The organism is Ruminococcus sp. RTP21359st1_H3_RTP21359_211015 (genome assembly GCF_040909065.1).
Classification (GTDB): domain Bacteria; phylum Bacillota; class Clostridia; order Oscillospirales; family Ruminococcaceae; genus Hominimerdicola; species Hominimerdicola aceti.
The window spans coordinates 57,672-115,342 of the sequence record NZ_JBDGDD010000007.1 but is presented as its reverse complement, the minus strand read 5'-3'; the positions used below and the strand labels follow the sequence as shown (position 1 = coordinate 115,342).

General features: G+C 44.6%; 48 protein-coding genes, 1 tRNA gene and 1 other RNA gene (1 of these 50 only partly in view). 17 read left to right on the top strand and 33 right to left on the bottom strand.

Features of this window, described 5'->3' with window-relative positions; all coding sequences use genetic code 11:
• Positions 1-87 precede the first annotated feature (87 nt).
• From AB5Z01_RS04620 to rimM, 4 genes are all read right to left on the bottom strand, one after another.
• The gene (locus tag AB5Z01_RS04620) at positions 88-360 is read right to left on the bottom strand and encodes an HPr family phosphocarrier protein (protein ID WP_022288633.1); all 273 of its coding nucleotides are present in this window, start codon (positions 358-360) and stop codon (positions 88-90) included.
• Between the two features lie 283 nt (positions 361-643).
• A complete protein-coding gene (gene trmD, locus AB5Z01_RS04615) occupies positions 644-1,384 on the bottom strand; it encodes a tRNA (guanosine(37)-N1)-methyltransferase TrmD (protein ID WP_117958049.1) in 741 nt (246 codons plus the stop codon).
• Between the two features lies 1 nt (position 1,385).
• On the bottom strand, positions 1,386-1,889 hold the full coding sequence (locus AB5Z01_RS04610; protein ID WP_117864447.1) for a hypothetical protein: 504 nt from the start codon (positions 1,887-1,889) through the stop codon (positions 1,386-1,388).
• On the bottom strand, positions 1,889-2,395 hold the full coding sequence (gene rimM / locus AB5Z01_RS04605) for a ribosome maturation factor RimM (protein ID WP_117923151.1): 507 nt from the start codon (positions 2,393-2,395) through the stop codon (positions 1,889-1,891). The genes AB5Z01_RS04610 and rimM overlap by 1 nt, the downstream gene beginning before the upstream one ends.
• Before the next feature lie 439 nt (positions 2,396-2,834).
• On the opposite strand from rimM, the gene AB5Z01_RS04600 reads away from it, so the two are divergent.
• From AB5Z01_RS04600 to AB5Z01_RS04580, 5 genes are all read left to right on the top strand, one after another.
• Complete coding sequence (locus AB5Z01_RS04600) at positions 2,835-3,920, top strand: CdaR family transcriptional regulator (protein ID WP_022288637.1); 1,086 nt, start codon at positions 2,835-2,837, stop codon at positions 3,918-3,920.
• A 57-nt stretch (positions 3,921-3,977) separates the two neighbouring features.
• Positions 3,978-4,664 (top strand): cell division ATP-binding protein FtsE, encoded by a 687-nt coding sequence (ftsE, locus tag AB5Z01_RS04595; RefSeq protein WP_022288638.1) that lies wholly within the window; start codon positions 3,978-3,980, stop codon positions 4,662-4,664.
• Positions 4,651-5,556, top strand: coding sequence for a permease-like cell division protein FtsX (ftsX, locus tag AB5Z01_RS04590; protein WP_022288639.1), 906 nt, complete (start codon positions 4,651-4,653; stop codon positions 5,554-5,556). The genes ftsE and ftsX overlap by 14 nt, the downstream gene beginning before the upstream one ends.
• A gap of 178 nt (positions 5,557-5,734) precedes the next feature.
• Positions 5,735-7,192: a murein hydrolase activator EnvC gene (locus AB5Z01_RS04585; protein WP_368365353.1), complete on the top strand. Its 1,458-nt coding sequence runs from the start codon at positions 5,735-5,737 to the stop codon at positions 7,190-7,192.
• Between the two features lie 51 nt (positions 7,193-7,243).
• Positions 7,244-8,680: a murein hydrolase activator EnvC gene (locus AB5Z01_RS04580; protein ID WP_287216217.1), complete on the top strand. Its 1,437-nt coding sequence runs from the start codon at positions 7,244-7,246 to the stop codon at positions 8,678-8,680.
• 45 nt (positions 8,681-8,725) lie between these two features.
• Here the strand turns inward: AB5Z01_RS04580 and AB5Z01_RS04575 are convergent, their stop codons facing one another.
• From AB5Z01_RS04575 to AB5Z01_RS04565, 3 genes are all read right to left on the bottom strand, one after another.
• Positions 8,726-10,222 (bottom strand): glycosyltransferase family 39 protein, encoded by a 1,497-nt coding sequence (locus tag AB5Z01_RS04575; protein WP_287216216.1) that lies wholly within the window; start codon positions 10,220-10,222, stop codon positions 8,726-8,728.
• Positions 10,223-10,453: 231 nt separating this feature from the next.
• Positions 10,454-11,083, bottom strand: coding sequence for a uracil phosphoribosyltransferase (gene upp / locus AB5Z01_RS04570; protein WP_038671163.1), 630 nt, complete (start codon positions 11,081-11,083; stop codon positions 10,454-10,456).
• A 91-nt stretch (positions 11,084-11,174) separates the two neighbouring features.
• Positions 11,175-12,611, bottom strand: coding sequence for a uracil-xanthine permease family protein (locus AB5Z01_RS04565; protein WP_118162559.1), 1,437 nt, complete (start codon positions 12,609-12,611; stop codon positions 11,175-11,177).
• A gap of 234 nt (positions 12,612-12,845) precedes the next feature.
• On the opposite strand from AB5Z01_RS04565, the gene AB5Z01_RS04560 reads away from it, so the two are divergent.
• From AB5Z01_RS04560 to AB5Z01_RS04545, 4 genes are all read left to right on the top strand, one after another.
• Positions 12,846-13,496, top strand: coding sequence for an HAD family hydrolase (locus tag AB5Z01_RS04560; RefSeq protein WP_368365352.1), 651 nt, complete (start codon positions 12,846-12,848; stop codon positions 13,494-13,496).
• Positions 13,497-13,629: 133 nt separating this feature from the next.
• Positions 13,630-13,977 (top strand): Asp23/Gls24 family envelope stress response protein, encoded by a 348-nt coding sequence (locus AB5Z01_RS04555; RefSeq protein ID WP_022288646.1) that lies wholly within the window; start codon positions 13,630-13,632, stop codon positions 13,975-13,977.
• A gap of 41 nt (positions 13,978-14,018) precedes the next feature.
• The gene (locus tag AB5Z01_RS04550) at positions 14,019-15,653 is read left to right on the top strand and encodes a DAK2 domain-containing protein (RefSeq protein ID WP_022288647.1); all 1,635 of its coding nucleotides are present in this window, start codon (positions 14,019-14,021) and stop codon (positions 15,651-15,653) included.
• Between the two features lie 57 nt (positions 15,654-15,710).
• Positions 15,711-15,974, top strand: a complete 264-nt coding sequence (locus AB5Z01_RS04545) for a DUF6171 family protein (RefSeq protein ID WP_117858520.1) — start codon at positions 15,711-15,713, stop codon at positions 15,972-15,974.
• Positions 15,975-16,314: 340 nt separating this feature from the next.
• On the opposite strand, the gene pepF is transcribed toward AB5Z01_RS04545, so the two are convergent.
• The 7 genes from pepF to AB5Z01_RS04510 all read right to left on the bottom strand — a co-directional run bounded on the left by pepF (position 16,315) and on the right by AB5Z01_RS04510 (position 23,142).
• Entirely contained in the window at positions 16,315-18,114 is a 1,800-nt protein-coding gene (pepF, locus tag AB5Z01_RS04540; RefSeq protein WP_287216213.1) for an oligoendopeptidase F, read from the bottom strand.
• A 508-nt stretch (positions 18,115-18,622) separates the two neighbouring features.
• Positions 18,623-19,306: a response regulator transcription factor gene (locus AB5Z01_RS04535; RefSeq protein WP_256320891.1), complete on the bottom strand. Its 684-nt coding sequence runs from the start codon at positions 19,304-19,306 to the stop codon at positions 18,623-18,625.
• On the bottom strand, positions 19,299-20,417 hold the full coding sequence (locus AB5Z01_RS04530; protein WP_256320892.1) for an ATP-binding protein: 1,119 nt from the start codon (positions 20,415-20,417) through the stop codon (positions 19,299-19,301). Before AB5Z01_RS04530 ends, AB5Z01_RS04535 begins: the two co-directional genes overlap by 8 nt.
• 17 nt (positions 20,418-20,434) lie before the next feature.
• Complete coding sequence (locus AB5Z01_RS04525; protein WP_195387885.1) at positions 20,435-20,596, bottom strand: hypothetical protein; 162 nt, start codon at positions 20,594-20,596, stop codon at positions 20,435-20,437.
• 11 nt (positions 20,597-20,607) lie between these two features.
• The gene (locus AB5Z01_RS04520) at positions 20,608-21,252 is read right to left on the bottom strand and encodes a TrkA family potassium uptake protein (protein WP_022288652.1); all 645 of its coding nucleotides are present in this window, start codon (positions 21,250-21,252) and stop codon (positions 20,608-20,610) included.
• Between the two features lie 12 nt (positions 21,253-21,264).
• The gene (locus tag AB5Z01_RS04515; protein WP_287216211.1) at positions 21,265-22,608 is read right to left on the bottom strand and encodes a TrkH family potassium uptake protein; all 1,344 of its coding nucleotides are present in this window, start codon (positions 22,606-22,608) and stop codon (positions 21,265-21,267) included.
• A gap of 447 nt (positions 22,609-23,055) precedes the next feature.
• Positions 23,056-23,142: transfer RNA gene (locus AB5Z01_RS04510), tRNA-Leu, on the bottom strand.
• A gap of 224 nt (positions 23,143-23,366) precedes the next feature.
• Between AB5Z01_RS04510 and AB5Z01_RS04505 the strand changes: the two genes are divergently transcribed.
• The 6 genes from AB5Z01_RS04505 to recR all read left to right on the top strand — a co-directional run bounded on the left by AB5Z01_RS04505 (position 23,367) and on the right by recR (position 27,551).
• Entirely contained in the window at positions 23,367-23,747 is a 381-nt protein-coding gene (locus tag AB5Z01_RS04505; protein ID WP_287215097.1) for a response regulator, read from the top strand.
• Entirely contained in the window at positions 23,748-24,626 is an 879-nt protein-coding gene (locus AB5Z01_RS04500) for a chemotaxis protein CheX (RefSeq protein ID WP_022288655.1), read from the top strand.
• Positions 24,627-24,817: 191 nt separating this feature from the next.
• An RNA gene (ffs, locus tag AB5Z01_RS04495) (signal recognition particle sRNA small type) lies at positions 24,818-24,917 on the top strand.
• A gap of 37 nt (positions 24,918-24,954) precedes the next feature.
• Positions 24,955-26,574 (top strand): DNA polymerase III subunit gamma/tau, encoded by a 1,620-nt coding sequence (gene dnaX, locus AB5Z01_RS04490; protein ID WP_287215101.1) that lies wholly within the window; start codon positions 24,955-24,957, stop codon positions 26,572-26,574.
• A 24-nt stretch (positions 26,575-26,598) separates the two neighbouring features.
• Positions 26,599-26,949 (top strand): YbaB/EbfC family nucleoid-associated protein, encoded by a 351-nt coding sequence (locus AB5Z01_RS04485; protein WP_022288657.1) that lies wholly within the window; start codon positions 26,599-26,601, stop codon positions 26,947-26,949.
• The gene (gene recR, locus AB5Z01_RS04480) at positions 26,949-27,551 is read left to right on the top strand and encodes a recombination mediator RecR (protein ID WP_022288658.1); all 603 of its coding nucleotides are present in this window, start codon (positions 26,949-26,951) and stop codon (positions 27,549-27,551) included. Before AB5Z01_RS04485 ends, recR begins: the two co-directional genes overlap by 1 nt.
• A 16-nt stretch (positions 27,552-27,567) precedes the next feature.
• Here recR and tadA read toward each other — a convergent pair whose 3' ends face one another.
• From tadA to rpoB, 10 genes are all read right to left on the bottom strand, one after another.
• Positions 27,568-28,041: a tRNA adenosine(34) deaminase TadA gene (gene tadA / locus AB5Z01_RS04475; protein WP_117958038.1), complete on the bottom strand. Its 474-nt coding sequence runs from the start codon at positions 28,039-28,041 to the stop codon at positions 27,568-27,570.
• Complete coding sequence (locus AB5Z01_RS04470; protein ID WP_287215095.1) at positions 28,038-29,198, bottom strand: CPBP family intramembrane glutamic endopeptidase; 1,161 nt, start codon at positions 29,196-29,198, stop codon at positions 28,038-28,040. The genes tadA and AB5Z01_RS04470 overlap by 4 nt, the downstream gene beginning before the upstream one ends.
• A 146-nt stretch (positions 29,199-29,344) precedes the next feature.
• Positions 29,345-30,544 carry an elongation factor Tu gene (gene tuf, locus AB5Z01_RS04465; RefSeq protein ID WP_022288661.1) on the bottom strand — a complete coding sequence of 400 codons (1,200 nt, stop codon included), beginning with the start codon at positions 30,542-30,544 and terminating at the stop codon, positions 29,345-29,347.
• A gap of 114 nt (positions 30,545-30,658) precedes the next feature.
• Positions 30,659-32,737: an elongation factor G gene (gene fusA, locus AB5Z01_RS04460; RefSeq protein ID WP_022288662.1), complete on the bottom strand. Its 2,079-nt coding sequence runs from the start codon at positions 32,735-32,737 to the stop codon at positions 30,659-30,661.
• Between the two features lie 21 nt (positions 32,738-32,758).
• Positions 32,759-33,229, bottom strand: a complete 471-nt coding sequence (gene rpsG / locus AB5Z01_RS04455; protein WP_022288663.1) for a 30S ribosomal protein S7 — start codon at positions 33,227-33,229, stop codon at positions 32,759-32,761.
• A gap of 195 nt (positions 33,230-33,424) precedes the next feature.
• On the bottom strand, positions 33,425-33,850 hold the full coding sequence (rpsL, locus tag AB5Z01_RS04450) for a 30S ribosomal protein S12 (RefSeq protein WP_022288664.1): 426 nt from the start codon (positions 33,848-33,850) through the stop codon (positions 33,425-33,427).
• A gap of 207 nt (positions 33,851-34,057) precedes the next feature.
• Positions 34,058-35,401 (bottom strand): hypothetical protein, encoded by a 1,344-nt coding sequence (locus AB5Z01_RS04445; protein ID WP_287215093.1) that lies wholly within the window; start codon positions 35,399-35,401, stop codon positions 34,058-34,060.
• 175 nt (positions 35,402-35,576) lie between these two features.
• On the bottom strand, positions 35,577-36,044 hold the full coding sequence (locus AB5Z01_RS04440) for an RNA polymerase sigma factor (protein ID WP_181982635.1): 468 nt from the start codon (positions 36,042-36,044) through the stop codon (positions 35,577-35,579).
• A gap of 109 nt (positions 36,045-36,153) precedes the next feature.
• Positions 36,154-39,732, bottom strand: coding sequence for a DNA-directed RNA polymerase subunit beta' (gene rpoC / locus AB5Z01_RS04435; protein WP_022288667.1), 3,579 nt, complete (start codon positions 39,730-39,732; stop codon positions 36,154-36,156).
• Between the two features lie 119 nt (positions 39,733-39,851).
• The gene (gene rpoB / locus AB5Z01_RS04430; protein WP_138339119.1) at positions 39,852-43,676 is read right to left on the bottom strand and encodes a DNA-directed RNA polymerase subunit beta; all 3,825 of its coding nucleotides are present in this window, start codon (positions 43,674-43,676) and stop codon (positions 39,852-39,854) included.
• Positions 43,677-45,140: 1,464 nt separating this feature from the next.
• Here rpoB and AB5Z01_RS04425 point away from each other — a divergent pair.
• Complete coding sequence (locus tag AB5Z01_RS04425) at positions 45,141-46,088, top strand: alpha/beta fold hydrolase (RefSeq protein WP_287215089.1); 948 nt, start codon at positions 45,141-45,143, stop codon at positions 46,086-46,088.
• A 22-nt stretch (positions 46,089-46,110) separates the two neighbouring features.
• Positions 46,111-47,640: a YifB family Mg chelatase-like AAA ATPase gene (locus AB5Z01_RS04420; RefSeq protein ID WP_117923169.1), complete on the top strand. Its 1,530-nt coding sequence runs from the start codon at positions 46,111-46,113 to the stop codon at positions 47,638-47,640.
• 204 nt (positions 47,641-47,844) lie between these two features.
• Here the strand turns inward: AB5Z01_RS04420 and AB5Z01_RS04415 are convergent, their stop codons facing one another.
• The 9 genes from AB5Z01_RS04415 to AB5Z01_RS04375 all read right to left on the bottom strand — a co-directional run.
• Positions 47,845-49,926: an elongation factor G gene (locus AB5Z01_RS04415; RefSeq protein ID WP_332008425.1), complete on the bottom strand. Its 2,082-nt coding sequence runs from the start codon at positions 49,924-49,926 to the stop codon at positions 47,845-47,847.
• A 385-nt stretch (positions 49,927-50,311) separates the two neighbouring features.
• On the bottom strand, positions 50,312-50,914 hold the full coding sequence (locus AB5Z01_RS04410) for a dipicolinate synthase subunit B (RefSeq protein ID WP_195221485.1): 603 nt from the start codon (positions 50,912-50,914) through the stop codon (positions 50,312-50,314).
• Positions 50,886-51,755, bottom strand: coding sequence for a dipicolinate synthase subunit DpsA (locus tag AB5Z01_RS04405; RefSeq protein ID WP_278643514.1), 870 nt, complete (start codon positions 51,753-51,755; stop codon positions 50,886-50,888). The genes AB5Z01_RS04410 and AB5Z01_RS04405 overlap by 29 nt, the downstream gene beginning before the upstream one ends.
• Before the next feature lie 130 nt (positions 51,756-51,885).
• Complete coding sequence (locus AB5Z01_RS04400; RefSeq protein ID WP_368365351.1) at positions 51,886-52,746, bottom strand: histidinol-phosphatase HisJ family protein; 861 nt, start codon at positions 52,744-52,746, stop codon at positions 51,886-51,888.
• A gap of 30 nt (positions 52,747-52,776) precedes the next feature.
• Positions 52,777-53,556, bottom strand: coding sequence for a sugar phosphate isomerase/epimerase (locus AB5Z01_RS04395; protein ID WP_287215081.1), 780 nt, complete (start codon positions 53,554-53,556; stop codon positions 52,777-52,779).
• A 55-nt stretch (positions 53,557-53,611) separates the two neighbouring features.
• Positions 53,612-54,967, bottom strand: a complete 1,356-nt coding sequence (locus AB5Z01_RS04390) for a PFL family protein (protein WP_022286600.1) — start codon at positions 54,965-54,967, stop codon at positions 53,612-53,614.
• Between the two features lie 18 nt (positions 54,968-54,985).
• Complete coding sequence (locus AB5Z01_RS04385) at positions 54,986-55,255, bottom strand: ACT domain-containing protein (protein WP_022286601.1); 270 nt, start codon at positions 55,253-55,255, stop codon at positions 54,986-54,988.
• 345 nt (positions 55,256-55,600) lie between these two features.
• Positions 55,601-57,100: a sialate O-acetylesterase gene (locus AB5Z01_RS04380; RefSeq protein ID WP_022286602.1), complete on the bottom strand. Its 1,500-nt coding sequence runs from the start codon at positions 57,098-57,100 to the stop codon at positions 55,601-55,603.
• 97 nt (positions 57,101-57,197) lie between these two features.
• Positions 57,198-57,671, bottom strand: partial view of a GNAT family N-acetyltransferase gene (locus AB5Z01_RS04375; protein WP_195221491.1) — the 3' portion only. The gene runs 15 nt beyond the window's last position; 474 of the gene's 489 nt are visible here — the last part of the coding sequence; its start codon lies off the right edge, out of view; the stop codon is at positions 57,198-57,200.

Here is a 57,671-nt window from a genome sequence, read left to right as displayed (position 1 = left end):
TGACGCATGACACAAAAAAGCGGAACGCCCCACACAGAACATTCCGCTTAAATCAAACTATTCTATTTAGTTATATTCAGGGAGCGATTATCTTGCACCCTCAGCAAAGCCGCTGTCAACAAGATCAACAAGACCCTTTACTGCTGCTTCCTCATCTGGACCGTCTGCAATGATCCTGATAGTTGTGCCGCCTACGATGCCAAGTGAAAGGATTCCAAGAAGGCTCTTTGCGTTTACTCTTCTCTCCTCTTTCTCTACCCAGATAGATGACTTGAATTCATTTGCCTTCTGGATGAAAAATGTTGCAGGGCGTGCGTGAAGTCCTACCTGATTCTGTACTACTACGTCTTTTACGAACATACTGATCTCTCCCATTCATTATAATGCTGTTAAACTCCCTAATTAAGGGACTTTTTCAAGATACCCTCAGGTTATTTGATATATTTATTATACTCGACAAGTCTGCCTTAGTCAACGCAAATTTTAGACAAACAAGCGAAAAACCCTCAATTTTCAGCACAATGCTCTAAACTTTGCAACTTTTGCGATTAAACTTGTGATATATCCACAACACAGATTTTTACATTATATCACTTTGTACAAATTCATTTAACAATTATGTGAAAAGTGTTGAAAACCAATATCACTTTTTATCCTCTTTTTCTTCTAATTTGTGTATAATAGCCAAATCTTTTTCCGTCAGCGGACTTCTTTCCAACAGCTCAGGACGCTTCAAATAGGTGGCTTTTACAGCCTCCTCACGGCGCCATTTCGCTATCTCAGCATGATTGCCCGATAGAAGCACTTTAGGCACTTCCCTGTCATGCCACACCTCAGGACGTGTGTACTGTGGATATTCCAGCAGACCATTATAATGGCTCTCGTCCTCATAGCAATCCGCCTGCGAAAGCGTTCCCTCCAGCATTCTTACAACGCAGTCCACCAGCACCAACGCAGGAAGCTCTCCGCCGGTAAGCACATAATCTCCCACGGATATTTCTTCATCAACTATTTCGTCAATGACCCTGCTGTCCACTCCCTCATAGTGACCGCATAATATAAATATGTTGTCAAGCCGAGAAAGTTCCTTTGCACGCTTCTGGGTCAGCGTTTTTCCCTGTGGGGACATATAGATAACGTGAGGCTTAGACTTGCCCTCAGTCACCGACTTGTAGCAGTTGTAAATAGGCTCGCACTGCATGAGCATACCCTGTCTTTCGCTGTAAGGGGTATCGTCTACTCTGCGGTGCTTGTCCTGAGTGTAGTCCCTGATATTATGACACGTTACCGTGAAAATATTCTTAGCCCTCGCCCTGCCTACTACGCTTTCAGAAAGATAATTCTCAAGCATTTCAGGAAAAAGCGTTGCAATATCTATGTTCAAATCAATTCCTCCATATCATGTCAAAAGGCTGGTAAGCCCAATTTTCCTCAGCGCTGTTCAAATGCTCCTGCACAGAGCCACCGCTTTTTTCATAGTATCCTATGCCCTGCACAACACCGATAGTCACCACAATAGCAATTATTATCACCACAAATAAGCTCCACAAAGCAGACCTGCGCTTCTTCGGCTTGTTGCCCTCGTTATTATAGTATACCCTCAGACTTGTGAGCATATTGTCAAGCTCCATAAAGCTCAGCCCCTCGCCCTCATATGTGTTGGCAAGCCTGTTGAATCCGCTCTCTTTTCTCAGCCTTTTTATGAGCCATTTTTCCTCAGCCCTGGGACTTCTCAGCCGTGGACTTTCGTCTATGTATGCTGTAAAAACTCTCTCGATACATTTCAGCGACTTTTCACGGCTGTTCACCTTTGGAAATATCAGGCTGAACATTCCGTCAGAATAATCTCTGACAAGCCTTTCCAAGTCCTCGTATTTGCAGAACTTCATTAATCAAAAAGCCCCTCCAGCGGAGTTATCTTCATCACGCCACCCTCGATATCCGTTTCAGCCACAACTTCAGGTATCGCAGGGATAAGCTTAACGTTTCCCTTTTCATCGGTTATGTGGTAAACATCGTTAGCACCCGTCTGACTTACATCTGTTATCTTGCCGTAGCTTTCACCGCTGTCAGCGTCGACCACTTCAAGACCTATAAGATCCTGAACAAAATAACAGCCCTCATCAAGCTCCACATCGTCACGGTCGATATAAAGCACCCTGTTGCGAAGCTTCTGAGCCTCCTCCACAGTGTCAACGCCCTTGACTTTCATTACAACGATATTCTTTGCAACTCTCGAACGCTCTATCTCCACAGGAGTACCACTCTTATAATATAGTGTGTCAAATCCGCAGAGAAATTCAGGTCCGTCACACCATGGCTGTACTTTTATCTCGCCCTTTATGCCGAACACCGATACTATCTTTCCCGCCTCAAGATATTTTTTTACGTCCATTTTGATTACCTCCCGATAACAAATCTTACAGCTTTCTTTTTATAGATTGTAACATATTTTTTTACCCTTTGCAACGCTTTAACTACGCTGTTATGCACATAGCTCAGGATATTTACAAAAAGTTTATTAATTACAATTCGGTTACTTAAAACGAACTTCACGCCCCTCTTTTGTACAAAATCACCATGAAAACCTGTGATTTAACAAAAAATTCACACATAAGAGAGCAAAATGTGTTACAATTTGTAATATATCAGACCGCAGACCAGTGCTTGAAACTGCGGTATAAAAGTTTTTTTGCATATTTTCACTATAAAACACTTGCAAAACATATCGTTTTTTGTTATAATAACAATGTGCAGACATCTGCCCTTATGGGGTAATTATGCCCATGGCAGAACTTAGGTCGAAAATTTTTGCAAGTAGAGGGGAATAACTTATGTCAAACAGATTATTTCAGAGCGTTGTTCATCAGATGCGTGACACTATCGACTGCGTCATAGGCGTAATAGATGAGAACGCAACTATCATTGCCTGCTCTGAGCTTTCACAGGTCGGAACGACTAACGAATTCGTTTCGTTAGATCTGGGCGATTCACACGACATTTTTGTTAGAGACGGTTATACCTATAAGCCATTCGGTGCTCATATGAAACCTGACTATGCTGTTTTCGTTGAGGGAACAGACGAGGTGGCTGCAAAGTATGCAAGCATACTTGCCATTACTCTTTCCAGCATAAAGCAGTATTATGACGAAAAATACGACAGAAACAATTTCATCAAGAACGTAGTGCTTGACAACGTGCTGCCGGGCGACGTTCATGTTAAAGCTAGAGAGCTGCATTTCAGCGCTGACATTTCAAGAGTCGTGCTGCTTATCAGAATACTCTCCACAAATGACGTTTCAGCTTACGATGTTATCCAGAACCTTTTCCCTGACAAGTCCAAGGACTTCGTTTTCAACATCACAGAGAGCGATATCGTGCTTGTTAAGGAAGTGGCAAACGGCGTTGAGTCAAAGGATCTTGAAAAGCTGGCACGTTCTATTTCCGATACTCTTTCAAGTGAATTCTATACAAGAGTCACTGTAGGTATAGGAACAGTAGTAGAGGGCGTAAAGGATTTGGCAAGAAGCTTCAAGGAAGCTCAGATAGCTCTTGAGGTAGGAAAGGTGTTCGATACTGACAAGAATATCGTTTCTTATGACAATCTTGGTATCGCAAGACTTATCTATCACCTGCCTACAACACTTTGCGAAACATTCCTTAAGGAAGTTTTCAAGAAAGGCTCTATCGAGTCGCTGGATCATGAAACACTTTTCACTATCCAGAAGTTCTTTGAAAACAACCTGAACGTTTCTGAAACTTCAAGAAAACTGTTTGTTCACAGAAATACTCTTGTGTACAGACTTGAAAAGATCAAAAAGCTCACGGGTCTTGACCTGAGAGAGTTCGACCACGCTATCATCTTCAAGATAGCTCTCATGGTAAAGAAGTATCTCTCCGCTAACCCTGTCAAGTTCTAAATCCTACGAGCGGAAAAGAGGCTTGCTTGCCTCTGTAAAACTAAGGCGGTGTAAATTTTGGTAGAGTTTAAAGACGTGTCCGTTACCTATTCAAGCGGTGTGGACGCTCTGAACAAAGTAAACCTGAAGATAAACGACGGCGACTTCGCTTTCGTGGTAGGTCCTTCAGGCGCCGGAAAATCAACACTTATCAAGCTGGTGCTTAAAGAAATAGATGCGACCAGCGGTACAGTAATGGTAAACGGCTTCAATCTGAAAAAGCTGAGAAGAAGAAAGATACCTGCCCTTCGCAGAACTATCGGCGTTGTTTTTCAGGATTTCAGACTTATCCCTACAATGACAGTTTATGAGAACGTGGCGTTCGTGCTGAGAGTAATCGATGCTCCTGCAAAGTACATAAGAAGCCGTGTTCCATATGTTATAAGCCTTGTGGGACTTTCCGATAAGGCGAAAAGCTATCCGACCGAGCTTTCAGGCGGTGAGCAGCAGCGTGTGGCACTTGCAAGAGCACTTGTAAACGACCCACAGCTCATCATTGCCGACGAGCCTACAGGAAATATCGACCCTGCTCTTTCATATGAGATAGTAGAGCTTCTCAAGGGCATAAACGAGTGCGGCACTACCATTCTTATGGTTACCCACGAGCATGACCTTGTGCGCTATTTCGGAGGCAGAATTATCAACATCAACAAAGGTCAGATCGCCTTTGACGAAGTGATAGGAGGCTCCAATGAAAGCAAGTAGTTTTAGATATCTTATAAATCAGGGCTTCAAGGGCATTTGGAAAAACAGAATGATGACGTTCGCCTCTTTCTGTATCCTGCTCGTTTCCCTGCTTATGGTAGGCACTTCGGTGCTGGTTTCCATTAACCTTACAAGAATAATCGGCGGTATCGAGGACAAGAGCGAAGTCATCGTTATCGTAAAGGACGGCACAAGTCAGGCTGATATGCAGACCCTTGAAAATAAGCTCAAAGAGGTCGGAAATATCAACACTGTGAGCCTTTATTCAAAGGACGAAGCGTGGAAAAATATGCTCAAGGGTATGACTGATGAGGAAAAGGATTTCTTCCAGTATGCCGACGATAACCCATTGCCTGATACTTACAAGGTAACGGTCAAGGATATCGAGAAGATGAGCGAAACAACCACTCAGATAGAGACCTTTGACAATGTTGACTCGACAAAGTCCCCTACAGCATTTGCTGATATCCTTATCAGTATCAGAAGAGTATTTACAATAGTTGCCTTTGCGGTCATTGTGGCACTTGTTGTGGTTTGTCTGATAATCATTTCAAATACCACCAGAGCAAGCGTTTTCGCAAGACGTAAAGAGATCAACATCATGAAATATGTAGGCGCTACCAACAGCTTTATCAGAATACCTTTCTTTATCGAGGGTATGATAGTTGGTCTGCTTGCAGCCGCAGGCGCACTGCTGCTCACAAAGTTTGCCTACGAGGGAATTTACAACATCTTCAATGATGACTTCAAGCTCTGGAGCATTCTCGGTGTTCAGAATTTGTATTCGTTCAAATCCCTCTTGCTCCCTGTTGCAGCATCTTATCTTATCGCAGGCGCTGTTATCGGTGCGGTGGGTACTTCTATAAGCACAGGCAAGCATCTTAAAGTATAATACATTTGCCAAATATAGACATAAGGCAGGCTATGATCCAACGGGGTTTTTAGACTGCCTTTTGTTGCAGTTTAAAGCATATCCTGACATGAGATAAAAAAGAGAGAACGTGCGGGATAATGCGTTAGGGAAAGATAAAAACGTGTAAAAATGGTCTTTTTTAAGACGGAGGACAGGTATGAAAACAGGTATATTCACAATGAAGCGAGTATTGGCTTTCACTATCGCCGTAGTCGCTTCCATGACAATGATCGCAGGCGGCACACAGCCGGTCATGACAGCGCAGAACGCTTCTGCAGAAAGTCAGGCAATAAAGAACAACAAGAAAAAAATATCCTCTGCCAAGGATAAAATAAGCGAGCTTGAACAAAAGCAAGCTGACCTTGACAAGCAGATAAACAGCACAAAGGACGATATCTCCAAGGAGGAAGAAAATCAGAAAGCTATCCAAGAGCAGATAGAAACTGTTCAGGAAACTATACTGACCCTTGAGGATTCTATCACTGACCTTGAAACTGAGATAGCCGACCTTGAAGAGGCTATCGCAAAGAGCGAAATAAAAATAAAAAACAAGAGAACTGAAATAGAAAATGGCGTTGTTGACTTCAAACAACGTCTTAGAGCAATGTATGTTGCTGGAAATAGTTCATACACCGATATTCTTATTGGTTCGACGGACTTTTATGATATGCTTATGAAAATAGAGCTTGTCAAAAGAGTGGCTGACCATGACAACACCATGATCGACGGACTTGTTGAGCTTAAAGGCGAGTATGAATCTCAGGAAGCAGAGCTTGAAGCCAACAAGTCTGACCTTGAAACTAACAAAACTACCCTTGAGGAACAAAAGGCTTATCACACTGAGCAGAAGAAAAAGCTTGACGACCTTTATGCAAAAAGTCAGGCTGTTATCGACCAGCTTGAGGAAGATAAGGCGGCTTATGAAGCCAATAAGGAGCAGATAAACAAGGAGCAGGAAGACTTCGAAGCACAGCTCCAGAAGCTTTACAAGGAGCAGGAGCAGATCAAAAAGAAGGAAGAAGAGGAACGTAAGAAAAAAGAAGAGGAAGAACGTAAGAGAAGAGAGGAAGAAGAACGTAGACAACAGCAGCAACAGCAGAATAATAACGGCAATTCTTCATCTTCTAATGCAAACGGCAACACCTCTAACAGCGGTCAATCTTCTACCAATAACGGTGACTACAATTATACCGACAAGAGCCAGTTTACATGGCCTGTGCCGGGTTATTATCATATTTCCTACGGCGTGGGTTGGCGCTGGGGCGCTTATCACAAGGGTATCGACATCTGGTCTCCTGGAATAAGAGGTGCAAAGATATGCGCTGCCGCTGAGGGTACTGTTATACTCGTTAGCAACACCTGCACACACGATTATGGCAAGAACGGCTCATGTGGCTGCGGCGGTGGATATGGAAACTACTGCATAATCGACCACGGCAACGGCTACTGGACCCTTTACGGTCACTCACAGTATATGAGCGTAACACAGGGTCAGCACGTCAACAAGGGCGACGTTCTGGGTATTGTCGGCTCAACAGGATATTCAACTGGCGACCATCTGCACTTTGAGGTGCGATTGAACGGCGTGGCACAGAATCCGTCAAATTATGTATAAACAGGCAATGCCGAAAGGTCTTGCCCCACAACCAAAGGAGTCTTTTATTTCATGAACAGGCTTTACAGCTTAAAACGTATTCTCACTTTCATTATCGCATTCGCTGTTACCGCTGGCATTGCAGGAAGCAGCTACAATTCGTCTTTGAAGATAACCTCAGCGGACACTGAAAACTCGCAGGGGGAGGACTATAGCTATACTGAATCTGTGGCTGACGGAGGTCAGCAAAACGATGAACAAATAGAAAATGACGATAATTCTCAGGAGGAGTCAACAGGTTTTGACATCACACAGTATGCAGAACAGCTAAGAGAGCTATCAAAAAAGCAGACGGAAATAAACGAACAGCTCGACAAATATGATGAGGACATTGAGAAAAGCGAGAAAAAGCAGAAGCTTCTGAAAGAAAAGATAGATTCTATAAATGACGAGATAGACGTTCTCAACTCTTACATGACCGCACTGGAGCTTCAGATAAACACCAATCAGCGAAATATCGATAAGAAGCAGGCTGAGATAAACAAGGGCATAGAGGACTTTAAACAAAGATTAAGGGCAATGTATATCGCAGGGTCGGACAGCTACACCACAATGCTTTTGGAATCAGACAGCTTTTATGACATACTCATGAGATTAGAGCTTATAAAGCGTGTGGCACACCATGATGACACTATCATTGATAACCTTATAAAACTTAAAACTGAATATGAGGATATACAAAAGACCCTTGACAAACAGAAAGCCGAGTATGACGCTCAGTACACACAGTATACACAGCAGAAGGATATGCTCAGTCAGCTTTACCGCTCCAGTACAAAAACACAGCAGGAGCTTAAAGCTAAGCAGAAAAAGCTCAGAGAGCAGAACGAAGCCTATGAGGCGGAGCGTGAGCAGTTTGAGGGCAGCCTTTCCGGCATACTGAAATCGTCAGGCTCAGGCGGAACAGCAAGAGATAACGAAGTTTCCGCCACAATGGCACTTGCAGATGTGAAGCTTGAGGAGCTTCACAAGGAGATAAATGACCGCCTTGACAAGGGCGAAAAGCTTGGAGATACCGAGCCTGATTACTACTTCGCATGGCCTGTTCCGGGGGCTTACTCCGTATCATCAGGCGTGGGCGCACGCTGGGGCTCATATCACACGGGTCTTGACATTCCTGCGGCTCACGGCACGCCTATTCACGCTTCATGCAGTGGCAAGGTCATAAAGATTAACACCACCTGCACTCATGACTACGGCAAGGAGGAGTCCTGCGGCTGTGGCGGCGGTTATGGAAACTATGTTATCATCGACCACGGCAACGAATTCATTACCCTTTACGGACACCTTTCCGAGGTAGATGTAGAGATAGGCGACGAGGTGAAAAAAGGCGACGTTATCGGCAAAATGGGTTCGACCGGCTTTTCAACGGGCGACCACCTGCACATTGAGATACGCTATCAGGGTTATATATTGAACCCTGCGTTCTATCTTGATGTTACACAATAAAAAAATCGACCTCTTATGGAAAAACATAAGAGGCCTTTTTTTATCTTATTTTGAAGCACTCACACGCTTACAAAGACGTGAAATAATCGCTGTGATAAATCTTGTTCCTGCAGTGCAAAGAAGCATTATCACGGGGATAAATGTGACGATATATCTAGGTGGATTTTCCCAGATAAGGAAAAAGAGTATAACTCCCGTGAGAGTCACTATGCTGAAAAACAAAGCAGAATGGCGACGCTTGCCAGCGGCATAAACTGCACCAAACGCCATTGCTATGAGCATTGCACTGTGATAGCCGTCTACATAGCTACCAAGTAAGCGACTGTGCAATACCTCTCGCAGACCACCTGAGGGGTCGGAGCGTGAGAGATATTTGCCATAGGCAAAACCACCGCTGTCCCACGTTCTGGCGACTTTGTGATAAGCCATTTTGCAGGCTTCATAAGGGGTGCTTATGTTTTCAAGGCGGGCTTTTATTTCCCGGATATTCGCCTGCTTTTTGGCGTCATATGTATCAAATGACATAGTGAAGTCAACGTCCTCGTCAACATGGGTCTTGTAGTCGCTGTTAAGGCTCATCATTATCCAGTGTGTAACAGGAAAACGATATCTGTCTACCATTTTTTCATCAGAGATACCCATAGTAAGACCGCCATAGTATGCCGCCTTTGACACGCCAATAAACAGCATAACAGCCGCAAGGCTCAGGATAGCTCCCCTTTTTACACCCATTTTCAGCACAAAAAATATCATCACTGAAATCAGAATTATTGCAATGCTTCCCTTGACAGTGTTTCCAAGTGCGATAAAAAGGCTTGCTATAAGAGCATAGACAACGCTTTTGGTTTTGCTTTTTTCTTTCACCGCAAGGGTCAGAAAATAAAGAGTACAGCTTACAAATATCATGCCTGCTGTGTCAGAATGAAAAAACGGTGTATACAGAAGCATAACAGGCATAAGTGCCGAAATAATGCCGCAAAAAAGCCTTTGGCTGTTAAGTTTAAAAATCCTCTCCCCTGTGAGAAAGGTCATTATTACGCTAAGTTGAATAAGAATTACGTTAAAGGTCTGCCCCGCATAGATGCTCACGCCGCCGGTGAAAAGCTTCCATAAGGCGAAAAAGGGTATCTGCAAATATATCATGCCCCATGCGTTAGGGTATTTTGCAGCATAAATACGGTAGCTTTCTTTGATGCTCCCAAGATCTTCACCCATGACAAAGCGTTTTGCGAACTCCCCTGTTATTTTGGGGTCAACCATTTCGTAATTGTAATGAAGATAACGCACAAACAATATCTGCAATGCAAGCAAAATCAGGCAGAAAAAAGCAAATATAAGCCTGACACGCTTTTTGGTAAACTTCTTTTCACAGCGTTTCAGAGCAATATACAACACTATCGCCGCCGCAAGGAAAAATGGTCCAAGACAAAGCATTCGTATGTTACTGCGTTTTATGTATGAGATAAACACAGTTGCAGTGCAACAGCAGCACACGATCATGCTTGTGACCGCAAAAAATCGGTCTGTTTTCTTCACAAACATTTTTAGCTCCTTATTAGGGTGTATCCTCATAATATTTTTTTACATGAGTTCGCCCTGTTTTTTTATTTTGTCCTATATTTCTACATTTGAATTATATCATCAACGGAAATAAGTTTCAATTATTGTAACAACTGAAATTGAAGGAACTTTTTAAAGTTTTTTTAGTGAAGAAAACAAAAAAATCGCCGCTCTGTTGCAAAAAACAAAGCAGCGAGTATTAGTATAAGACAATTATTTTGTGCCGAAGATCCTGTCACCTGCGTCGCCAAGACCGGGAACGATATAAGCGTCCTCGTTGAGCTTTTCATCAAGGTTGCCTACATAAATGTCGATATCAGGGTGAGCCGTTCTCAGAGCGTCAAGACCCTCAGGAGCAGCGATTATGCACATGAACTTGATGTTCTTGCAGCCCTTGTCTTTCAAAAAATCAACAGCCTGTATCGCAGATCCGCCTGTCGCAAGCATTGGGTCGCAGACAATAACAAGTCGCTCGTTTATTCTATCAGGAAGCTTGCAGTAATACTCGTGAGGCTCGTGTGTGACCTCGTCACGATAAAGACCGATATGTCCTACCTTTGCAGACGGAACGAGTGCAAGAAGTCCGCTTACCATGCCAAGACCTGCCCTCAGGATAGGCACGATAGCAAGCTTTTTGCCGCAGAGCATAGGGAGCTTTCTTGTGGTGATAGGTGTTTTCACCTCAACGTCCTCTGTTGGAAGATCTCTCATAGCCTCATAGCCCATGAGCATTGCGACCTCTTCCACAAGTATACGGAACTCTCTTGTTCCGGTCTTTTCGTCACGCATAAGCGTTATTTTGTGCTTTACAAGCGGGTGATTGATGATATTTACGTTTCCCATTTTCCGATTTCCTTTCACAATGATTTATAAATTCGCATTTTTTGTGTGCAGTAACGTGCGAACACTGTTCGCCTCTGCAATTTTGTTATAATTATTTCTTAGCTGCGTTGCCTTTTTTCTTTGAGAGCATAACGTTTGTAAGAATGCCAAGGATAAGTGCTGCCGCTACTTCTGTGAGTGTTATATCACCGAATGTGAGTGTCAAACCGCCGATACCTGCAATGAGGATAACGGACACAACAAAGAGATTTCTGTTATCGTCAAGGTTTGCGTCCTGTATCATTTTAAGACCTGAAACTGCGATAAAGCCGTAAAGAGCGATACAAACGCCACCCATTACGCAGGCAGGGATAGAATCAACGAACGCAACAAGCGGAGTGATGAATGAGAAGAGCATACAGCCTATTGCTGCCGCAAAGATAGTTACAACAGAAGCATTTCCCGTGATAGCAACGCAGGCAACGGACTCACCGTATGTTGTGTTCGGACAGCCACCGAACAGTGCGCCTGCGATAGAACCTACACCGTCGCCGAGAAGCGTTCTTGTAAGACCAGGCTCTTCAAGGAGGTCATGGTCGATAATAGAAGAAAGGTTTTTATGGTCAGCAACGTGCTCTGCAAAAACAACAAGTGCAACCGGCACATAGGCAACAAAGATAGTTGCAAAATATGTGAAGTCGAACTCCTTAAGACCTTTCAGACCTGAAACAAATGCAAAGTCAGGCAGGCTAACAAATGTTTTCAGTGAAACGCTGCCGTCTGTGAGCATATAGCTGCTGAAAATGCTGAAATCTACTATTTTAAGTGCGTCAATATCACATATATTGCCGATAACAGTGAAAATCGCTGCGGCTGCATAGCCTGCGAGGATACCGATTATAAAAGGTATAAGTCTGAGTGTTTTCTTGCCATATGTTGAACAAAGCATTACCACTGCAAGGGTGATAAGTCCGCAGATAAGAGCCACATATGACGAGCCAACAGGCACATTGGATACAGTTTCGATGATCTCAGGTGTGCCGCTGTCTGTGGAAACTGCATACTCTGTTACCTGCTTTGTAACATCGCCTTTGAGCAGGTCGCCAACAGCATTTCCTGCAAGGGAAAGTCCGATTATAGCAACGGTCGGTCCTATTACCACCGCAGGCATGAGTTTATTGAGCCAGCCTACTCCAACAAATTTTACTACTATTGCGATAACGACATATACAAGTCCTGCAAGCAGTGCGCCTATGATAAGACCAAGCATGCCAAGTTGCATTGAAACGCCGCCTGCAAAAGCCGCCGCCATTGAGCCTAAAAAAGCAAAGGACGAGCCAAGGAACACAGGGCTTTTTCTTTTTGTAAAAAAGATATAAACTATAGTTCCCACACCTGCACCAAACATTGCAGCCGCAGGTGTAAGACCGTTTCCGATAATAAGCGGCACAGCGATGGTCGCCGCAAGGATAGCCAGCATCTGCTGAAGTGCGAACACTACCAGTTGACCAGCCTTTGGCTTGTCTGAAACATCAAAAATAAGTTTCAAAATAACACCTCATTCATATTTATTCTTTTCCCATATAAAAGGAAAAATACTTCTTTGCGATACGTTTTGACACAAACCGCCTTTTTAATTTTAACTTATAACAATATTTTTGTCAATGAGCTAAATGCCGTATTTCAGCAGGATTTTTTGTGCGTAATTGCCCATTTTCTTTGACAAAAAAGCCATTTTGCGTTATAATAGCAATTGATATATTGTATTATGTGAGGTAATGACATGAAAAATTACAGATATGTTCTTTTTGACCTTGACGGCACGCTTACTGAGTCGGGCGAGGGCATAATAAATTCGGCTGTATACGCACTGAAAAAGTTCGGCATAGAGCCTGAGATGAGCACGATGACAAAGTTTCTCGGCCCGCCGCTGAAAGACTCTTTCAGGGATTTTTACGGCTTTGATGATGAAAAATGCGAGCAGGCTGTTAAATACTACCGTGAATATTACACCACCAAGGGCATTTTCGAGAACCGTGTTTATGACGGCATTGAGGAGTGTCTTAAAAAGCTGTCAGAGGCTGGGTTTCACCTTGCGGTGGCGACTTCTAAACCGCAGGTCTTTGCGGTGAAGATTTTGGAGCATTTTCACCTTGCACAGTATTTTGACTACATAGGCGGTGCGGAGCTTGACGGCTCTAGGAGCGTAAAGGCGGACGTTATCGTGCACACTTTGAAAAACTGCAGAGTTAATGACCGCTCACAGGTGATAATGGCAGGCGACAGGCATCATGACGTGCTTGGTGCAAAAGCTCTTGGTATAGATTGTATCGGTATGCTTTACGGCTACGGCACAAGAGAGGAGCTTTCTCAGGCAGGTGCGGTGTATATAGCCGAAGCGCCTCTGGAAGCCGCAAAATGGCTTCTGGGATAAATTTGACAGGTGTACAAAAGAGCGAAAACCTATTGCAAAAGTCAAATGTTTATGATATAATAAAATAAATTATTATGTGGCGGCATAAGAAATAAGCTTGTGATCCTGCCACGATCAAGAGGAGTTGTTTTCTGTGATAAAGTTTCGCAACCACATTGGAACTATAGGTATATCCACTGGATATCTCAGACAGCTTATCTCGGATACTGCCGAAAGCTGTTTCGGCGTGGCAGGACTTAACGCCTATGGTGCAAAACAGGGCGTTTCTGCAATGCTAAAGAAAGAGAACACCACAAAGGGCGTTATAATCCGTCAGGATGGGGACGAGCTTATCGTTGACCTGCACATCACTGTGAACTACGGCATAAATGTCGGAGCTATCGTTGACAGCATCATTCACAAGGTAAATTATGTTCTGACAGAGCAGGCAGGGGTCAACGTTAAATCTGTGAACGTTTACGTTGACGAAATGAAAGGCTGAACGTCCTAGGATATCTATAACAGTATAGGAGGAAAACTATAGTGATAAACGGAGGCTTGCTGCGTGACGCTGTCATAAGTGCCGCACACAGCATATCTAACAAGAAAAAATCAGTTGACGAGCTTAACGTGTTCCCAGTACCTGACGGAGATACAGGAACTAATATGTCAATGACTATAACAAATTCCGTAGCAGAGCTTGAAAATCTCAGCGATGATACAGACTGCTCAGTTGTGGCAAGCACAACAGCTTCTGCACTTCTTAGAGGCGCAAGAGGAAACTCAGGCGTTATACTTTCGCTTATTTTCAGAGGCTTTGCAAAAGGACTTGCAGGCAAGAAGGAAATGGGTGCAAATGAGCTTGTAGAGTCGCTGGAACAGGGCGTTTCAGGAGCATACAAGAGCGTAATGAAGCCTACAGAGGGAACTATCCTGACAGTTGCAAGAGAGTCTGCGGAGAAAGCAAGAGAAATGCTCCACTCCACAAACGATCCTATTATTATAATGGAAGAAGTTTGCAAACAGGCTGAACTTTCACTGAACGAAACACCAAAGCTTCTCCCTGCACTTGCCAAGGCAGGCGTTGTTGACGCAGGCGGCAAGGGACTTCTCATTATCTTTGAAGCAATGAGAGATGTATTCAAGGGCGGCGAAATAGTAAAGGCTGATGCTCCTGCACAGAAACAGCAGGTAACAGTCGACACATTTGCGGCTACTGTTGGTCAGTATGACTGTGAGATACACTTCACATACTGCACTGAAATGATAATCACAAAGAAAGCTGACGCTGACGATTCATCAAAGCTGAGAGCTTATCTTGAAACCATAGGTGACTGCGTTGTAGTTGTTGAGGACGATGAGATAATAAAGGTACACGTTCATACCAACGACCCTGGTAAGGCAATACAGAAGGGTCTTGAATTTGGCTACATCAATCTGCCAAAGATAGAAAATATGAAGCTCCAGCACAAGGCCAGACAGAAAGAAGCAAAACAGGAGTTCGTTCCTGCAAAGCCTGAAAAGCAGTACGGCTTTGTTGCAGTTGCGGCAGGAAACGGCATTGAGTCAATGTTCAGAGATATCGGTGTTGACTGCATCGTTAAGGGCGGACAGACTATGAACCCGTCCACTGAGGATATACTTGCGGCAATAATGTCATGCCCCGCTGAAACGGTTTTCGTTCTGCCAAACAACAAGAACATCATCATGGCGGCTGAGCAGGCTGTTAAGCTTGCAGACAGAAAGGTATGCGTGCTTCAGACAAGGACTATACCGCAGGGAATGTCAGCAATGCTGGCATTTGACCCTGACGCTGATTTCAATACGAACCGCATTGAGATGACCAATGCACTTGAAAGAGTTGCCACAGGTCAGGTAACATTTGCGGCAAGGGATTCTGACTATGAGGGCCACGCTATCAAGCAGGGCGAGATACTCTGCATTGAAAACGGCAAGCTGAGCTTTGTGGAAAAGGACGTTTCAAAGGCGGCTTACAAGCTCACAAAGAAGCTTGTTAAGGGTGACAGCTCATTCATCACTATTCTTTACGGCTCAGACGTTACAGACGAGGCGGCTGAGGCACTGCAAAAGCAGGTAGCTGCGAAGTTCTCAAATCTTGATGTAAACCTTATAAACGGCGGTCAGCCTGTTTACTACTACATCATTTCTGTAGAATAAGATAACAAGGCGGGCGGCATTGAGCTGTCCGCTTTTTTGTACAATGGAGAAATTTTTATGAGTGATATAACAAAGGTTCAGTGCAGAAAATGCCTGTTGGAGGATATGGACGAAAATGATTTTCTACGTGATATGCGTTCGCACATTGCGGCATATCCTGCGGACAAGAGGGTATCGGAGGACGAATATCATCGGCGTTTGACATTTTGCAAGGATTGCGAAAAGCTTGTGGACGGAATGTGCGTTTTATGCGGCTGTTATGTTGAGCTGAGGGCGTTGAAGATAGGTATGCGTTGTGCGGATATAGACAAGAAGTGGTAAAGGCATACTGTTCATTCAGGCAAGTTCCTTCCGCCGCAAAATCGCTACGCTCTTTGCGGGTTTTACTTTGTTTAATGGGATAGGAAAAAGCGGTGCAGAGATTTTTTCTCCGACACCGCTTTATTATTTCTTTTACTGTTGTGTGCTTTTTTACTTTTCTGCACCGCTTAGTCGGCTGTCGCCGAATGAGGCTCTGCCTCATACTCCGCAGGGGCTTTGCCCCTTGACCCCACAAGCCCTCTAGCGCCGGGCTTGAGCCTGCGTTTTATCTCTCGCTACGCTCGGTGTTGGGGGCACAACTTTGGTCGGCTATGCTCATTCCTCATTCCTCACTCCTCACTTATGACATTGCCTCTTCCATTTCCTTTACAAGCTCTCCGAACATTGCAAGTGCCTCATTGATAGGCTGAGTTGTTGCCATATCTACACCTGCACCCTTAAGCAATGAGATAGGGTCAGTTGAGCAGCCGCCTTTCAGGAAGCCTATATAGTCCTTTACCGCAGGTTTGCCATACTTCAATATCCTCTGTGAAAGTGCGATAGCCGCAGAATAGCCTGTTGCATACTGATAAACATAATAGTCATAATAGAAATGAGGTATCCTTGCCCACTCCAATTTTATCTCATCATCAAGCACTATTCCGTCACCGAAATAAAGCTTGTTTAGCTGGCCGTAAAGCTCGTTCAGCCCCTCGGCTGTCAGACTCTCCCCTGCCGCTACCATTTCATTTATTTTCAGCTCAAACTCTGCGAACATTGTCTGGCGGTAAAGTGTGGTACGGAACTGTTCAAGAAAGTAGTTTATAAGATACGCTCTCTGCTTTTTATCCTCGGTATTTTTCAGCAGATACTGCATGAGCAATGCCTCGTTGCAAGTTGAGGCTACCTCTGCCACGAAGATAACGTAATCTGAATATACCACAGGCTGATTTTTATTTGAAAGATACGAGTGTATAGCATGACCCATTTCATGTGCCAGCGTAAACATACAGTTAAGTGTATCCTTATGATTGAGCAGCACATAAGGGTGAACTCTTGCACCTGCGGAATATGCTCCGCTTGTTTTGCCCTCGTTCTCGTAAACGTCTATCCAGCGGTTCTCAAAGCCCTCTTTGAGTATCGCAAGGTAATCCTCTCCCATAGGTGCAAGTGCTTTCAGGACAGTTTCCTTAGCCTCCTCAAAGGTTATCTTCATATCTGCGTCAGGAACAACAGGAGTATAAAGGTCATAGAAATGCAGCTCATCAACGCCCAAAAGCTTTTTTCTCAGTGCAACATAATCATACATATAGTGCATATTGTCATGGACGGCTTCAATAAGGTTTTTGTACACTGAAACAGGTACTTCTGTTCCGTCCAAAGCGGCTTCAAGGCTTGAATCATATCTTCTTGCCTTTGCATAGAAGTTCACCGCTTTTATCTGTGCCGACAGTGTTGCCGCACAGGTGTTCTTGAACTTGTCAAATGTGCCGTACATAGACTCGAAAGCCGACTTTCTCAGTACTCTGTCCTCGCTCTGCACCAGTGGGATATAACTTCCGTGTGTGACCTGGTGAACCTTGCCGTCCTTATCCACAGCGTCAGGGAAACGCAGGTCTGCATCAGAAAACATAGAGTAGATATTCTCAGGGGACTGACCCATTTCACCAGTGAGGGCAAGTATCTTCTCCTCAGCCTCAGAGAGGATATGAGCCTTTTTACGACGTAGCTTATCCAGCGCACGCTTATAAAGCTTCAACTCAGGCTTATCCTCATAGAATTTCTGAAGCTTATCCTCCTCGATAGAAATGATCTCAGGTGTTTCAAAGCTTCCTGCTGAGTTTACTGCAACATAAGCGTTCATAAGCTGACCGAGAAAGCCCTGATACTTTGCATTTGCAGTGTCCTCGTCAGAACGTCTTTGAGCATAGTTGCCAAGGCTGTCGCAAAGAACAGATATCTCGTCTGAAAGCTGCATAAAATCATAAAGCGTGTCAGCACTCTCGCTAAGCCTGCCCTTGAATGCCGCTATCCTCTCAGGCATAGCCTTAAGCTTCTGCAAGTCCTCCGCCCACTTTTCGTCAGTGGCATAAATATCCTCCAGTGCCCATTTGAACTGTTCAGGCACTTCACTTCTCTTAGGTATTCTTTCCTCGCTCATTTTCATGACCTCGTTTCTATAATAATAGGTATAGGCTTGTCTTGTGTGGTATTGCCTATAATTAATTTGCGTAACGCTGGTTACATTATACTCCATTGACGTACTTTTGTCAAATTAGGGCAGGTGAACTGTAAAATAATACACGATACAAATAAAAATACGCCCAGCGGCATAAAGCTAGGTGCCAATCTCCTTTGCGAGCTTTATTGCCTGCTTTTTAAACTCTTCATCATATTGTTTTCCTGTTCCCATTGATGACACACTCCTTTGTTTTTATTATACTTTGATTGTTTTGTATGTGTCAAGTTTTATTATACAGGATCACAACTATGATGTAGGAGATTCAGGGCTGATATAATCACAGCATAAGGAAAAGGGCAATGTCCTTCGTGAGTGGAAGGCATTGCCCTTTTTTCCTTTAAAAAAAAATCAGTTCAATTGTTTTTGCAGCCATTGAAGACGATACAGATCATCAAATAAAGTGTCTGCTTTGTACTGCTCCCTAAAACTATAATTTCATCATACGATACCCAATACCGATATGTGTTTGTATCAGCGCCTGACTGCTGTCACTCAGCTTTTTTCGCAGGGTAGCCATAAATACACGCAGGGAGGCTTCGCTGTTATCCGCAGGAGTTCCCCATACACTTTGGATAATGTACTTATGTGTCAGCACCTTGCCGACATTCTTGGCAAGCAGGCAAAGCAGCTTGTATTCTATCGGTGTCAAGTGAATTTCTTCATCATCAAGGTGAACACAGCCTGAAACATAGTCTATCCGTAATCTGCCATTGACAAACTCCGTGACCGAGATGTTTTCGGACTTCATAAGCCGCCTTTGTATCACCCTGAGCCTTGCGAGAAGTTCATCAACAGAGAAAGGCTTTGTCAGGTAATCATCTGCACCTTTGTCAAGGGCTGTTATCTTGTCCCTTTCCTCGCTCCTTGCACTGACTATGATGGTAGGAACATCGCTCCAAGTGCGTATATGCTCTATCACCTCAACACCGTCAATATCAGGCAGTCCAAGGTCAAGTATGATAATATCAGGCTTATGCGAAGCGCTGAGCATGATCGCTTCATTGCCCCTGACAGCAGTAATAAAGCGATAGTCATTCATTTTAAGAGTAGTTGTAATAAGATTTCTGATAGGCTTGTCATCCTCCACCACCAGAACAAGATATTCATTCATTTAAATCGACCTCTCCTATTGGCAGAGTAAAGCTGACAACTGTACCGTTTGGTATGTTGTCGCTGACAGATATAGTACCGCCGTGTGAAGTAATAATTGACCTGCACAGTGCAAGCCCCAGCCCCAGACTTCTTCTGCTGTCTGAGGAACGGCTGCCGCCCGTATAGAACATATCAAATACTTTTTCTTTTTCTTCATCGGAGATACCAGTGCCGTGATCGGACACGGATATCACAACAGTATGCGCATTTTCTCGGCGCACACTGACGGTAACATCAGAATCCTCGCCACTGTACTTGACAGCATTATCCAGAAGATTGACTATGACCTGTACGATAAGGTTCGCATCTGCCATAACGGGGATTATCTCGTCATACATATCAACAATGATATTTCGCTTTGGGTGAGTGCGTTTGGTGTGTTTGACAGCCTCCTGAACAATGTCATCAAGTATCTCTACCGAGATACTGAGCTGCATTCTGCCGTCCTCAATTCGTGTAGCGTATAAAAGATTTTCCACCATTTCGATAAGCCACATTGATTCGGAATAAATATCCGTGTATATCTGCTGACGTGCTGATTCATCAAGCGTATCGCCGCCGGAAATGAGCGTACTGGCATTGCCTGATATGGAGGTCAGTGGTGTTCTGAGATCATGGGATATGGAACGGAGCATATCAGCTCTAAGCTGTTCATTCTGCGCCAGAAGTGCCGCCTCCTCCTTTTCACGGGCATTCTGCTCGGCGATCAGGATATTGCGTTTCAGCTTATTGGCAAGCGTTCCTGCAATGAACGCTGTAATAAACATCGTCACAAATGTGACAAGATAGCCTGCATCGTGAACTGAAAGAGAAAACTCAGGATAGGTGAAGAAGCAGTTGAAAAGCATTACTCCTACTAATGATGATATCAGGCAGAAATACATCTTCGATGTAAAAATGGATATCACAAGCACAGCAATAATATACAGCATGATAATGTCCGCATCGGCAAGTTGAAATGCTTTGAATGCGTATCCGGCAAGTGTTGCGGCTGTCAGCACCACAATACATATAGCGGAGTCTTTGAACACAGAAAATGCTTTAGAGCTTTTTATAGAATTAGCAGTCATAAGGATCACCCTTGTTATTATAACATATCACTTTTGTGTTCGTCAACATCAGCTTCTGACAGGTCGTGTCCACGTCTGCTCTTTTGTATCTCCTCGATGAATTCATCTACTTTTTTCATAATATAAAAGCCGTAGAGAAACATTGCTCCTACAGATAGTGCAAGCAGAACATCTCTCACACGATCATCTCCTAGATTCTGAAACACTTCTGGATATCCCGAACCTCACCTATGACAAATGCGATGTCATCAGTTTCAATTACAGTGTCCGGTGAAGGGATAAATACCTCTTCTCCTCGTTTGATTGTCAGAATATTGATCTTGAATTTCTTTCGTATATCGATCTGTGAAAGTGACTTTCCGAACCAGTCCTTCGGTACTTTCAGCTCGTAGATCGAGTAATTGTTATCCAGATGAATAAAGTCGAGTATGCTGTCTGATGCATATTTTGTAGCGATGCGAAGTGCCATCTGCTTCTCAGGATAGACAACCTCATCGGCTCCGTTTTTAAGCAGGAATTTCATTTGTACATCATTTGTCGCACGGGATATGACTTTCTTTGCCCCCAGCTCCTTGAGCAAAGACGTTGTTTCCAGAGAGGACTGAAACCGACTGCCGAGGGCAACGATACAAACATCATAGTTTCCTACACCAAGCGAACGGAGAAATTCCTCATTGGTGCTGTCACCGATCCTTGCGTTGGTCACATAAGGCAGGATATCGTTGATATGCTTCTCATTTTCATCTACTGCCATGACCTCACACCGAAGCTCCTCCATGCGTCTGGCAATATGACTGCCGAATTGACCTACTCCGATAATTAAAACTGTTTTCATATATAAGACTCCTTACCCTACAGATATTTTTTCAAGCGGTAAGCGTGAATTCTGACTGTCCGCCGACGGCAGAGCTGCATAAATGAGTGTCAGTCCGCCAACTCTCCCGAAAAACATAAGTATCATCAGTATCACACGGGATACAGCAGACAGACCGCTTGTAATGCCGAGTGACAGCCCTACAGTACCGATAGCTGAGCTTGTTTCAAACAGACAGGTCAGCAGCGGTAGATCTTCCACTCTGCTGATAATGACACCGCTTGTAAAGAACAATACAAGATACATAAACAAAACAGCGCCTGCACTGCGGACAGTTTCGTCTGATATTCTTCTTTTGAAGCACTGCACATCATTTCTGCGGCTAAACACTGTGATCGCAGAAAGGAACAGAACAGCAAAAGTCGCTGTTTTCATACCGCCTGCGGTGGAACCTGGAGAACCGCCTATAAGCATAAGAATGACCATAATGGCTGTACCTGATTCATCCATAGCAGCGAGATCAGTTGTGTTAAAGCCTGCGGTTCGTGTTGTGACAGACTGAAACAGTGAATGGATCGTCCGGTCATGGATAGTCCCATGGTCATATTCAAAAAAGAAGAAATACAGCGCAGGCAGAACGATCAAGAAAGCAGATGTCATCAGTACGACCTTGCTTTGCAGAGAGTAGCGCCTGATCCTGTGCTTGTGTGTTCCGATATCGCCCCAGACGAGAAAGCCGATGCCTCCCGTAATAATTAGCAGCATAATGATGATATTGAGATAGATGTTGCTGTGGTAAAAGGTCAGCGATGAGAACGGTTCTTTTATGCCGAACAGGTCAAAGCCTGCATTGCAAAAAGCCGATATGCTGTGAAACAAGGAATACCACAGTCCCTTAGCGATACCAAGATCATTGCAGAAAACGGGTGCAAGCAAAGCCGCACCGATCATCTCTATGATAAGTGATGTTTTAAGGATAAAGCCTGTCAGCTTCACAATACCGCCTACCTGCGGTGCGGAGATGGATTCCTGCATCGTACTGCGCTGCCACAGACCGATTTTCCGCCCTGATGCTCTAATGATCGCAAGCCCGACGGTGATAACGCCCATACCTCCGATCTGAATTAGCATCAGAATGACCGCCTGCCCGAACAGAGACCAGTATGTAGCAGTATCCTTTACAACAAGCCCAGTCACACAGGTAGCTGAAACGGCCGTGAACATTGCATCAGGGAATGAAGTCACACACCGCTGCCTTGATGAGATCGGCAGCATCAGAAGCAGCGTACCCACCAGAATTAGGCAAAAGAAACTGATAATGATGACCCGAAATGAAGTCATATGAGTTCTGTTTTTTACTCTATTTTTATGTAACATCGTACACCTCTCGTTAAAATTATAGCTTTATTATATCACATGAGCGGTTAAAGTGCTGTTAAGATTACGGTTACGGCGTTAAGATTTCGTTAAGGCACAATATTGATGTGTGCTGCTTGCCCGTAGTCTATTGGAGCACCTGCAAACCGTTCCACACAAGTCCATATCATCATTATGGCGCACGCCACAATGACAGCATACCCTTTTGAAACTGAATAACTCACAAAGGCCTGCGATTTGCTCACACAAGCACTTCTCAGGTCTTTTCTTTTCAGACGGTTAGTTTTCCGCTCCGCAGGCTCGGACGGCTCTGAAGGGCGTTTCAGTTCGTCTGAGAGCACTGTCAAGCCGAGGTCATCGCCAATGCTCTTGGTGGTGAAGCAGAGACAGAAGAGAATGAGGACACTAATAAAAAAAACAGGCTCTTGATACAAGAACCCGTTTTCATGGTGCCGGTGACCGGGGTCGAACCGGTACGGTATCGCTACCATCGGATTTTGAGTCCGACACGTCTGCCAATTCCATCACACCGGCACATAACACTATGATTATAGCACACTTTTTTCATTTTGTCAAGCAAACTGCAAGTAAATTCTGCATTTACTCCTTTGTATATTTTCAACATAAAACATATTTGACGACTCTTGACTTTTGGAGAATTTTATGATATAATTAAAAACAAGGCAGTAAAGAAATTATTTTCTCCGTCATCGGCAATTACGGAACTGCTGCCGCAAAATAATCGGGAGGGATCTATCGTGAATATAAATGAAATGACAGTGCTTATATGCGACGATTCTATGTTCGCTCGCAAAAAGCTCGGTATGTCTATTTCTGGATTTGGAGTAAAAGCCGTTTATGAAGCAGCCGACGGTGAGGAGGCTGTTAGCAAATATAAGGAGTTCAAGCCTGACGTGGTTTTCATGGATATCATCATGCCAAAGGTAACAGGTATTGAAGCCCTCAAACAGATAATAGCAGAAGACCCTGACGCTAAGGTGATAATGGCTTCTTCTGTTGGTACTCAGAGCCATTTGAAAGACGCTCTTAAGTCGGGAGCTGTGGACTTTTTGCAGAAACCTATAGCTGATAATGACGCTCTTAAAGTCCTTGAGAACGTTGCAAAGGGGGTACTGTAAATGTTTGCGCAGTTTTTTGGAGGCTACCTCTTTAACCATAAGCTTTGTACCGCTGAGGATCTTACTCAGGCTTTCGAGGCTAAAAAGCATACAAGACTTCGCCTTGGCGTTCTCGCTATAAACGCTGGTCTTATGACAGCCGAGCAGGTGGAGCACGTCAATATCACTCAGCAGAGTGTCGATAAACGTTTTGGCGACCTTGCCGTGGAGCTTGGCTATGTTACCGCTGACGACGTTGAAAAGCTTCTCGCTCAGCAGCCTACAGATTACCTGCTCCTGGGTCAGACTCTTGTTAATAACGGTGCTCTTACCAATGCTGAGTTTGAAAAGGCACTTAAAGACTATAAGGCTGAAAATCAGATAACCGACGATATTTCAGACAATCAAACAGAAACTCTACATAACCTTATCAATGAGTTCTATCATTTTGACAATGATGAAAATGCTCGTATCTGTACGGATTATGTTACTTTGCTTTTCAAAAATCTTATCAGATTTATCGGTGACGATTTCACTCCTATGGAAGCGTCAGTTATAAAGAATTTTGCAGCAGAACATATCGTTATCCAAAAAATAAATGGAAAATATAACGCTGAGGCTTGCATTGCCACAGATTCAAAGACATATATGGCTTTCGCTGAGAGGTTTGCCAAAGAGAGCTTCACGGAGGTCGATGACTTTGTAAACGCTACAGCAGGCGAATTTCTTAACGTAAACGACGGTCTGTTTGTTGTAAATGAGTCAAACGAGCATGGCGTTGAGCTTACACTCACACCGCAGGAATTTTTGGAAAATGGTGAGCTTGCCCTGTCAGGCACTGCATTCTGTATCCCGGTGAACTATCCGTTCGGCAAGCTGAATTTCATCATTGCCACCTGATATAATTTTACAAGCACATAATATCCGCCGCTGTCCAGCTTTGTTCAGCGGCGTTGATGTTCTTTGCCTTTTTTTATAACTTTTTTTCAAAAACACTTGAAATTTCATTGGAAGTATGTTATAATAGTAAGGTAACAAAAGTTAGATTGATATGATTCAGTTATTGTTCCTCATCAATCCGAGATATAGGTGTGCGGGTCCTGTGCAATGAAACGCTGTGAACCATGTCAGGCGGGGAACCGAGCAGCATTAAGCGGTTTGTTTCGTGTGTCACAGTTCCGCCCGCACGCCCATATGTCGGATTGATTTTTTTATTTTCTTGATTGGAGTGAGAGTTTTGTATCAGGCATTGTACAGAAAATGGCGTCCAATGTCATTTGACGATGTTGTTTCACAACCGCATATTACAACTACTCTCAAAAATCAGATAAAAAGCGGCAAGACCGCTCATGCCTATCTTTTCACAGGCTCGAGAGGTACGGGAAAGACCACCTGCGCAAGAATTTTTGCAAAGGCTATCAATTGCCTTGACCCACATGACGGTGAGCCATGCCTTGAATGTGAGATATGCAAAGACGCTGACAACGGCACTCTTTCCGATATTATCGAGATTGACGCTGCTTCAAATTCTAAAGTAGACGATATCAGAGAACTGCGTGAAGGCGTTGTCTATACTCCTGAAAGATGTAAATATAAGGTATATATCATAGACGAGGTGCATATGCTTTCCGCCGGCGCATTCAACGCCCTGCTGAAAACTATGGAAGAACCTCCTCCGCATGTCAAGTTTATTCTTGCCACTACGGAGATACATAAAGTTCCTGCAACTATCGTGTCGAGATGCCAGCATTTCGACTTTCACAGGATAAGAAACGAGGATATTGTTTCAAGGCTTATGTATATTGCTTCTCAGGAGGGCTTTACCCTCCACGAAGATGCCGCAGGCATGATAGCAAGGCTTTCTGACGGTGGTATGCGTGACGCACTTTCTCTTTTAGACCAGTGCGTTGCCTATGAAAACGACATCACCCTTGACGTTGTGTCCTCAGCTTCCGGCATTGCAGGACGTGATTATCTTTTTGATATTCTCGAAAAGATAGCCGAAAAGGACGCCGCAGGCGCACTCAGGGTCGTTGACAAGCTTTATGATATGTCAAAAGATCTGAAAGTCTTGGCAGGTGAACTGCTCGCTCAGATGAGAAATGTCATGATAATCAAAACTATCGACAACAACAAGGATCTTATAACTTGTCTGCCTGACGAGTATGAAAGACTTAAAGCCCTTGCAGAACGCATGAAGCTTGACGAGATACTCGGGGATATAAATACTTTGCAGGAGTGCAGCGAGCGTTTTGCAAAAAGCACATCAAAGCGTATCGAGCTTGAAATGTGTATCATAAAGCTGTGCGGAGCTGCTCAAAAAGCAGGTGCAACTGTGCCGGCTGCATCAGGCAATGCTGAGATCACAGTGCTTCTTAATAGAATAACTCAGCTTGAGAATGCACTAAAAAATGGTGCCGTTTTGCAGACTCAACCGCAGATCACCACTCCAGCTCAGCAGGAACAAGCTCCCCCACCAAAGCCTTTTGACCCGGATTTCAAGAAAATGAAAGCAAGCGACTTCAAGCTTGTGCAGACTTGGGACAACATTGTGGAGCAGGTCAAGCAGACAAATCCTGCCATAGGCTGTTTCTTAGTCAATTCAAAGGCTTATATGTGTCAGAATGTGTTGCTTATGATAGTACACAATGACTTTTATCTCAAAAAGTTCAAAGCAAGCGGCGATGCTACGGTGCTTAATGAGATACTGAAAAATAATTTCGGACAAAACTTCACTATCAAAGTCAAATCAGCCAAAAATGTCGCACCTGAGGATACGGAAAATCCTATAAATCAGTTGCTTGACAAAGCGAAAAAACTTGATATTGAAGTTGATATAAAAAAATAATTTTGAATATAAGGAGTTTTTAAAATGAAAGCAAGACTTCCACAGGGAATGGGCAAGGGCCCTTCCAATAACATGAATCAGATGCTCAAGCAGGCTCAGAAAATGCAGGACGAGATCACAGCTCTTCAGGCAGACCTTGAGCAGAGAGAGTTCACAGGTACAGCAGGCGGCGGAGTTGTTGAGGTAACTATCAACGGCAAGAGAAACGTCCTTAAGCTTGATATCAAGCCTGAGGTAGTTGATCCAGAGGACGTTGAAACACTTCAGGACCTCGTTATGGCAGCTTTCAATCAGGCTGTTGCTAACCTCGATGAAGTAAGCGACACTGAGATGCAGAAACTCACAGGCGGAGTATCATTCCCAGGTCTGTTTTAATGGCTGAGTCAAACGCACTGCCTTTGGTACTTCTGGCAGAGCAATTTGCAAAGCTCCCTGGTATAGGCATGAAGTCCGCACAGCGCCTTGCCTACTATGTTATGTCCATGACAGACGAGGACGCATCGGCTTTTGCAGCGGCTATCACTAATGCCCACAAAAGCGTTCATCTTTGCAGTGTTTGCCAGAACTTTACTGACAAGCCAAAGTGTCCTATCTGTGCCGACCCAAGACGTGACCACACAACGGTCTGCGTAGTAGAAGACCCAAAGGATATAGCAGCTTTCGAGCGTACTAAGGAGTACAAAGGCGTTTACCATGTTTTGCATGGACTTCTCTCCCCTATGGACGACATTTCCCCTGACAAGCTTAAAATAAAAGAACTGCTTGCGAGGATAGAGCCTGAGAATGTTAAAGAAGTCATTATGGCTACCAATCCTACAGTTAATGGCGAAGCTACGGCAATTTACATTTCAAGGCTGCTGAAACCCCTTGGTGTAAAGGTCACACGTTTGGCGTTCGGTCTACCCGTTGGCGGAGTGCTTGAATATGCTGATGAAGTGACGCTTTACAAGGCTTTGGAAAATCGAAATGAAATATAAGGAAAACCTCCCCGAACTATTCGGAGAGGTTTTTTTTACGTCTAAGATTTTTGAAAAATTCCGTCAGTGTATCTGCACAACGCTCTTGCAGTATACCGCCTGTGCAAAGAGGTTTGTGATTATAAGGTAGCTCAAAAAGATTTACCACCGACCCGCAAGAACCAGCCTTTTTGTCATACGCACCAAAAACCACACGCTCAATTCGAGAATTTATTATCGCACCCGTACACATAGGACAAGGCTCGAGAGTAACAAAAAGCTCACAACCCATAAGCCGCCAACCCCCAAGATTGCGACTCGCTTCCTCAATAGCCACAAGTTCGGCATGAGTCAAAGGGGAACGTCCATACTCACGACGATTGAATCCCCTGCCGATTATTTCACCGCTGGAACGCTTCACAACTATCGCACCCACAGGTACTTCCCCCTGCTCTGCGGCAATTTCCGCAAGCTCCAACGCTTTTTTCATGTAAAGCTCATCTCTCGTCATATTATCCTCGCACACACAAACATAGTCACAAGAATTGCAGCTATCCACACTGCGATCGAGTTTGTTGCAATGAAAGATTTAACTCGCTTTGACATCGTCATAAAAGAATTATCATTTTCAATGTTGAATGTCCAGTCACCAAAGCTTGTAAGCTTCGAGTACATCACAAGTGATACACCAACGATCACTGTACAGATTATGACTTCTGCTATTTTGGCATAAGGAAGATCATAGAGAACAATGTAACTTAATACAAAATTCGTGATGTGGGCGCAAATACTCATTGAAATTGCAGTAAAAACCGAGCCTGTTCGTATAGTAAAAAGTCCAAGAACCGCAGTACAGCATACAACAAAAGGCAGATATGTAATATCATAGTAGCATAAACCGTTCACAACAGCAGTGATCATAATAGCGAAAGTGTCTCCAAATTGACGAAAAGTCTGCAAAAAAAACCCTCGAAATACTATCTCTTGCATTATAGGAACAATGATTGCAAAGAAAGCAAAAGAAACAAGAGCAACAACAGGATCTTCAGAGAATACAAAAATAGAATATATCCCGTCTAAATGCACAGTTGAAAACAGCAGACTAAGGATATATTGTCCAACTCTACCCACAACGATTATGACCATCATAATTACCACAGCAGTTCCACGCATTTTTTCGTAGCCCTTTGAATTTGCAAAAACGACTTTATTAGGGATCTTAGTAACGATCTTAAAAATAAGACCAGGCACAACAAACTTTGCGGCAAACAACAGACCTAAAATAAAAGTCATTCCAACACCATATCTGCCATATCCGCCATCTGTTTGAGAAAAATACACAAATGTACCAGTTGTATCCGGCGCGTATTTATTCACTATAAAATAGTTAAGAAAATCAATAGCAAGCATTACCACAAGACAAATGCCCAACAAACTACAGCATTTTAGCATAGAGATCCTCTCAGCTACCTCTGCCTTATGAGGCACAAAACCCTCGCCATCAATGTATGAGTGTTCTCTTGTATCATGTATAAACTGGAATCCAAAAGAATTCTGAGGATTTGAACGCCACTTTGCAAACGACTTCTTATAATCATCACTCTGATTTTGATAAGTGGTATCCTGGGCAACGTCAATCATATAATCTTTAGTATTTATATCGTTCAAATTCTCACCCCCGATATATTAATTATAGCATATCGCCGTACTTTTTTAAAGCATGCAAACATCATTTAACTTATTATTCATAATATTTTAAGACAAAAAAAGACCGGATACATTTTGTACCCGATCTTTATATAGCGAACTAAAAATTAGTCTCTAACAGCTGTAACGACGCCAGAACCTACTGTTCTACCACCCTCACGGATAGCGAAACGAAGTCCCTCTTCGATAGCGATTGGAGTGATAAGCTCAACATCCATCTCTACGTTATCGCCAGGCATGCACATTTCCTTGTCAGCAGGAAGTGTGATAACGCCTGTAACGTCAGTTGTTCTGAAATAGAACTGTGGTCTGTAGTTGTTGAAGAATGGAGTATGACGGCCGCCCTCTTCCTTCTTCAGAACGTAAACCTGACCTGAGAACTTTGTATATGGGTGAATGGAACCTGGCTTACAAAGAACCTGGCCTCTCTGAATGTCAGATCTCTGGATACCACGGAGAAGTGCACCGATGTTGTCGCCTGCCTCAGCGTAGTCAAGGATCTTTCTAAACATCTCGATACCTGTTACAACAGTCTTTGGTCTCTCAGTTGAAAGTCCGAGGATCTCAACTTCGTCACCAGTCTTGAGCTGACCTCTTTCAACTCTACCAGTAGCAACTGTACCACGGCCTGTGATTGTGAATACGTCCTCAACAGGCATCAGGAATGGGAGATCAGACTTTCTGTCTGGTGTTGGGATGAATGTGTCAACAGCGTCCATAAGGTCAAGGATTGGCTTGTAAGCTGGATCTGAAAGATCGTCTGGAGCTTCAAGAGCTGCAAGAGCTGAACCCTTGATGATTGGAGTCTCGTCGCCAGGGAAATCGTACTTGTCGAGGAGCTCTCTGATATCCATCTCAACGAGATCGAGAAGCTCTTCATCGTCAACCTGGTCAGCCTTGTTCATGAAAACAACGATAGCTGGAACGCCTACCTGTCTAGCAAGGAGAAGGTGCTCTCTTGTCTGAGCCATAGGACCATCAGAAGCAGCAACTACGAGGATAGCGCCGTCCATCTGAGCAGCACCAGTGATCATGTTCTTTACATAGTCAGCGTGGCCTGGGCAGTCAACGTGAGCATAGTGACGGTTCTTTGTCTCATACTCAACGTGAGCTGTGTTGATTGTAATTCCTCTCTCTCTCTCCTCTGGAGCTGAGTCGATGTTGTTGTAATCCTTCTTCTCAGCAAGACCTTCAAGAGCAAGAGTCTTTGTGATAGCAGCAGTAAGAGTTGTCTTACCGTGGTCAACGTGACCGATTGTACCAATGTTAACGTGTGGTTTGGTTCTTTCGAAATGTGCCTTTGCCATAGGAATTTTCCTCCTTAAAATTTAATAGTTTCCGATTTAACATACCGTAGTATAATTATATCAAATAAAATGCAAATTTGCAATAGAAAAAGCAGAAAATTTTCCGCAAATTTATTAGTCCTTGTTTCTTGAAGCCATGATCTTCTCAGAGATAGACTTTGGTACCTGAATGTAGCTGTCAGGCTCCATTGTGTACTGTCCACGGCCCTGTGTCTTAGAACGCAGGTCATTTGAGTAACCAAACATTTCAGACAGTGGAACGAGAGCGTCTACCTGAACAGCACCAGTTCTCTGCTCCTGACCGAGGATCTGTCCACGACGGGAGTTGAGGTCGCCTATAACTGTTCCGAGATAATCATCAGGAGCGATAACGCAAACCTTCATGATAGGCTCAAGAATGATTGGTGAAGCCTTTCTCATAGCCTCCTTGAACGCCATAGAACCGGCGATCTTAAATGCCATTTCAGAAGAGTCGACTTCGTGATAAGATCCATCGTACAGCTCAACCTTAACGTCAACTACCTGGAAGCCAGCGAGAACACCATTCTCCATAGCACCCCTGATACCTGCATCAACTGCTGGAATGTATTCCTTAGGAATAGCACCGCCGACAACCTTGTTGATGAACTCATAGCCCTTACCGGACTCGTTTGGCTCAACGTTGATCTTAACGTGACCGTACTGACCCTTACCACCTGACTGCTTAGCGTACTTGTAATCAACGCTTGCAGGAGCAGTGATTGTTTCCTTATATGAAACCTGAGGAGCACCGACATTAGCCTCTACCTTGAACTCACGGAGAAGTCTGTCTACGATGATCTCAAGGTGCAGCTCGCCCATTCCGGCGATAATTGTCTGACCTGTTTCCTCAGAAGTATAAGTTCTGAATGTTGGGTCCTCTTCAGCAAGCTTTGCAAGAGCGATACCCATCTTTTCCTGACCTGCCTTAGTCTTAGGCTCGATAGCGAGCTGAATAACAGGCTCAGGGAATTCCATTGACTCAAGAAGTACAGGGTGCTCTTCATCACAAAGAGTGTCACCTGTTGTTGTGTTCTTCAGACCGATAGCGGCACCGATATCACCAGCGTAGATAGTATCGATATCCTTTCTAGCGTTAGAGTGCATCTGAACGATTCTTCCGATTCTCTCGTCCTTGTCCTTAGTGGAGTTATAAACTGTAGAACCGGCTGTCAGAACACCTGAATAAACTCTGAAGTAGCAGAGCTTACCAACGAATGGGTCTGTAGCGATCTTGAATGCGAGAGCAGCGAATGGCTGATCGTCGCCTGAAATTCTCTCAACTTCCTCACCTGTATTTACGTCAGTACCCTTGATGTGTGGTACGTCGATAGGTGAAGGCATATAATCTACAATAGCGTCAAGAAGCTTCTGAACGCCCTTGTTTCTGTATGAAGTTCCGCAGGTAACAGGTACCATTGTGTTAGCGATAGTACTCTTTCTGATTACCTTCTTCATCTCGTCGATAGTGATCTCTTCGTCTGCGAAATACTTCTCAGCGAGATCGTCATCAACTTCTGCAAGATGCTCGATAAGGTCAGCGTGATACTGTTCAGCCTTTTCCTTGAGGTCCTCAGGGATCTCTTCCTGACGGATATCCTTTCCAAGGTCATCATAGTATACATAAGCCTTCATTTCAAGCAGATCGACGATACCCTTGAAGTCGTCCTCAGCACCGATAGGGAGCTGGATAGGAACGGCATTACAATGAAGTCTTTCATGGAGCATATTCAAAACGTTGTAGAAGTCTGCACCCATGATATCCATCTTGTTGACATATACCATTCTTGGTACCTGATAGTTATCAGCCTGTCTCCAAACTGTTTCAGTCTGAGGCTCAACACCACCCTTAGCACAAAGAACTGTTACAGAACCGTCGAGTACACGAAGTGAACGCTCAACCTCAACTGTAAAGTCAACGTGGCCTGGAGTATCTATAATGTTGAGTCTGTGACCCTTCCAGTAGCAAGTAGTAGCAGCAGAAGTAATTGTGATACCTCTCTCCTTCTCCTGTGCCATCCAGTCCATTGTAGATGCACCGTCGTGTGTTTCACCGATCTTATAGTTTACACCGGTATAAAACAGGATACGCTCTGTAGTAGTAGTCTTGCCGGCGTCAATGTGTGCCATGATACCGATATTACGGTAATCCTGCAATTTACATTCTCTTGCCATATATATCCTCCTTTATACCTCTTACCATCTGTAATGAGCGAAAGCCTTGTTAGCTTCAGCCATCTTATGAGTTTCGTCACGCTTCTTGCATGAGCCGCCAACGCCGTTAAGAGCGTCAAGGATCTCAGCTGCGAGTCTCTCTCTCATTGTGTCCTCGTTTCTCTCACGAGAATACTTTGTTATCCATCTCAGACCAAGTGTCTGTCTTCTGTCAGGACGAACCTCCATTGGTACCTGGTAAGTCGCACCGCCTACACGGCGAGCCTTGACCTCCAGCTCAGGCATGATGTTATCCATAGCCTCCTGGAATACTTCAAGAGCAGGTCTGCCTGTCTTTTCTTCGACAATTTCAAATGCTCCGTAAACGATCTTCTGGGCAACACCCTTCTTACCGTCAAGCATGATGTTGTTTACAAGACGTGTAACAAGCTTAGAATTGTATACTGGATCCTGAAGCACGTCTCTCTTTGTAACTCTACCTCTTCTTGGCACTTTAATTCCCTCCTTCACAAATAATGAATTCACAGGTACTCGCTCTGTAACCACGGCACACAGCCGTTTTACAGCCCCGTCAGTTCCTTGTAGAGTCAACTAATATATATTAATCACTCCACATAAACTGTGGTCTTCGCAATATGCGACAATGAGTTATTACCTTGTTACTAAAATGAGCTTTTCAGTTTTTGATTACTTGGCTGCTCCTGCCTTTGGCTTCTTAGCGCCATACTTGGATCTCGCCTGCATTCTCTTAGCAACGCCCTGAGCGTCGAGAGTGCCTCTGATGATGTGATATCTTACACCAGGGAGGTCCTTAACACGTCCGCCTCTGATAAGAACAACGGAGTGCTCCTGAAGATTGTGTCCGATACCAGGGATATAAGCTGTAACTTCGTTTCCGTTTGTGAGCTTAACTCTGGCAACCTTTCTCATAGCTGAGTTTGGCTTTTTAGGTGTAGCAGTTCTTACTACTGTGCAAACGCCACGCTTCTGTGGGCAGCTCTGATCGATAACTACCTTCTTCTTTGAGTTGAAACCCTTCTGAAGAGCAGGAGCTGTAGACTTGTCTGCAAGGACATTTCTTCCTTTTCTTACTAACTGGTTAAAGGTTGGCATATTTTCTCTCCTTTCATAGATTTGATACTATACGCTGATATACAATACATCAGCATACCTTGATATTATACACTATTCTCCGTCTCTTGTCAAGCACTTTTTCTTGACTTTTTTAACTTTTTGAAAATTTCAGTTAAATTTTCTGTCAAAAGCTATAAAAAGCACAGGGCAGCGGCTTTTCACGCCCTGCCCTGCAAATATATTCCCTCATTCCGTCTTGCTGTCTGTATCTAAAATTTCTCCTTTATCCGCCACTTCGACCTCTGTCTCGCTGAATCTATGATAAGTTATAACACAATCGCTGTCGTCAGTCTTGTCCGAATAGGTTATATCGTTTTGTACTTCGTTGATATAAAGTTTCAGATCATCACTAAAATAGGTGTTTGCACCCGTTGCAAATTTAATTGCAACGAGCCATTCATTTTCATCAAAGAAGTAATTTCTGTTGTTCTTTACCGTCGCACTTTCGGAACCGTACCATTCATTATTAGTATCGTCCTGCTCCACAATATCCTTATAATTGGAAGTTATACTGAAATATCTTCCGTCCACCTTGATAATTATGCCTTCCTTTGACCCTCCTGCTGTGGAAACGTTTATGGCTTTACCCTTTTGAATTGGTGTTATTATCAGCGGATAGATAATATCCCTTTCGTAATTGTCAGCATCATAATTGATATGCTTAACAGAATTTACCAGCGTATCAATTTTAAATCCCCAGTCCTTTTCAACAGGATTTAGCACAATGCTGAAGTCGTCAGCTTGCAGTATCATATCTTCGTATATATGCTGTACACTATCAAGAATGAGCTTATCAAGCTTTTCCTTGCCTGTATCCTTTGAACTGTCGATATCATAAGCATAGGCTATTGATGATCTAAGTGAATAATAGAAGTCTGTTCCAAAGCTGTCGCCACCGACCGTTTCGCCAAGACCTGTTGCGATCTCATCCGAGTTCCAATTACTCAGATTATCGCAGTTTGTGCCGACTGCGATTTTTTCGCCCACTTTCAGTTCGTCCGCATAAACAAACTTCCCTGTGGTAACATCTTTCGCTCTGAAATCAAGTTTAAACGCAGCGTAATAGTGGTATTTCAGGTATTCATATTCATTCACAGTAACATAGTCGATCAATCCGCCCTTTTCAGAGGTGTATTTCTCAACATATATCTTATCGACAAAAAGATATCCCGTTCCGTCCGAGCCGCAGCCGGCATACGTTCCGACCGCCGTTATCTCTTTGTCTTTAACGACCTGCTTAAGCGCATTTTGTGCCTGTTCTAAATCAGCCGTAAGCTCAGTGCTGTCAAGGCTTTCCGAACTGTCTATACTTGGCTGCTGCATACCGACATTGATCTTATGCTCATCACCGCTGCGATAAAGGGTCAGCGCACCGCCCACCACCAGAAGCAAAGCCGCAAGCACCGCACCTGCAAGCTGAAAGCCTGTAAGTTTTGTTTTATTTTTCTCTGTAGGCTTGTCATACATAAGCACACTCTCCTTCCAATCCGAAGGAGTTTTTATACAGTAAAAAGCATTTATCTTTTTCATTTGCTGCCCCTTTCTGTGATATCCTCATTGCAAACTATACCTTCAGTCAATGTTATGCTGAAAGTCCAGCCCCAACATAATAGTTTTTACCTCTTTTGTAGGGGAGCGGCTCAATTTCTGTTTCACAGAAATGCGACGTCCCTATGCCCTAGGTTTTTATTGACATTCATATAGTTCACAACATTATCATATCCTTCAGCTGTTCTCTTCCACGTTTCAAATGCGTTTTTATGGTATTTTCCTTTATCTTAGTAAGCTCGGCTATCTCCTGCACTGACAGCTCCTCAAAGTAATAAAGATAAATACTATCCCGATATTTCGGGGGAAGTCTGAAAATAAGGTCAAGTATCTCTATGTCGCTGCCGTCCTTTGAGAAAGATGTTATGCTGTTCAGATCGACTGTGTTTTTCCTCAAACGATACCGCAAAACACTCCGGCATTCGTTGAGAGCCACTCTGATGAGCCACGCTTTCGGGTTTGGCAGACTGCCTTTTTTCATCTGCTTGAAAAGCTTGAAGAACACGTTCTGATAGCAGTCCTCAGCGTCGGAAAAATTTCCCGTGTGCACCACGCAAAGCCTTGTTACCATATCCGAATACTCCTCTACAAGTTGGCGGTATTCGCTTTCGGTCATATTCTTCATGCTTTCACTTCCCTTCATATACTAAAACGCCGTGGCAGGCAAAAAGGTTTCATACAAAATAAAAAAATCAGCCCGCATGAATGAACCATGCAGGCTGATATAAAAGTCATTAGTACAACGGTGTTTCTGCGGTGTTATGGTTAGCCGCACTCTCATTCTTGACCACCTGAACGTTGTTGTAAACGTCCATACCGGTGCCGGCAGGAATGAGCTTACCGATAATAACATTTTCCTTAAGACCCATGAGCTTATCGGTCTTGCCTCTGATAGCTGCGTCTGTAAGAGCCTTAGTTGTCTCCTGGAATGAAGCAGCCGACAGGAATGAATCCGAGTAGCTTGAAGCCTTTGTGATACCCTGAAGAACAGGAACAGTTGTGATAAGTCTTGCGTTCTCGTCGCCAGCGTCGATCTGAGCCTGTATCTCCTCGTTGAGTCTTGCGACCTCTCCTCTGTCGATAAGTGAACCAGGGAGCAGATAGCTTGAACCGGAGTCGTCGATCTTGACCTTTCTCATCATCTGACGAACGATAACTTCGATGTGCTTATCGTTGATATCAACACCCTGCAGACGGTAAACCTTCTGAACTTCGGTGATGATATAGTTCTGAACAGCCTTAGGACCATTAACTGCAAGGATATCAGCTGGGTTGATAGAACCCTCTGTGAGCGGCTCACCGGCTGTAACAGCCTGTCCCTCACGAACTCTTATCTTGTAGCCGTATGGAATAGCATAAGACTCCTGCTCAGGATTTTCAGTGTCCTCGCTTGTAACAGTGATCTGCTTGGTCTTCTTGACCTCCTCGATCCTAACTACGCCGTCGATCCTTGTGATGATAGCAGCACCCTTTGGACGTCTGCTCTCAAACAGTTCCTCGACTCTAGGAAGACCCTGTGTGATATCTTCCGCAGAAGCGATACCACCTGTGTGGAAGGTTCTCATTGTAAGCTGTGTACCAGGCTCACCGATAGACTGAGCGGAGATTACGCCGACAGCCTCACCGACCTGTACGATATTGCCGTTTGCAAGGTTAGCGCCGTAGCACTTAGCGCAAACGCCATGCTTAGCCTGACACTGAAGAACTGATCTGATAGAGATAGAATCCTTGCCCTCAGCTTCAAGTGCAGCAACTATTCTTTCAGCGTCATGAACGTTTATGAGCTTGTTTCTTGAGCATATCATCTCGCCTGTCTTAGGATCCTTGAGGTCCTCAACAAGGTATCTGCCCACAAGTCTCTCGCTGAGAGGCTCAATCATTTCGTTTCCGTTCTTTATGTCGAATATCTCGATACCAACGTGAGTACCGCAATCCTCCTGACGAATGATAACGTCCTGAGAAACGTCAACAAGACGTCTTGTAAGGTAACCTGAGTCAGCAGTACGAAGAGCTGTATCGGCAAGTCCCTTTCTCGCACCTCTGGAAGAAATGAAGTATTCCAGAATGTTAAGACCTTCACGGTAGTTAGCTCTGATAGGCATCTCAATTGTTGAACCTGATGTGTTGGCGATAAGTCCACGCATACCTGCCAGCTGTCTGATCTGGTTGATAGAACCACGGGCACCTGAGTCAGCCATCATGTTGATAGGGTTATATGGGTCAAGGTTAGCTTTCAGAGCCTCTGTAACTTCGTCTGTAGCGTTGTTCCAGATCTCAATGAACTTCTTTGACTTCTCTTCTCTTGAAATATAACCTCTCTTATACTGCTTGTCTATCTTGTCAACAAGTCCGTCAGCCTTAGCAAGGATATCCTTCTTAGCCTCAGGGATAGAAGCGTCGCATACCGCAACTGTGATAGCAGACTTTGTAGAATACTTATAACCAAGGCTCTTGATGTTGTCGAGAACTTCGGAAGTAGTAGTCGTACCGTGCTTCTGTATACATTTATCAATGATATCAGAAAGCTGCTTCTTCTTTACAAGGAAGCTTATCTCAAGATCGAACTGCTTTTCTGAATTTGTTCTGTCAACAAAGCCAAGGTTCTGAGGAATGATAGAGTTGAAGATAAGTCTTCCGACTGTAGCGTCTATCACCTTTGATACCTGCTTGTCGCCTATCTGCTTGGTTATTCTTACCTTGATAGCAGCATGAAGTGAAACGATGTGCTGATCGTAAGCCATAAGAGCCTCGTTCACATCTCTGAACACCTTGCCCTCGCCAGGCTCGCCGTCCTTCTTCAGTGTCAGGTAGTAAGAACCAAGTATCATATCCTGTGTAGGAACTGCAACAGGACGTCCGTCTGAAGGCTTCAACAGGTTGTTGGCAGCCAGCATAAGGAATCTTGCCTCAGCCTGAGCCTCTGCCGAGATCGGCAGGTGAACAGCCATCTGGTCGCCGTCGAAGTCAGCGTTGAACGCTGTACAAACCAGTGGGTGAAGCTTGATAGCTCTGCCCTCTACAAGGATAGGCTCGAATGCCTGAATACCAAGTCTGTGAAGTGTAGGCGCACGGTTGAGCATTACAGGGTGACCCTGAATAACGTTTTCAAGTGCGTCCCAAACCTCAGGCTCAGCTCTGTCTACCTTTTTCCTTGCAGACTTGATGTTGATAGTAGGATTGGTGTCAACAAGTCTTTTCATAACGAAAGGCTTGAACAGCTCAAGAGCCATTTCCTTTGGCAGACCGCACTGATACATCTTAAGCTCAGGGCCTACGACGATAACAGAACGTCCTGAATAGTCAACACGCTTACCAAGAAGGTTCTGTCTGAAACGTCCCTGCTTACCTTTGAGCATATCTGAAAGTGACTTGTATGCTCTGTTGTTAGGACCTGTAACAGGTCTGCCGTGTCTGCCGTTGTCGATAAGTGCGTCAACAGCTTCCTGAAGCATTCTCTTTTCGTTTCTAACGATGATGTCAGGTGCTTCAAGCTCCAGCATTTTCTTAAGACGGTTATTTCTGTTGATAACACGTCTGTAAAGGTCATTAAGGTCGCTGGTTGCGTATCTTCCGCCGTCCAGCAGTACCATAGGTCTGATATCAGGTGGTATAACAGGTATAGCCTCCAGTATCATCCATTCAGGTCTGTTGCCTGATGTTCTGAAAGCCTCAACGATCTCCAGTCTTTTCAGAAGCTTGATACGCTTCTGACCCGCAGGAAGATCCTTCAGCTCAGTTTTAAGCTCTTCTGAAAGCTTCTCGAGGTCGATCTCTTCAAGAAGCTCCTTGATAGCCTCAGCGCCCATGCCGGCTCTGAACTCGTCCTCGTCATACTTTTCCTGCATTTCGCTATAATCCTTTTCAGTAAGGAGCTGACCCTTGATAAGCTCAGTGTTACCTGGATCTATAACGATGTATTTTGTGAAGTAAAGAACTTCTTCAAGTCTTTTCTGTGATATTTCAAGCATCTGTCCTATTCTTGACGGAGTTCCCTTGAAATACCAAATGTGAGAAACAGGTGCAGCAAGCTCGATGTGACCCATTCTCTCTCTACGAACCTTGGCTCTTGTTACCTCAACGCCGCAACGCTCGCAGACTTTGCCTTTAAAGCGAATTTTCTTATATTTACCGCAGTGACACTCCCAGTCCTTTGAAGGTCCGAATATCTTTTCGCAGAACAATCCGTCCTTTTCCGGCTTCTGAGTACGATAGTTTATTGTTTCAGGTCTGGTAACAACGCCGTAAGACCACTCACGGATCTTCTGAGGCGAAGCAAGACCGATCTTGATTGATGCAAACTCATTGAATTCCAACAGCAGTACCCTCTTCCTGTTTAGTTTGAAGCACGGCAACAGCCGACTTCTATATGAAACGGTCGCAGGGGCGGAGCCTTCCGCCCTTTGACCTCAGCTTATTTAGTTACTGTGCAAAATTATTCACCGTCATTAAGGAACAGATCAGACTCGTCGGAAGCTGCGCTGCCCTCCAGTTCGGAAGTGCCGTTCTCGTCTTCAGCCATGAAGCCCTCGTCGAGATCGCCCTCGTCAACGCCGAAATCGATATGATCTTCGATAGCAGGCTGTGGAACAAGCTCCTCGTCCTCGTCAAACGACTGTTTAAGATCTATTTCCTCGTTATTGATGTTGAGTACCTTGAGATCCAGACCAAGTGACTGAAGCTCCTTAACAAGTACCTTGAACGCCTCAGGAACACCAGGCTTAGGAACATTCTGTCCCTTAACGATAGCCTCGTATGTCTTGACTCTTCCCACAGTATCGTCAGACTTAACTGTAAGGATCTCCTGAAGTGTGTAAGCAGCACCGTAAGCTTCGAGCGCCCAAACTTCCATTTCTCCGAATCTCTGACCACCGAACTGAGCCTTACCGCCGAGTGGCTGCTGTGTTACCAGTGAGTAAGGACCAACTGAACGTGCGTGTATCTTATCGTCTACGAGGTGGTGGAGTTTCAGGTAGTACATATAACCGACTGTAACTCTGTTATCGAACTTCTCGCCTGTTCTTCCGTCATATACAGTGAACTTGCCGTCCTCGCTCATGCTCAGAGCGTTAGGGTTGATGACCTCGTCCATTGTGTGGAGAGTGAATTCATCGTCCTTATGCTCCAGATAATTCTGCTGAGCCATTTTGAAGCATTCTCTGATGTCTGCCTCGTGAGCGCCGTCGAATACAGGGGTCATTATCTTCCAGCCAAGAGCCTTTGCCGCCATACCAAGATGAACCTCAAGCACCTGACCGATGTTCATACGAGAAGGTACGCCCAATGGGTTAAGACAGATATCAAGCGGAGTACCGTCCTCAAGGAATGGCATATCCTCCTGTGGGAGTATTCTTGAAACGACACCCTTGTTACCGTGACGACCTGCCATCTTATCGCCCACAGAGATCTTTCTCTTCTGTGCGATGTAGCATCTGACGAGCATATTTACTCCAGGAGAAAGCTCATCGCAGTTCTCTCTTGTGAATATCTTAACATCAATGATAGTACCGGCCTCGCCGTGAGGTACCTTAAGAGAATTATCTCTAACTTCTCTAGCCTTTTCGCCGAAGATAGCTCTCAGAAGTCTTTCCTCTGCTGTCAGCTCAGTTTCACCCTTAGGTGTTACCTTACCAACAAGTATATCTCCTGAGCGAACCTCTGCGCCTATTCTGATGATACCGTTCTCGTCCAGATCCTTAAGAGCGTCCTCACCAACGTTAGGGATATCTCTTGTGATCTCCTCAGGTCCGAGCTTTGTATCTCTGGCTTCTGTCTCATACTCTTCAATATGGATAGAAGTGTACTTATCCTGCTTTACAAGGTTTTCGTTCAGAAGAACGGCGTCCTCGTAGTTGTAACCTTCCCAAGTCATGAAGCCGATAAGAGCGTTCTTACCAAGTGAAAGCTCGCCGTTTGAGGTAGCAGGGCCGTCACCGATTATCTGATTAGCTTCAATTCTCTCGCCCTTGTTTACGATAGGTCTCTGGTTTGTGCAAGTACCTGCGTTTGAACGCTTGAACTTAGTCAGCTCATAAGTTCTGAGCATACCGCTGTCCTCACGGATAACGATCTTGTCAGCGTCAACGCTCTCAACAACACCTGCGTTCTTAGAAACAACAGCAACGCCTGAATCAAGACAAGCCTTGTATTCCATACCGGTACCAACGATAGGAGACTCAGTCTTGAGCAGCGGAACAGCCTGTCTCTGCATGTTTGAACCCATGAGCGCACGGTTAGCGTCATCGTTCTCAAGGAACGGGATACAAGCAGTAGCCACAGAAACTACCATTTTAGGCGAAACGTCCATGAAGTCGATCTTCTCTCTCTCGATCTCGAGGATCTGATCTCTGTATCTGCCGTTTACCTTAGGTCTGGCAAACTTGTTGTCCTCAGTAAGAGGCTCGTTTGCCTGAGCGACCATGTAGTTATCTTCAACGTCAGCCGTCATATAAACAACTTCGTCAGTTACAACGCCTGTTTCCTTGTCAACACGTCTGTAAGGAGCTTCGATAAAGCCGTACTCGTTTATCCTTGCGAAAGAAGCAAGATAAGAGATAAGTCCGATGTTAGGACCTTCAGGCGTCTCGATAGGACACATTCTGCCGTAGTGAGTATAGTGAACGTCACGGACCTCAAATCCGGCACGGTCTCTTGAAAGACCGCCAGGGCCGAGGGCTGAAAGTCTTCTCTTATGAGTAAGCTCAGCCAGAGGGTTGTTCTGATCCATGAACTGTGACAGTGGAGAAGAACCGAAGAACTCTCTGATAGCCGCAGTGATAGGTCTTATATTGATAAGAGCTGTAGGAGTAACGACCTCAGTGCCCTGTGACTGAATGTTCATTCTCTCACGGATAACTCTTTCCATTCTTGTGAAACCGATCCTGAACTGGTTCTGAAGAAGCTCGCCTACTGAACGGATTCTTCTGTTGCCAAGATGGTCGATATCGTCAACAGTACCAACGCCCTCGCAAAGGTTGAGGAAGTAAGAAACCGTAGCGATAATATCATCGATAGTGATGTGCTTTGGAACGAGGTCGTCAGCCTTAAGTCTGATGTTCTCCTTAAGCTCTTCCTCATTCTCAGAATCTTCAAGAACTTCCTTGAGAGCCTTGAAAGATACCTTTTCGTTGATGCCAAGCTCAGTGCAGTCAAAATCAACATAAGCGTTGATGTCTACCATGCCGTTGCCTATGATCTTAACTTCGCACTCTTCAAGCTTTGTAACAGCCTCTCCTGTTGCGGAAGTAAGATGCTCCTTGACCTCAACGTCAACGTAAGCCTCCATAACACCTGCGGTCTCGATCTCCATAGCCTTATCAAAGCTGATAAGATCTCCGGCCTCAGCCATTACCTCGCCTGTCATAGGATTTACAACAGGTCTTGAAAGTCTGTGGCCTGAAAGTCTTGAACCAACGCCAAGCTTCTTGTTGTACTTATATCTTCCGAATCTTGAAAGATCGTATCTCTTAGCGTCAAAGAACAGGTTGTTCAGGTGAGTAACAGCAGAATCTACTGTAGGAGGCTCGCCCGGACGGAGCTTCTTATAAACTTCAAGAAGAGCTTCCTCTCTGTTAGCAGTCTGATCCTTCTGCATGATAGTCTGAGTAAGTCTTTCATCAGGACCGAAAACTTCCTCGATCTCCTCGTTAGTACCAATACCCAGCGATCTCAGGAAAGTAGTAAGAGGGATCTTTCTGTTTTTATCTATTCTGACATAAACCACATCGTTAGAATCCATTTCATATTCAAGCCAAGCGCCTCTGTTAGGGATAACAGTTGTCTTGAACAGATCCTTACCGGTCTTGTCCTTATCAAAAGCGTAATAAACACCTGGTGAACGCACCAACTGAGAAACGATAACACGCTCTGCACCATTGATAACAAAAGTTCCGCTGTCGGTCATTTTAGGGAAGTCACCCATAAATACCTCGGACTCCTTGATCTCGCCGGTCTCGGTATTGTTAAGTCTTGCAGTAACTCTCAGTGGCACTGCATAAGTTACATCTCTCGCCTTGCACTCTGCAACAGAATACTTAGCCTCTTCGTCGAAATGGTATCCAACAAAAGTCAGCTCCAGCGTACCATTATAATCAGTAATAGCTGAAACATCTCTGAAGACCTCCTTCAGACCTTCATCGAGGAACCACTGATAAGAGTTCTTCTGCACTTCAATAAGGTTAGGCATCTCCAGAACCTCATTGATCTTGGCAAAGCTCTTTCTCGTGTTCTTACCAAGTTTTACGTCCTTGACATTCACCATAGGCTCAATCACTCCTTAATTTATTTGGAAAATACATTTATATAATACTATATAACAATCGTATTCGCCAGTGGTTTTGGCGGTGTTTTCCCTGATTTTCTGCGCTCAAAAACGCATGAAATAGGTGGAAAACTCCATTATGATACAGTATACTATTATATAATATTAGCAAGCCCTTGTCAAGCATTTTAGCTTACACATCTCGCCGATTTTCCTATTTTCTCCGATTTGAACAAAAATCGCACAATTCGACGCAGAAACTTCTACTATTACCAATGTGTTATCAAATCGTAAATTTTTCGTTTACCCATCTGCTTTTATCACCCTCCGCCTCATTACCTCCGCCCTAACCTACCCTTTATTTCATCACTATCTGCACCAACTTGTCTGCCATTACATAATAATTCCGATTCACTTGTCATATCCAACAAAAAATCACTTAACAAATTGTGCAAACAAATGATTTATATTTTAATTTGGCAACATTTCTGCAATTGTTGCATTTTTTATGCAACAAAAGTGGTGATTTTCGGGGATAAGTAGAAAGCGTTTTGATACTTGCGGGCACGTACAAGCCCTGCGACTTAGTGAAACCGAGGTGCGTTTCTGGAACAGGCTGTAGAGTACTTGTGTCAAAGCGTGGGTGTGCATTGCGGTATTTTGTGTATACGCAACCAAGGGCATAATACCCAATGTCGCACCCCGAACACAACTTGAAAATTGAATATAGATTGGACAAAATTACGGCAACAAATCTGTAGGGGCGACCTCTGGTCGCCTGACAAGCCTTGCGTTATCCGTACAACATACGTCAACAATGTGTGTTATCCCCAACAACATTTATGTTTTCACAAACCATGTAGGGGACGGCGCCCCCGACGTCCCGCCCCTCCGACATTTCGTCTGCAATCTCATTTGTGTTATCCACATAATGTTTTCTACATGAGCTCTTGATAATTCAAACCTCGCTCCTTCGAGCGGGCTGTCGAGGGCGCCAGCCCCTACAATTTTTATTGATAGATTATTCCTCCGCAAAATCGCTCCGCTCTTTGCGTATATACGTTTTGCTATGGGCTAGAAAAGCGGTGCAGATTTAATTCTCCGATATCACTTTCATCTGATATCCTATTTCTATCTGCTTTTGATACTACAATCTGCACCTTGTCGGCTTGCGCCGAATGAGGCTCTGCCTCAAACTCCGCTAGGGGCTTTGCCCCTAGACCCCACAAGCCCTCTAGCGCCGGGCTTGAGCGTGCGCTTTATCTCTCGCTTCGCTCGGTGCTTGGGGGCAGCTTTGCTCATTCCTCATTCCTCATTCCTCACTCCTCATTCCTCACTCCTCACTTCTCACTTAAACTTCGACCCTCACTCAAAAAAACTTCCCCTTGATTATTCCCCCAAAAAGTGCTATACTATTGATAAGTAAAATTGTACGAAATCCTAACCCCAAGGAGGTAAATTTCTATGAATTGTACTCATTTCAAAAGCTACTATCCGTCCTCTGACGGACTTCATAAGATCGCGTATTACGTTCGTTTCCCTATCGGCACAGTAAGAGGTGTCGTTCAGATATCCCACGGTATGTGCGAATATTTCAGACGTTATGACGACCTCGCTGAGTTCCTCACAGGCTTAGGCTTCGCTGTCTGCGGAAACGACCACCTCGGTCATGGCGATAGCGTAAACGACAGCTCCGAGCTTGGCTACTTCTCCCCTGAACATGGCTGGGAAAACGCTGTCGAGGATATGTATACTCTCACAAAAATGATGAAACACAACTACCCTGACAAGCCGTATTTTCTTCTCGGCCACAGCATGGGAAGCTTCCTTGCAAGAGCTTTTGTCACCAAGCATGGCAGAAACCTCACAGCGGCTATCTTCTGTGGAACGAGCGGCGGCATGGAGGGTATCCCTGCTTTGCTCACCCTTGTTGACAGCCTCAAAATACTCCATGGTGATAAATATAGGAGCAACGCTGTAAATAAGCTTGCTTTCGGTGCTTATACAAGAAAAATTACCGATAAGGTCAGCGAATATGATTGGATATCCCGTGACCCTGAAATAGTTTCCACCTACGAAAAAGACCCTAAATGCAACTTTATTTTCACCCTAAACGGCTTTGAAAATCTTGCAAAGCTTTTGTGGTATGTTTCAAATGAAAAGTGGTTCTCCACCTATCCGAAAACTTTGCCTACCTATCTTATAGCAGGCAGTGCCGACCCTGTGGGAAACTACGGAAAAGGCGTACTAAGCGTGTTCAACAGGCTGTCCCTCAACGGCTGTGACGTTGAGATGAAGATATACGAAAATGCACGTCACGAGCTTGTGAATGAAACCAACCGCCGTGAGGTGTATAATGATATTGCAGATTTTCTGCTCGATATCATAAGCTCTGAAATGTGTCCAGATTAAGCTGTAAGGGAGAGAAGTCAACGTGTTTGCTGTAATAAACAGTGTAGGTCTGCTGGGGCTTAACGCCTTTGCGGTCAAGGTGGAGATAGAAGCTTCAAAGGGTCTGCCCTCTTTCGATATCGTGGGGCTTGCAGACGCATCTGTAAAAGAAAGCCGTGAACGTGTGCGTTCTGCACTGCGTTCAAGCGAGATAACATTACCTCTGAGAAAAATAATCATAAATCTTGCACCTGCCGATGTGAGAAAAACAGGCTCGGTCTATGACTTAGCCGTGGCAGTTGCACTCTTGCGAATGGCTGACCTTGTTGATGACAGTATGCTTTCCACCTCCGCTTTTATCGGTGAGCTTTCTCTCAGCGGAGAAGTAAGACCTGTTCAGGGCGTTTTGCCTATGACCATAATGGCGCAGAAAATGGGACTTTCTGAGATATATGTTCCTGCCGACAATGTTCGTGAGGCGTCTGTTGTGGAGGGTATAAAAGCCTATGGCGTAAGGTCTTTGAGGGAGCTTGTTTTTCACTTTGAGAAAAAGGCGGCAATAGTTCCTGCGGCACATTATAAGCCCACCGCTGAAAGTTATTTTGGAAGTCTTGATTTTGCCGACGTAAAAGGACAATCAGCGGCAAAAAAAGCATTGGAGGTCGCAGCGGCAGGCGGTCACAACGTTCTTATGATAGGTTCGCCTGGCTCAGGAAAATCAATGCTTGCAAAACGTATGCCGTCGATACTTCCTGCCATGACCTTTGAGGAGTCTATAGAAACCACAAATATCCATTCTGTGGCAGGACTTTTGGACAGCAACAGTCCTCTTATCACCGCCAGACCTTTCCGTTCACCGCATCATACAGTTTCACCGGCAGGACTTTCAGGCGGCGGCTCTGTGCCAAAGCCCGGTGAGATATCCCTTGCACATAACGGCTTGCTTTTTCTTGACGAGCTTGCAGAGTTTTCACGCCCTGCCCTTGAGATCTTACGTCAGCCTTTGGAGGACAGGCAGGTGACCATATCCAGAGTGTCAGGGTCTATAACATATCCGTGTTCGTTCATGCTTATCGCCGCCATGAATCCTTGTCCATGCGGATATTTTGGTCACCCAACAAGAAAGTGCATATGCTCTCCGAAACAAGTTTCAAGCTATCTTTCCAAAGTCAGCGGACCACTGCTCGACCGTTTTGACATTCATTTGGAGGTCGCACCTGTTGAGTTTGCAGATCTTTCTTCCACGGCCAAAGAGGAGTCCTCAGCGTCCATAAGAGAGCGTGTCCAAAAAGCCCGTGACATACAAAACGAGCGTTTCAAAGGCACTAGCATAACCTGCAACGCACGAATAACCTCTGATATTCTTCACGAGGTCTGCCCTGTGACAGATGAGGCTTCAAAGCTTTTGGAGAACGTTTTTGACAGGCTGGGACTTTCAGCAAGAGCCTATGACCGCATACTTAAAGTCGCACGAACTGTTGCGGATATGGACGGTGCAAAGGTCATAGACAAAAAGCATATCGCAATGGCTGTTCAGTATCGAAGCCTTGACAGAAAATATTGGAATGGGTGATATGTGCGTCACATAAAAGCTGACAGGAAACGGGCGAACAGTGTTCGCCCCTACTATGGTGTATTCAAATACATATGATAATTGCAGACGGTTTTTATGCCGTCTGTTTTTTTGTGCAAAAAAGTACGGGAACGCCCGAAACGTTCCCGTACTATCCTTATCACAATTCTATAATTATCCCTTAAAAATTCTATTCCAAAAAAATCAATCTGCCACTGCGTTCTTTGCAATAACGTCTGCAACAAGATTTGCAGGAAGCGGCTCGTAACGTGCTTTTTCAAATGTGAATACGCCCTGACCCTGCGTCATTTGTCTCAGAAGCAGTGTGAAGTCTGCCATTTCAGCCATTGGAACTTCCGCAACTATCTCTGTCATGCCCTTCTTTTCCGCAGGATTCATGCCAAGAACTCTGCCTCTTCTCTTATTAAGCTCGCTCATCATGTCGCCAGTGTTATCGTCAGGTACGAAAACGCTCAAAGAGCCGATCGGTTCGAGGAGAACAGGCTCTGCCTGACGCATACCCTCTTTGTATGCGATAGAAGCTGCCATTTTGAATGCCATTTCTGAGCTGTCAACAGGGTGATATGAGCCGTCCACAAGGATAGCTTTCAGACCTACTACAGGGAAACCTGCGAGAACACCTTTCTTTACGCTTTCCTGCAAGCCCTTTTCTACGGCTGGGAAGAAGTTCTTTGGAACTGCTCCGCCAAACACCTTTTCTTCAAATACAAGGTCGTCAGATACGCATGGCTCAAATTCTATCCAAACGTCACCATACTGACCGTGACCGCCTGACTGCTTCTTATGTCTGCCCTGCACCTTGACTTTCTTTCTGATAGTTTCACGATAGGAGATCTTAGGCACGGAGGTTTCTACTTCAACGCCGAATGTTCCTGCAAGTCTGCCCACAACAGAATCAAGGTGAAGTCCGCCCAAGGTGCTGAGTATCATTTCGTTTGTTGACGGGTCGAGCTTGTAATCTATAGTAAGGTCTTCTTCCATAAGTCTTGTCATTGCGGCGGATATCTTGCTTTCATCGCCCTGCTTTTTAGCTCTTACTGCCATTTTGTAGCACGGCTTAGGGAAGGTCATAGGTGCAAACTTAACAACTCTCGTGGAGTCACAGATAGTATCGTTGGTGTTCACGTTCATCTTCATTGCAACAACGATATCTCCACAGCCTGCTTCGGCAACGTCTATCTGCTTTTTGCCCTGAAGCGTAACAAGCTTTCCGACCTTTTCGGTGCTTCCTGTGGTAGCGTTCACAACCTCCTTGTTAGGTGTAAGCTTTCCTGAAAATACCTTTATATATGACATCTTGCCAACAAATGGGTCAGCAACTGTCTTGAATACAAATGCGCTCATAGGGTCGCTTTCAACGCAAGCGACCTCAACAGCTTCGCCGTCTGCTGTTTCGCCTATCATAGCGTCCTTTTCTGACGGAGGAGGGAGCAGTAGGTCTATCTCCTTAAGGAGCATATCAACACCTGAGAGGTCTGTGGAAGAAACGCAGGTAACAGGAGTTATAATGCCTGAGTTCATGCCGCTATGTATTCCGTCGATAAGCTCTTTCTGTGTGAATGCTTCGCCTGAGAAGAACTTTTCAAAAAGCGCCTCGTCAGTTTCTGCAACGGCTTCGGACACGGCTTCGATAAGTCCGTCGATACGATAACCCATTTTCTCTGATACATCAGCTGTAGGCATATCAGTTTCAACTGCCTTGCCGTCTTCATACTTATATGCTTTCATCTCAATGAGATTTACATAAGAAACTATCTTTCTGTCTGCGATAACAGGCACAACAACAGGGCAAACTGTAGGTCCGAACTCTGCTTTGAGCTGAGTAAGAACGTTATTGAAGTTTGCGTTATCGTCATCAAGCTTTGTTACAACGAACATTGTAGGCTTGCCCATTTCCTTTGCAAGGTCATAAGCCTTGTGAGTACCTACACGAACGCCTGATTTACCTGATACAGTAATGAGTACGCAACCGCTTGCGGCAATGCCCTCAACAGCTTCGCCCTCGTAATCGAACATACCGGGAGTATCAAGAAGATTTACCTTGAACTCGCCAGTTTCCAAAGAAGAAAGAGATGTGTAAACAGAACATTTTCTCTTTATCTCATCAGGGGTATAATCAGAAACAGTGTTTCCGTCAGTTATCTTGCCGAGCCTGTCAGTAGCTCCGCTTTTATATAGCAGTGCCTCAGTCAGAGAGGTCTTTCCAGAACCTGCCTGACCTGCAATAGCAATATTTTTTATTTTTGTGCTGTCGTATTTTTTCAAGTTGATCGCTCCAATCTATGCCGTTGGACGGCTTAATGTGATATGCAGTATAATTATATGTATCATTTATACAAAATATATCAACCGCATAAGATAATTATATACTATTTTCACATAAATAGCAAGAGTGGAAAGAAAAAATTCTTTCGTGAATGTGAACAAAGTTTAGACTTGTTATAAAGCAGATTGCACAAGGGCGGTAGAAGTGAGGAGTGAGGAATTAGGAATTAGCATAGCAGACCAAAGAAAATTACAAGCATAAAGCAAAATAAAGCACCGGGCGAAGCGAACAAGCGGTAGAAACTATCCCGAATATCTGTAGGGTGCGGTTATCAGAGATGTGTAAATGCAAAAAAGCCCTCCGAGCAGATCGGAGAGCTTTTGGTTATTTTACCCTTATAATAGGCTGAAGCTGTATCCCATCAAGAGCCGACTGAATAGTTTCGGGTATGAGTCCAAACTCAGCCACTATGGAGTTTGGCTTCTTTTCGCAGTTGTCCTGCGCATATGGTACGAAATAGTAGTTTCTCAGATTTTGCAGATAACCTATGTTTTTAGCACACCCTGCCAGTGCGTCATTTGTCGATATGGCGATGACCACGGGACGAGCATTTCTCAGGTGACTTTTTACCGCCATGGTGGCTGGAGTGTCCGTCAAGCCAAGAGCAAGCTTTGCTGCCGTGTTTGAGGTGCAGGGTGCTACTACCATGATATCACACATCTTTTTCGGTCCGATCGGCTCGGCTTCTTCTATGGTGCGTATGACCTTGCGGCCTGCTATGGTTTCAAGGCGTTTGATGTTTTCTTCCGCTGTGCCAAAACGTGTAGATATAGATGCGGCGTTGAAAGACATTATTGGCACAAGCTTTGCGCCCTGCTGAACAAGCCGTTCTGCGGCGGCAAATGCCTTTTCAAAGGTGCAGAAGGAGCCGGTCATGCAAAAGCCTATTCGTATGCCGTCAAGTGACATTCTTTGTTCCCCTTTCATTCAAAATGTCCGTGACTGTTCGGGCGATTATCTCTCCTGCAGTCATAGGTGCGGCTTTGGCTGGAAGTCCCAATGCCCATACCACACGCCTGTTCAGCTTTGCGGCAGTTTCATGATCTACTCCGCCAGGTCGGGAGGCAAGGTCTATGATAAGAGAGTTTTTATCCATTACGCCCAAAAGCTTTTCATCAAGTATCATGGCAGGGACGGTGTTTATTATTATAGTATACCCCGAAATATTGTCCGCAAGAGCTGTGATAAGCTCTGCCTTATAGCCTGCGCCCTCGGCTTCTGCAAGCGCAGAAAGCTTTCTTGCGGATATAGTCACATCTGCGCCGACAGCCCGAAAAAGCTTAGCGCAGGCTTTCGCTACTCTACCATAGCCAATAACTAGAACGGTGGAACCGTTCACGGTGACAGCAAGCTCCTGCATGGCTATTTGCAAAGTGCCCTCCGCCGTGGGGATACAATTTCTTATAACAAGCTCCTCTCGCTTATAGTAATCCTTAACATCGAAGCCGAGAGAGGAGAAATATTCTATTTGATCACGGCGGAGCAGACCGCCTGCCACGAGTGCATTTTTCTTTAAATGCGTTGAAACGTCACTGCATGATACCTTTACATTACGGCTAGAAGAGATATCCAGCCCGTCAGCTTTCATGAGAGGAAGTACGAGAACGTCCGCCTTTTCGGTGAGCTGATCGAGATGAGCGAGTGGGATAGTGTCCTCGCCTTTATCGTCCATGCCGTAAGTATAGACCCTGCCGATTTTAGTGAGAGTCTGAGCTGTATATGTTTGTCTTGCGTCACCGCCGACGCAGAGGAAAACTGTTTTTTTCATATGGATACCTCCTGTGGGACTATGCCTGATAGAGTTATATATAATTATATGTATCGGTGGGCTAAATGTTACCGGAAAAACAAAACGCCCTATCCCTGCAAAGCAAGAATTGCGGCGCTTTGATATGATATCATATTTCTATCTTGATAAACTTCGGCTCGTGCTTTTTGAAATAGGTCAGATACTTAAAGCCTGCCGCCTGCGCCATTTCTACGCCTGCGGAAATGTCTCTGCCGATATCTGCGGTGCAGTGGGCGTCTGAGCCTATGGTCAATATCTCGCCGCCGAGTTCCTTATAGAGCTTTACATAGCCAAGGTCCGGGAGGGGCTTGCCGTATTTTTGCCTTAATCCCGACACATTTATCTCTATGCCCTTGCCTTTTTGGATAAGTGTACAAAAAATTTCTCTTATTATCTCATCATAGGGGGCGAGGTCTATTTGTATACCGCAGTCGCCCTGGATATATCGCAGAGGATAGGTTAGGTGTCCTAAAACGTCTAACTTGCCCCATTTGCACATTTCAAGCATTTCTTTGAAATAGTCGTCAAGGAGAGCATAAGTTTGCGACAAGTCCATATTTTTGTACTCTATCCAATAGAAATCGTCCTTGCCTTTATTCTGATGATGTGAGCCGATGATAAAATCAAGGCGTTTGTCTGAGGCTATCTCTTCGGCAAATTCTATATCCTGCAAAGGCTGACCAAGCTCTATTCCGCAGAGAAAATTTAAACCCTCCAGATGCTGTGAAGCTTCATACTGGGCGACTATGCTTGCGGGGGCGTACTCACCCGAGCCGTACATCATGCCGTCTTTCAGGGCTTCAGGATCACCGTAATGGTCGGCTTTATAGTGGAAATTGCAATCGCAATGGTCAGTTATGGCAAATGCCGCCAAGCCAAGCTCTTTGGCTTTTGCTAAAGACTGTTCTACAGTTCCCTCACCATCGGGGGAAAAGCCTGTGTGGGTGTGCATATCTATAAGAGTTTTCATAGGTTCTCCTATCTGTACAGAAATTTGTACTTATATAGAATCGTAAAGCTTTTCAAGCTGTTTTGCCGCTTCTGCCGCACGTCTTACAAAGCTGTCAGGTGCAGCATTTCGGTACATGGGGGACTTTGACATATAAAGCTCTAATGACAATGGTGGCTGGTGGTGGAGGTTTTTGAGCTTTCTGAGAAATTTCTCAAAGTTCAGGTTGCCGTCAAACGGTATTATGTGGCCGTCGGTGTTGCCGTCGTTATCGTGGATATGCAGGCAGGCAAGCTTGCTTCCAAACTTCGTCAGGCAATCGGTATGCTTTGAGAAACAATTCTCATGACCTGTGTCATAGCAAAATTTCACGTTATCATGGTTTCCAAACTGGTCAAATAGCACGTCAAGAAACTGCGGGAGCTGGATATTCTCAAAGGCGATATCGACGCCGTTTTCTTCTCCGCACTGTATTATCTTGGCGAAATTCTCTATACCGAAACGAGATACTTCGGGTGGAACAAGCCCGTCAGTGGGGTGGCATATCATGGTTTTTATGCCGTTTTCACCGCACACTCTTACACATTCAAGTGTTCGTTGGAGGATATATTCGCTCTCTGGGCATATTGTCCAAAGGGCGTTCATGCGGTCAAACTGTGAATGGACGTTTTCTATTTCCAGTCCAAAATCTCGTACAATATCATACTGTGTGTATTTTAGTCCGTCAGAAAAACCAAGCATTACACCGTCAAAGCCGTTCTCTTTTATAAGTCTTATACGCTCCTCAAAGGGTATTTTAAAGGTGAAGTCTGCAAACATACAGCGTTTCAATCTGTTTTCCTCCTTACCAAAAACAGCGGCAGAATTGCTCTGCCGCCGTGAAAATTTAGTTTTTGAGAGAATGGAGTGGTGCAGGGATCTGTCCGCCTCGATTGATGAACTTGGAAGGTGACTCTTTTTTGAGCGGCATAACAGGTCCGCAGCCAAAAAGTCCGCCCCAATCAAGTTCTTCACCAACGCCCTTGCCAATAGCAGGGATAACTCTTACGGCGGTGGTCTTGTTGTTTACCATACCGATAGCAGCTTCGTCTGCGATGATAGCTGAAATAGTATCGGCTGGGGTATCGCCAGGAATACATATCATATCAAGACCAACTGAGCATACAGCGGTCATAGCTTCAAGTTTTTCAATGCAGAGCGCACCGCTCTTTGCGGCATCAATCATGCCTGCGTCCTCGGAAACAGGGATAAATGCGCCTGAAAGTCCGCCTATTCTGGAGCAAGCCATTACACCGCCCTTTTTAACTGCGTCATTGAGCAGTGCGAGGGCTGCTGTTGTGCCATGTGTGCCGCACTTTTCAAGTCCTATTTCCTCGAGGATATGGGCAACAGAGTCGCCTACTGCCGGAGTTGGTGCGAGTGAAAGGTCAACGATACCGAATGGAACGCCAAGACGCTTGGAAGCGATAGTTCCAACGAGCTGACCTACTCTTGTTATCTTATATGAGATCTCCTTGATAACGTCGGATATCTTTGTGATATCAGCGTCAGGATATTTTCTCAGGGCGGCTCTTACAACGCCAGGACCTGATACGCCCACGTTTATCATGCAATCAGGCTCGCCAACACCGTGGAAAGCACCTGCCATGAATGGGTTATCCTCAACTGCGTTACAGAAAACAACGAGTTTTGCTGCGCCAAAGCAGGCAGAGTCAACTGTTCTTTCTGCACACTCTCTTACAACGCCACCCATCATTTTGCAGGCGTCCAGATTGATACCTGTTTTTGTTGAACCGATATTTACAGAGGAACATACTCTCTCAGTAGTAGCGAGTGCCTCTGGGATAGACTTGATAAGCTCGATATCGCCTGCGGAGAAGCCCTTTGGAACAAGGGCTGTATATCCACCGATAAGGTTTACGCCAACGTCCTTTGCGGCTCTGTCCATAGCGTGTGCAAATGGAACAGGTGAACACTTGCAGGCAGCAGACACGATAGCGATAGGGGTAACGGAAATTCTCTTATTTATGATAGGGATTCCAAGCTCCTTTTCTATCTGTTCGCCCACCTCAACAAGCCTTGCGGCTTTTGCGGTTATCTTCTTATAGACATTCTCGCAGGCAACGTTTATATCGCTGTCGATACAATCAAGCAGAGAAATGCCCATTGTGATAGTACGAATATCAAGACAATCGTCCTGTATCATTCGTATCGTTTCCAACACGTCATATGTATTAATCATTTTACAGAAATCTCCTCTTTAGATATGGTGCATACAGTTAAAAATATCCTCGTGCATTGTATGGATCTTTACACCCATGGTCTGACCAAGCTCTGTAAGTCCGTCTGCCATGGTAGCAAAATCGGAGTTGAGCTTTGTGATGTCAACAAGCATTATCATAGCAAAGAGGTCCTGCAAAACTGACTGAGTGACCTCGATAACATTCGCATTATATTCTGCACACTTTGTGCTTACCTTTGCAAGGATACCTACAGCGTCCTTACCTATAACCGTAACAACAGCTCTCATTAATAAGACCAGCCTTTCCAAATTCATTTATATATCTTCTATTATACCACACAGCGGAGATTTTGCCAAGAGTTTTAATTATAAATATTTTATTAACGTTGGGAATGCGTTTTATGGGGCGACGGTCAAGGCAGGTGGTTTGCGGTGAACGAAACGGGCGAACATTGTTCGTTCCTAAAATTCGTAAAAAAATCAAAAACGTTGAAGTGCAAAAAAAGCGGGGTGTCAGATTTCTGCAAAACAAAAAAAAGTTTGATGAGCGGGACGTCAATTTCTGTGAGCTTGCGAGCAGAAATTTCGCCGCTCCCCTACAAAAAACGCCCCCATTTAGGGGACGTTCTTGTATTATTTTTCTGTTCTGAATGGTGCGAGTGGTATGCCCGTTTCGTTGAAGATAGTTACCTCGCAATAGTTGAACCAGTTATATCTTGCATAGAGAGGTTTTTCAACGGCGTCTGATTTTATGAATATCTTACTGCCGTTTATGGTGATATCGGCTTTTACGAACTCTTCGTCCTTGCCTGCTATCTCAAAGCCCTGTGCTTCGCCCTTTACTACAAAGCCATTTTCGGCATGGTCAAAGCTAAGCTCTATACCACCGTTTTTATACTCCAGCGACTTATAGATAGGTCCGAATGCTTTTACGTCCATGCCGTAGAAAAGCTTTTCTGCCTGCAAACAAAGTCTTTCGCCAACGGGTACTTTATTCTTTGGGTGGATCTCGTTGAACTCACCGCAATCTGAGATAACAGCTATTCCTGTATTTTTCACTGTCTTATATGCTCTCATTTGTGCTTCTCTTATTTTACACCAATGCTTATAATCAGGGTCGGCGGCATATTTGAACATTGGGAGCTGGACGATTATGAACGGAAGCTCATCGTCGCCCCACTTCTCTCTCCAAAGCCTGATAAGAGATGTGAGGAGGGTATAATAGCTGTCCGGCTTATGGTCGTCAGACTCGCCCTGATAATAGAGGAAGCCTTTTATTGTATAAGGACAAACTCTTGACACCATGGTCTCAAAAAGTCCTGTTGGGCGGAATGGGTTTACGCAGTTTATCGGGCCCGGCCAATTCTTATCGCCAAGGATCTCGTTGGCTTTCTCCCAGCTCATTGTTGGGTCTTTTTGCAGAAGCTCGCCGTATTTTTTATCCCACACACGCTCAAATTTCTGATAATCTCTGTATTCTTTTATCTGCTCCTCGACAGTTTTGCCCTCAATACGTTTTTCATACTCGTCTATGTAGCTTCTTATTTCAGCGTTGTTTTCAAGGGTCGGTCTGTCTACCCATGCGGAGGCTGATGTGCCGCCCCAGTTACAGCCGATAAGTCCTACTGTTACGCCAAGGTCTTTGGCAAGCTTTCTTCCAAAGAAAAAGCCAACTGCACTCCATGCCCTTGAATTATCCTTTGAAGCCTGCGACCATGCGGTATTGTTTTCGTCTTCATAGAACATTTCGTCAAGAGTGCCACGCTTTTGAGTGTAATAAAATCTTACGTTGCAATCAGGGGTGAGGTTTTCGAGGACTTCTTTGCCGCCCTTTGCGTTTTGAAGTTCAAGCTCCATATTTGACTGGCCGCCGCAGAACCACACTTCGCCTATCATGATACGGCAGAATTTTTTCTCTGTACAGCCGTCTGAAACTGTCATTTCATACTCTCCGCCTGCACTCATTGGAGGGAGGACGGCTGTCCACCTGCCGTCGCAGACCTGCGTCTGGACTGACACGCCGTTAAGAGTAACTGTGACAGTTCTTTCCTCGTCCCCAAGTCCCCAGACTGTTATGTTCTTGTCACGCTGGAGCACCATATCGTTTGAAAAAATATTTGCTACTTTTAACATACTTCTTTCACCTTTCAATACCCATAAAAATTCAATATTCAAAAAATATCATCGCCTCAGGCGATACCTTCATTCCTCACTCCTAACTCCTCACTAATCAAAGAGTGTGGTAGAACAGAATGATATCCTCAAAGACGCCCTCTTTGTTTTCAAAGCCATTCGGTACAGTGCCGAGCTTAACAAAGCCGAGGTTTTCGTAAAGCTTTACCGCCTTGACATTTGATGCAACAACGGCATTGAACTGGAGCACCTTAAATCCTTTCTGCTTTGCTATGAAAAGGCAATGTTCGACTATGACCTTGCCTGCTCCTTTTCCACGGCAGGTGCTTTTTACGGCATAGCTTGCGTTTGCGATATGTCCGCATCTGCCAACGTTATTAGGGTGTAGGATATACATTCCTACAGTTTCGCCCTCATACTCTGCAACACCGCAGAATGTTTGTGAAGCAAAGAATTTTTTTGCACCCTCATAGTCGAGGGTCTCTTTCTGTGGGAAGGCATTGCCCTCTTTTACAACTTCGTTCCATATCTCTGCCATTGCAGGAACGTCATCAATATTGTAACCTCTTAC

Coding starts and splice junctions, on each gene's coding strand:
- AB5Z01_RS04620 (WP_022288633.1), bottom strand. CDS start 360: ATGTTCGTAAAAGACGTAGTAGTACAGAATCAGGTAGGACTTCACGCA.
- AB5Z01_RS04610 (WP_117864447.1), bottom strand. CDS start 1,889: ATGAAGTTCTGCAAATACGAGGACTTGGAAAGGCTTGTCAGAGATTAT.
- rimM (WP_117923151.1), bottom strand. CDS start 2,395: ATGGACGTAAAAAAATATCTTGAGGCGGGAAAGATAGTATCGGTGTTC.
- AB5Z01_RS04600 (WP_022288637.1), top strand. CDS start 2,835: ATGTCAAACAGATTATTTCAGAGCGTTGTTCATCAGATGCGTGACACT.
- ftsX (WP_022288639.1), top strand. CDS start 4,651: ATGAAAGCAAGTAGTTTTAGATATCTTATAAATCAGGGCTTCAAGGGC.
- AB5Z01_RS04585 (WP_368365353.1), top strand. CDS start 5,735: ATGAAAACAGGTATATTCACAATGAAGCGAGTATTGGCTTTCACTATC.
- AB5Z01_RS04580 (WP_287216217.1), top strand. CDS start 7,244: ATGAACAGGCTTTACAGCTTAAAACGTATTCTCACTTTCATTATCGCA.
- AB5Z01_RS04575 (WP_287216216.1), bottom strand. CDS start 10,222: ATGTTTGTGAAGAAAACAGACCGATTTTTTGCGGTCACAAGCATGATC.
- upp (WP_038671163.1), bottom strand. CDS start 11,083: ATGGGAAACGTAAATATCATCAATCACCCGCTTGTAAAGCACAAAATA.
- AB5Z01_RS04560 (WP_368365352.1), top strand. CDS start 12,846: ATGAAAAATTACAGATATGTTCTTTTTGACCTTGACGGCACGCTTACT.
- AB5Z01_RS04545 (WP_117858520.1), top strand. CDS start 15,711: ATGAGTGATATAACAAAGGTTCAGTGCAGAAAATGCCTGTTGGAGGAT.
- pepF (WP_287216213.1), bottom strand. CDS start 18,114: ATGAGCGAGGAAAGAATACCTAAGAGAAGTGAAGTGCCTGAACAGTTC.
- AB5Z01_RS04535 (WP_256320891.1), bottom strand. CDS start 19,306: ATGAATGAATATCTTGTTCTGGTGGTGGAGGATGACAAGCCTATCAGA.
- AB5Z01_RS04530 (WP_256320892.1), bottom strand. CDS start 20,417: ATGACTGCTAATTCTATAAAAAGCTCTAAAGCATTTTCTGTGTTCAAA.
- AB5Z01_RS04520 (WP_022288652.1), bottom strand. CDS start 21,252: ATGAAAACAGTTTTAATTATCGGAGTAGGTCAATTCGGCAGTCATATT.
- AB5Z01_RS04515 (WP_287216211.1), bottom strand. CDS start 22,608: ATGTTACATAAAAATAGAGTAAAAAACAGAACTCATATGACTTCATTT.
- AB5Z01_RS04500 (WP_022288655.1), top strand. CDS start 23,748: ATGTTTGCGCAGTTTTTTGGAGGCTACCTCTTTAACCATAAGCTTTGT.
- AB5Z01_RS04485 (WP_022288657.1), top strand. CDS start 26,599: ATGAAAGCAAGACTTCCACAGGGAATGGGCAAGGGCCCTTCCAATAAC.
- recR (WP_022288658.1), top strand. CDS start 26,949: ATGGCTGAGTCAAACGCACTGCCTTTGGTACTTCTGGCAGAGCAATTT.
- tadA (WP_117958038.1), bottom strand. CDS start 28,041: ATGACGAGAGATGAGCTTTACATGAAAAAAGCGTTGGAGCTTGCGGAA.
- tuf (WP_022288661.1), bottom strand. CDS start 30,544: ATGGCAAAGGCACATTTCGAAAGAACCAAACCACACGTTAACATTGGT.
- fusA (WP_022288662.1), bottom strand. CDS start 32,737: ATGGCAAGAGAATGTAAATTGCAGGATTACCGTAATATCGGTATCATG.
- rpsL (WP_022288664.1), bottom strand. CDS start 33,850: ATGCCAACCTTTAACCAGTTAGTAAGAAAAGGAAGAAATGTCCTTGCA.
- AB5Z01_RS04445 (WP_287215093.1), bottom strand. CDS start 35,401: ATGAAAAAGATAAATGCTTTTTACTGTATAAAAACTCCTTCGGATTGG.
- AB5Z01_RS04440 (WP_181982635.1), bottom strand. CDS start 36,044: ATGAAGAATATGACCGAAAGCGAATACCGCCAACTTGTAGAGGAGTAT.
- rpoB (WP_138339119.1), bottom strand. CDS start 43,676: ATGGTGAATGTCAAGGACGTAAAACTTGGTAAGAACACGAGAAAGAGC.
- AB5Z01_RS04425 (WP_287215089.1), top strand. CDS start 45,141: ATGAATTGTACTCATTTCAAAAGCTACTATCCGTCCTCTGACGGACTT.
- AB5Z01_RS04410 (WP_195221485.1), bottom strand. CDS start 50,914: ATGAAAGGGGAACAAAGAATGTCACTTGACGGCATACGAATAGGCTTT.
- AB5Z01_RS04405 (WP_278643514.1), bottom strand. CDS start 51,755: ATGAAAAAAACAGTTTTCCTCTGCGTCGGCGGTGACGCAAGACAAACA.
- AB5Z01_RS04400 (WP_368365351.1), bottom strand. CDS start 52,746: ATGAAAACTCTTATAGATATGCACACCCACACAGGCTTTTCCCCCGAT.
- AB5Z01_RS04390 (WP_022286600.1), bottom strand. CDS start 54,967: ATGATTAATACATATGACGTGTTGGAAACGATACGAATGATACAGGAC.
- AB5Z01_RS04385 (WP_022286601.1), bottom strand. CDS start 55,255: ATGAGAGCTGTTGTTACGGTTATAGGTAAGGACGCTGTAGGTATCCTT.
- AB5Z01_RS04380 (WP_022286602.1), bottom strand. CDS start 57,100: ATGTTAAAAGTAGCAAATATTTTTTCAAACGATATGGTGCTCCAGCGT.